This window comes from Thermohalobaculum xanthum (assembly GCF_016623495.1).
Taxonomy (GTDB): Bacteria; Pseudomonadota; Alphaproteobacteria; order Rhodobacterales; family Rhodobacteraceae; genus Thermohalobaculum; species Thermohalobaculum xanthum.
The window spans coordinates 1-57,671 of the sequence record NZ_JAEHHL010000002.1 but is presented as its reverse complement, the minus strand read 5'-3'; the positions used below and the strand labels follow the sequence as shown (position 1 = coordinate 57,671).

Below are 57,671 nucleotides of genomic sequence, written 5' to 3'. Positions count from 1 at the left end.
CCGCAGATGACACGCCTTGCAACCTGCCTGCTCGCGGCAGCCTTCCTCGCAGCCGCGCTCCCCGCGGCCGCCCAGGAGAAGGACGATTACTACTACCCGCCGATCGGCTCCGAGGAGGTGTTCGAGCGCGACCTGACGGGGACGCCGCCCGCCGAGCGCGCGATCCGGGTGAACTTCATCACCCAGATCACCAAGGCACAGCTCGAATCGCCCAAGATCCCGCGTTTCGCGATCTTCGCCAAGGGCGGGGAGGCCGAACACATGATCATTGTCGCGCTCGATGACGAGGTTTTCGCGACCCTTTACCGCGCGCGCGCGGTCATGGCCCAGTTGACGGCGAATGCGCGGTCGACCGATTTCTTCCAGCGCACGAACCTCGCAACCTCGGCAACGTGGTTCGACCTGGCAAAGATCCTCGGGTTCAGGGACATCGTGATCTCGGACGGTCGCACATGGTCGCACCGCGTCGTCCTGAAATAATCGGCTCATTTCTGACACGCGAGATTGTCCCCCGGCCGCTGGCAGGCTAATTGGGCCGCCATGACGGATCATGATCTCTCGCATACCACGCTCGGCAAGGATGCAGCCATCGCGGCGCGTCCCGAGGATGCGCGGCTGGACCCGGTGCCGAACCCGCACCCCGACGACAACTATGTCGCGCGCTTCACCTGTCCAGAGTTCACCTCGCTCTGCCCGGTGACCGGGCAGCCCGATTTCGCGCATCTCGTGATCGACTACGTGCCCGACCGCTGGCTGGTCGAGTCGAAGTCGCTGAAGCTGTTCCTCTTCAGCTTTCGCAACCACGGCGCGTTCCACGAGGGGTGCACCGTCGAAATCGGCAAACGGATCGTCGCCGCGGTGTCGCCGCGATACCTCAGAATCGCGGGATACTGGTATCCGCGCGGGGGGATTCCGATCGACGTGTTCTGGCAGACGGGGGCGCCGCCCGAGGGTCTTTGGTTGCCTGAAACCGGTGTCGCTCCGTATCGGGGCCGGGGATGAGACAGGCGCCGTGGGCGGCGGGGTTTTCGAGGAGAGGTAGGGGATGACGGGGAAACGGATCGACGGCAAGGCCTTCGCAGCGAATGTGCGGGGTCAGGTGGCCGAGCATGTCGCCAGGCTCAAGGCCGAGCACGGGATTACGCCCGGCCTGGCCGTGGTGCTGGTGGGCGAGGACCCCGCAAGCCAGGTCTATGTCCGCAACAAGGGCAAGCAGACCGTCGAGGTCGGCATGAACTCGGTCGAGCACCGGCTCGATGCGTCGACCTCCGAGGCCGAGCTTCTCGCGCTGATCGAGCGGCTGAACGCCGATCCGGCGATCAACGGCATCCTGGTGCAGTTGCCGCTTCCCGGGCACCTCAACAGCGATCTGGTGATCAACACGATCGATCCGGCGAAGGACGTCGACGGTTTCCACATCTCGAATGTCGGCCTGCTCGGCACCGGCCAGAAGTCGATGGTTCCGTGCACGCCGCTGGGCTGCCTGATGCTGTTGCGCGATCACTTCGGCAGCCTCTCTGGACGCTCGGCCGTCGTGCTCGGCCGGTCCAACATCGTGGGCAAGCCGATGTTCAACCTGCTGCTGCGCGACAGCTGCACGGTGACAGTCGCGCACAGCCGCACCCGCGACATCGAGGCGGTCTGCCGCCAGGCCGACATCGTGGTCGCGGCCGTCGGCCGGCCCGAGATGGTCACCGGCGACTGGCTGAAGCCGGGCGCGGTCGTCATCGACGTGGGCATCAACCGCGTTCCCGCACCGGAGCTGGGCGAGGGCCGGCACAAGATTGTCGGCGACTGCGAGTTCGAGAGCTGCGCCAAGGTGGCCGGAGCGATCACGCCCGTGCCGGGGGGCGTCGGGCCGATGACCATCGCCTGCCTGCTCGCGAACACGTTGACGGCATGCTGCCGCGAGAACGGCCTGCCCGAGCCCGAGGGGTTGACAGCCTGAGCGCAAGGCGCCGGACAGCCGGCTCGTGGGCCGGCCGCTTCCCTTGACGGCGTCAGTCGATCCCCGGGCGTCCGTGCGGGAAGCGGGGGATGCCGTCGTCAGGTAACGGAAGGCGCGCCTCGGCGGTGAAGATGTGCGCCTCGATTACCATGCCGTCGATCCGATCGAGCGCGCCGACCCCGATGTCGACGGTGTCGCCCGTCAGCAACCGCCAGAACAGATACCCGCCGCAGTCGCGGCAGTAGCCGCGCTCGGCGGATGGCGTTGCACGCACCCAGGCCAGCCGATCGCCCGTGACGCGGACCGCATCGCGCGCCGCGGTCACGGCCACCCAGAACGCACTGCCGCTCTGCCGCTGGCACGCGCGGCAATGGCAGGCCACCGGCCCTTCGGTCAGCGCGTCGACCTCGAAGCGAATGGCGCCGCAGAGGCACCGGCCGGTCAGGGGCTCAGCCATCGTCATCCGCGTCGAGCTCGCGCCGCATGATCGGCCGCTTGTCCGACCGCCGGGCGACCTCGTGGAAGCCGGCTGCGAGGAACGCGGGGGCAAGGCCCGTCCAGGCGAAGGTTCCGGGGTAGCGGGTGTCCCCCGGATCGACCGGATAGCCCTCGAGGCAGCGGGCGCCATGCCGGCGCGCGAATCCGGCGGCGGCATCGAGCAGCGCCACGGTCAGCCCCTTGCGACGGGCCTGCCGGGCGATGAAGAAGCAGGTGACCGACCAGGCATCGCGGTCATCGACCGGGGCGAGGATGCGCGAGCCAGCGAGCCGGGGGAACTCGGACCGCGGCGCGACCGAGATCCACCCGGAAGGCGTGTCGTCGAGATAGGCCAGCAGTCCCGGCGCGCGACCCCCGGTTACCCGCGCGCGCATCGCATCGCGGTTCGCGTCACCCTTTCCTGCCTTGAACGTCTTGGCCGGGACGCGCCACAGCATGCACCAGCACCCCTCGGCGCCGCCGCGCGGCCCCATCAGCGTCTCGAAGTCGCCAAGGCGCTCGGGGGTGAGCGGGTGGATCGCCGACGTGGTCATGTCCGGTCCTTCAGCCCCGGCATCACCATGAACGTGCCGAGCGTCGTCGCCACATGCCTCTCGGTGCCACCATCGACGGCGAAGACGTCCGAGCGGGCGACCATCAGGCTGCGCCCGGCGCGCTCGACCCGGCCATGGGCGCGCAACAAGTCGCCGCCGGCAGGAGCGAGCAGGTTGATCTTGAGCTCGACCGTCAACACGCCGTCATCAGGACCCATCAGGGTCTGGCTGGCATAGCCTGCCGCGGAATCCGCGATGGACCAGCATGCGCCCGCGTGGACATAGCCGTGCTGCTGTTCCAGCTCCGCGCGCACCGGCATCTCGATGACCACGTCGCCCGGCGCGACATGCGCCAGTCGCGCGCCGATCAGGGTCATGAATCTCTGCTTCGCGAAGGAGGCGTGGACCCGCGCAACGAAATCTGCGTCCCTGATCTGCCAGCTCGGCTTGTCCATCGTGCTCCCCAGCTGACGCCGCCAGCATCGCAAGGCGGCCCTCGGGAAGAAGTGTTAGCGGGCGCGGGGAGGACTGCCAAGCACATGTGAGCCGGCGCCCGACGGGGCCGGCTCAAGTGCAAACGGCGGCGCGTCGCCGCGCCGCCATCAGTCTTTTGCCGCGGTGCCCGCCCTCAGCCGGCGGCCGTTACCGCGCGGCGGGCCATCACGCCCGCCAGATGTGCGCGATACTCGGGCGTACCATGCAGGTCGCCGATCATCCCGTCGGCGCCAAGGGCGACGCCGTCGAGGGCGCCGGCCGAGAAGTTCGCGCTCAGGGCCTTTTCCGCCTCGGGCCAGCGGAAGACGCCGCTCTCGGATGCGCCAGTGACGGCTACGCGCACGGCACCGAGGAACTTCGCGACGAAGACGCCGGTGAGGGCAAAGCGCGAGGCCGGCTGCACGAACTTCATGTAGGCAGCCTTCTCCGGCACGGGAAAGTCGACCGAGGTGATCAACTCGCCTTCTCCCAGCGCCGTTTCGAACATGCCCTGGAAGTAGTCGTCCGCGGCGATGGCGCGGCCGGCCGAGGTGTGCACCGTCGCGCCAAGTCCAAGCACCGCGGCGGGATAGCAGGCCGAGGGGTCATTGTTGGCGAGGCTGCCGCCAAGGGTTCCACGGTTTCTCACCTGCGGGTCGCCGATATGGGCCGCGAGATGGGCGAGTGCGGGGATCAGTCGCTGCACATCCGCCGAGTCGGCGACCTCGGCGTGACGCGTGCCTGCGCCGATCGCTACCATGCCGTCCTTCAGGCAGATGCCCTTGATCTCGGCGATGCCATTGAGGTCAACCAGCGTCGTCGGGCTGGCGAGCCGCTGCTTCAGCGTCGGGATCAAGGTCTGGCCGCCGGCCAGCGCCTTCGCGTCCTCGTCCTTCATCGCCTCGATCGCCTCGGCGAGGCTGGCGGGGCGGGCGTAGTCGAATGCATACATGTTCGTCTTCCCTGTCTTGCGCTCCCCGGCCTTGACCGGGCCGGGGCGATCCCTCTCCCGGCGGGGAGGGGGCGGGCGGGGGCGCCGTGCGCCCCCGATGCATACTCAGTTCCGCGCGGCCCGGATCGCCTCCCAGACGCGGCGCGGCGTCAGCGGCATGTCGATATGCGTGACCCCGTGGGCCGAGAGCGCATCGATCACCGCATTGACGATTGCGGGGGGAGAGCCGATGGCGCCGGCCTCGCCGCAGCCTTTCACGCCAAGCGGATTGTGCGTGCAGGGCGTGTTGCAGGAGTGATCAACCACGAACATCGGCAAGTCGGCCGCCCGGGGCATGGCGTAGTCCATGTAGCTGGCCGAGAGGAGCTGACCGTTCTCATCATAGCTGCAGCCCTCCAGAATCGCCTGTCCGATGCCCTGGGCGAGGCCGCCATGAACCTGGCCCTCGACGATCATCGGGTTCACGACGTTGCCGAAATCGTCCGCCGCGACAAAGCTCTGGACCTCGACCACCCCGGTGTCCGGATCCACTTCGACCTCGCAGACATAGGTGCCCGCGGGATAGGTGAAGTTCGCCGGGTCGTAGAACGAGGTTTCCTCCAGCCCCGGTTCCACATCGTCGATCGGGTACTTGTGCGGGACATAGGCGGTCAGCGCCACCGAGCCCCAGTCGATCGCCTTGTCGGTCCCCGCCACGGTGAACTGGCCATTGGCAAAGGTGATGTCGGCCTCGGACGCCTCGAGCAGGTGCGCCGCGATCTTCTTGGCCTTGGTGATGATCTTCTCGACCGACTTGACGATGGCCGATCCACCGACCGCCAGCGAGCGCGATCCGTAGGTTCCCATGCCGAAGGGGATGCGGCTGGTATCTCCGTGGACGATGTCGACATTCGCCTCCTCGCAGCCCAGCATGTCGGCCACGACCTGGGCAAAGGTCGTCTCGTGCCCCTGTCCGTGCGAGTGGCTGCCGGTGAAGACCGAGACATTGCCGGTCGGGTTCACGCGCACGGTGGCGGCCTCATAGAGGCCTGCTCGCGCGCCGAGGGCGCCGACGAGGCTGGAAGGTGCGATGCCGCAGGCCTCGATATAGTTCGCAATGCCCAGACCCCGGAGCTTGCCCCGCGCGGCGCTATCCGCCTTGCGCTCGGCAAAGCCCCGCACGTCGGCCAGTTCCAGCGCCTTGTCGAGCGTCGCGTCGTAGTTGCCGGTGTCGTAGATCACGGCGACAGGTGTCTGGTAAGGATACTGGTCAGGTTTCACGAAGTTACGCCGGCGCAGTTCGACCGGGTCGATCCCCATCTCGCGCGCCGCCTTGTCGATCGTGCGTTCGAGCTGGTAGGTCGCCTCGGGCCGGCCCGCGCCGCGATAGGCGTCGACCGGGACCGTGTTGGTGAACACGGCCTTCACATTGGTGAAGATCAGCGGCGTCTTGTAGTTCCCCGCCAGCAGCGTGCCGTGCAGCCACGTCGGGATGCAGGGCGCGAAGGTCGAGAGATAGGCGCCCATGTTCGCCAGGGTCGAGGAGCGCAGCGCCAGGAAGTTGCCCTCCTGATCCATCGCCAGTTCGACCTTGGTGACATGGTCGCGGCCATGCGCATCCGACATGAAGGCTTCCGAGCGGTCGGCGTTCCACTTCACGGGGCGCCCCACCCGCTTCGAGACCCAGGTGATGAAGGCTTCCTCGGCGTAGTGATAGATCTTGGAGCCGAAGCCGCCGCCCACATCGGGTGCCACGACCCGAAGCTTGTGCTCGGGGATCGAGAGGACGAAGGCGCCCATCAGCAGGCGGATCACGTGCGGGTTCTGGCTGGTGGTCCAGAGGGTGTATTCGTCCCGCCCCGCATCGTATTCGCCGACGGCCGCGCGCGGCTCCATCGCGTTCGGGACGAGGCGGTTGTTCACCAGCTCCAGCGTCGTGACGTGGTGGGCGTTCCGGATCGCCTCGTCCACGGCCGCCTTGTTCTCGGCCACGAACTCCCAATCGTAGCAGATGTTGTCGGGCGCGACGTCATGCAGGACGGTGCCGCCCTTGATCGCCTCGCGCATGTCGACGACGGCGGGGAGTTCGTCGATCTCGAGCTCGACCAGCTCGGCCGCGTCGCGCCCGGCTGCGAGGCTGTCGGCGATGATGGCGACGATCGGGTCACCGACATGGCGCACCTTGCCCTCGGCGAGGATCGGGTGCTTCGGCTCCTTCATCGGGGCGCCGTCCTTGTCGGTGACTTCCCAGCCACAGGGAATACCGCCGAGGCCTTCGAGGTCCTTCGACGTGAAGACGCCGACGACGCCCTTGGCGTCCCGGGCAGCCGAGACGTCGAGCGAGGTGATCGTTCCATGCGCCACGTTCGAGCGCAGGAAATAGCAAAACGCCTGACCGGGCCGGTTGATATCGTCGGTGTACTGACCCTTACCGGTCAGGAACCGCACGTCCTCGCGCCGCTTCGAGCTGGCGCCGATGCCGTGATCCTTGGGCATGTCGTCTCTCCCTGATCTGTTATTGGCCTGCGCCGTGTCGTTATTCCGCGGCGACCTGCTCGCCGCGCAGCGTGGCCGCGGCGGCCATGATCGACTTCACGATGTTGTGGTAGCCGGTGCAGCGGCAGATGTTGCCCTCGAGCCATTCGCGGACGTCTCGTTCGGTCGGATTCTGATTGCGCGACAGAAGGTCGGCGGCGGACATCACCATGCCCGGCGTGCAGAACCCGCATTGCAGGCCATGATGCTCCTGGAACGCGGCCTGGATCACGCCCAGAGAGCCGTCGGCATTCGCCATGCCCTCGATGGTGCGCACCTCGGCGCCCTCGCAGCCCAGCGCGAAGATCGTGCAGGCCTTCACGCTCTCGCCGTTCACGTGGACGACGCAGGCGCCGCATTGCGAGGTATCGCAGCCGACATGCGTGCCGGTGAGGCCGAGCCCCTCGCGGAGGAACTGCACGAGCAGCGTGCGTCCCTCGACGTCGCCCGAGACGGCCTTGCCGTTCACGGTCATGGAAACCTTTGTCATTTCGGATAGTCCTCCCATAAAGCTCCGTTCGCCCGAAGGGACGTGACCGTCCCCGGGCGGAAATCTGACCTTGCTTAACCAACCAGCCGCTTGAGCCAGCTCTTCTTCTTCGCCTCGGGCGCCGCATCGTCGCCGTCGTCCGCTTCCTCGGGCTCGGCAGGCCCCTCGATCGCGGTCTGGAAGCGGTTGAAGAAGTCGTCCGCCATCTTCTTCGCGAAACCGTCGATGAGCCGTGATCCGAGTTGCGCAAGCTTGCCGCCGACCTTCGCCTCGGCCTCGTAGACCAGAAGGGTGGCTGGCCCGGACTTGCCCTCGGGCGGTTCGGCGTCGCTGAGATTGACCTTCGCGCCCCCCTTGGCGAAGCCCGCCGCGCCGCCCTTGCCCTCGCCGGTGATCGTGTAGCCCTCGCCCTCCACGATATCCGACAAGCTTACCTCGCCTTTGAAGGTGGCTTTCACCGGTCCGACCTTCTGCGTGGCGACGGCCGAGAACGAGGTGTCCGATGTCTTCTCGAGGCTGTCGCAGCCCGGAATGCATGCTTTCAGCACCTCGGGATCGTTCAGTGCCGCCCAGACATCGGCACGCGGCGCGGCGATCAGCCGTTCGCCCGACATGTTCATGAGATCCGGTCCTCTCCCTGGTCCGGCCCGCTTCAGGCCGCTCGTTTCTTGCGGGGATCGTGCGGCAGGATTTCGCGCATGTCCACCGTCTCGACGGGTCCATTGCGCGCTATCGCGCGATCGTGGTTGCTGGTTTTTTATTGATTGACGAGTCAATCAACTTTGCGCCAAATCCGGGAAGATGAACGGAGCGACGCATGCCAAAGCTTGGAATGGAGCCGATCCGCCGCCGCGCCCTGATCGAGGCCGCGGTCGAGGCGATCGGGGACCGCGGCGGCCTTGACGTGACGATGGGGCAGATCGCGCGGCGCGCCGGCGTCTCGCCGGCGCTCGCCCATCACTACTTCGGCGCGAAGGAGCAACTCTTCCTCGCCACCATGCGCCATCTGCTCGGACAGTTCGGCCGCGCGGTGTCCATGGCTCTCGCGCCCGAGCACGATCCGCGCCGGCGTCTCTCGCTGATCGTGGCCGAGAGCTTCGCCCCGGCACAGTTCGCGCCGGCGACCGTTTCGGCATGGCTCGCCTTCTATGTTCATGCGCAGAACGAGCAGGGCGCGCGGCGGCTGCTGCGCGTCTATGCGCGCCGTCTGCACTCGAACCTTGTCCACGATCTGCGCCACCTCGCTGGCGCCGAGGCTGCGCGCATCGCCGAGGGCGTCGCGGCGCTGATCGATGGCCTCTACATCCGCCGCGCGCTGGCCGTCGATGCCACTGCGCCCGCGCATGCCCCCGAAACCGCGATCGCGCTGGTCGAGGACTATCTCGACACGCAGCTTGCCCGGAGCCGCACATGACCCGCCCGAACATCCTGATCCTGATGGTCGATCAGCTGAACGGCACGCTGTTTCCCGACGGTCCGGCGCCCTGGCTGCACACGCCGAACCTGCGCCGGCTGGCCGAACGATCGGCCCGCTTCGTCAACTCCTACACCGCGTCGCCGCTCTGCGCCCCGGGGCGGGCAAGCTTCATGTCCGGCCAGCTGCCGCGGCGAACGCGCGTCTATGACAACGCCGCCGAGTTCGCCTCGGCAATCCCGACCTATGCGCATCACGTGCGGCGCGCGGGCTACGCGACCTGCCTGTCCGGCAAGATGCATTTCGTCGGGCCCGACCAGCTGCACGGCTTCGAGCAGCGGCTGACCACCGATATCTATCCTGCCGATTTCGGCTGGACCCCCGACTATCGCAAGCCGGGCGAGCGGATCGAGTGGTGGTATCACAATCTCGGTGCGGTCCCAGCGGCGGGCATCGCCGAGATTTCCAACCAGATGGACTATGACGATGACGTGGCCTTTCAGGCCGAGCGCCAGCTTTGGGACTACGCCCGCGCCGAGGACGGCCGCCCGTGGTGTCTGACCGTCAGCTTCACGCATCCGCACGACCCTTACGTGGCGCGCCGCCGGTTCTGGGACCTCTACGAGGATTGCGCGCATCTCGACCCCGAAGTGCCCGCCATCCCCTATGATCAGCAGGACGCCCACTCGAAGCGGATCTTCGACGCCAACGACTGGCGCAGCTACGAGATCACGCCCGAAATGATCAGGCGGGCGCGGCGCGCCTACTTCGCCAATATCTCGTATCTGGACGAGAAGATCGGCGGCATCCTCGACGTGCTCGAGCGCGGGCAGATGGCCGAGAACACCGTGATCCTCTTTGTCTCGGACCACGGCGACATGCTGGGCGAGCGCGGGCTCTGGTTCAAGATGAGCTTCTTCGAAGGCTCGTCGCGCGTGCCGATGATGATCGCGGGGCCGGGGATCGCGCCCGCGCGGATCGACGCGCCTGTCTCGACCGTCGATGTCTGTCCGACGCTGGCCGACCTCGCCGGCGTTTCGATGGAAGAGGTCGCGCCCTGGACGGACGGCGAAAGCCTTCTTCGATTGGCGAATGGTGCCGAACGCACTGCGCCGGTGGCCATCGAATACGCGGCCGAGGCGTCCTATGCACCGATGGTTTCGCTGCGCTATGGCCGATGGAAATACAACCGCTGTGCGCTCGACCCCGACCAGCTCTTCGATCTCGAGGCGGACCCGCAGGAGCTTACGAACCTCGCCGATGTGCCCGAGCATCAGGGCACTCTGGCGATGCTCCGAGCCAAGTCCGAGGCGCGCTGGGACCTCGCCGCCTATGACGCCGAGGTGCGCGAGAGCCAGGCCCGGCGATGGGTCGTGTACGAGGCGTTGCGCAAGGGCGCCTATTACCCTTGGGACTTCCAGCCGCTTCGCGCGGCGTCCGAGCAGTACATGCGCAATCACATGGACCTCAACGTCGTGGATGGGGGCAAGCGCTTCCCGAAAGGCGAGTAAGATGATCACTGTATGGGGCAGGGCGACGTCATCGAACGTCCAGATCGTGATGTGGGCATTGGGCGAGCTGGGGCTCGAGGCAAACCGCATCGATGTCGGCGGCGCCTATGGCGGGACCGATACAGCCGAATACCGCGCCCTGAACCCGAATGGGCTGGTCCCGACCTTCCGGGACGACGAGGTGACGTTGTGGGAGAGCGCCGCGATCCTGCGCTACCTCGCGGCGCGGCATGGCGATGAAGCCTTCTGGCCCCGCGACCCCGTGCGTCGCGCCGCGCTCGACATGTGGGCTGAATGGATGAAGACGACCTTCATCCCGGCCTTCAACTACGGCGTCTTCTGGCCTCTGGTACGCGTCCGCGAGGCCGAGCGCGACCCGGCGGCGATCGCGGCCACGATCGAAAAGGTCAAGCCGCTGGCGGCCATGCTCGACGCGCGGATCGGAGAGGGGCCCTATCTGGGCGGCGAGGCGCTGAGCTTCGCGGACATCATGGTCGGGCACCAGCTCTACCGCTACGACACGCTCGAATTCGACAAGGCCGCGACGCCCAATCTCGATGCCTATTACCAACGTCTGACCGCGCGGCCGGCCTATGCCCGGCACGCGATGGTCAGCTACGAGCCGCTGAGAGTGAAGTGATGGAAGCTGATTTCGTCATCGTCGGCTCCGGCTCCGCCGGCTCGGCGCTTGCGGCGCGGCTGTCCGAGAACGGGCAACACTCGGTCATCGTGCTTGAGTTCGGCGGCACCGACTGGGGGCCGCTGATCCGCATGCCGGGGGCGCTGAGCTACCCGATGAACCTGCCGCGCTACGACTGGGGCTTCGTGTCCGAGCCCGAGCCGCATCTGGGTGGGCGGCGGCTCGCCTGTCCGCGCGGCAAGGTGATCGGGGGGTCGTCGTCGATCAACGGGATGGTCTATGTGCGGGGCCATCCGCGCGACTTCGACCACTGGGCCGAGCAGGGGGCCGATGGCTGGGCCTGGCCCGACGTCGCGCCCTACTACCAGCGGATGGAGGACTGGCACGACGGTGGCCATGGCGGCAACGGCGACTGGCGCGGTCGGGGCGGCCCGCTGCATGTCACGCGCGGCAGCCGCGAGAACCCGCTGGTCCGCGCCTTCGAGGATGCGGGCGTCGCCGCCGGGTTCGAGCGGACCCACGACTACAACGGCGAGAAGCAGGAAGGCTTCGGCCCGATGGACCGCACCATCTGGCAGGGCGAGCGCTGGTCGGCGGCGGATGCCTATCTCAAGCCCGCGCTCCGGCGGCAGAACTGCACGCTCCACCGCTGTCTCGCCCGCCGCGTGGTGATCGAGCACGGCCGCGCGACCGGCGTCGAGGTCGAGCGCGGCGGCAGGATCGAGGTCGTGCGCGCCCGGCGCGAGGTGATCCTCGCGGCCTCCTCGATCAACTCGCCCAAGCTGCTGATGCTCTCGGGCATCGGGCCGGGCGACCATCTGGCCGAGCACGGGATCGAGGTCGTCGCCGACCGATCCGGCGTGGGCCGGAACCTGCAGGACCACCTCGAGCTCTATATCCAGCAGGCCTCGACGCAGCCGATCACGCTGTTCCGCTACTGGAACCTCGCGGGCAAGGCGTATGTCGGTGCGCGTTGGCTCTTCACCCGGACCGGGCCGGGCGCGTCGAACCAGTTCGAGGCGGCGGGCTTCGTCCGCTCGCGCGCGGGCGTCGACTATCCCGATATCCAGTTCCATTTCCTGCCGCTCGCGGTGCGCTACGACGGCAAGGTGGCGGCGGTCGGGCATGGCTTCCAGGCGCATGTCGGGCCGATGCGCTCGCTTTCGCGCGGCTCGGTGACGCTGCGCTCGGGCGACGCGCGCGAGGCGCCAAGCATCCGCTTCAACTACATGTCGGAGGCGCAGGACTGGGAGGACTTCCGCCATTGTATCCGGATCACGCGCGAGATCTTTGCCGCGCCGCCCTTCGATGCCTATCGCGGAGACGAGATCCAGCCGGGGCCCGAAGTGCAGACGGATGACGAGCTTGACGCCTTCATTCGCGAGCATGTCGAGAGCGCCTATCACCCCTGCGGCACCTGCCGGATGGGGCGCGCCGACGACCCGCTGGCGGTCGTCGACCCCGAGGCCCGCGTGATCGGGGTCGAGGGGTTGCGCGTGGCCGACAGCTCGATCTTCCCGCGGATCACCAACGGCAACCTCAACGCGCCCTCGATCATGGTGGGCGAGAAGGCCGCCGACCACATCCTCGGCCGCCCGCCATTGCCGCGCGACAATCGCCAGCCCTGGATCAATCCCAGGTGGGAGGTGTCGGACAGGTGAGGGAGTGTCGTTCGTCTTATGCAGATGATGCGAGGCCGCGGAACGGCGCGCTTGAAGTGCCGCTTTAACCGCGCTTGAATCCCTTTCCATTGCGGCTGCTTTTGCCTGGCTGATCCGAACAGGACTTCGATTGAAACTCCGGCACGTCTTCCTGGTGCTAGCAGCGACGGTCTCGGCGTTTGCCGTTGCGGCGTTCATGCTGACCCAAGAGGGCGGAGATATTCCTGAGAGCTACGCGGGCCGCCCGATGGTCCCGATCAATCCCTCCACCGCGACGATGGAGCCGGTGAGGGTATAGATCGGGGAAATTCGCATGGCGATCCCCCGCCGTTACCTCGATGCGCCGATCGAGAAGGACGATCAGGCCGAAACGTTCCTGACCGAGGACGGGTTCTACCGGACCACAGGGGTCTTCATGATCACCGAGCTGCCGGACCTGACGCCCCGAACACCGGAATCCTTCGAGGAATGGCGGAAACACGCCGGTTGGAAGAACAGCCACTGGATCAATGTGCTGCTGCAGCGGAACAGAAAGATTGGCACGGCAGGTCCATCGGACGCGAAGTTCAAGACCTATTCTCGCATGCGCGAGTCGATGGACGAGTTCGAGCGCAAGGGGATGCTTCACGGTCTCGAGTGGCTCTCGCATCCGTCCGGCATTGACAGCTTTGTGAAGTTCGAGGACCGGAAGCGGACCGTCTTCATAAGCTGCTCGCGGCCGAACCACGTGCCGATGCCGTCGTGCAGCCAGTTCATCGCGCCGCGCCCGACGCTGAACGTCAAAGTCACCTATAGCGCCGAGTATCTGCCCCGCTGGCAGGAGATCGAGACGAAAGTCCGTGCACGAATCGAGGAGTTCATCGCGGCGGCGGGATGAGCCTGCGTCACCTCCTCGGCCCTCCGCCATTGCCGCGCGACAATCGCCAGCCCTGGATCAATCCAAGGTGGGAGGTGTCGGACAGGTGAGGGAGTGCTGTTCGTCTTCTGTAGATGATGCGAGGCCGCGGAACGGCGCGCTTGAAGTGCCGCTTTAACCGCGCTTGAATCCCTTTCCATTGCGGCTGCTGTTGCCTGACTGATCCGAACTGAGAGTTGAACGACACTGCGGCACGTCATTCCGGCTCCCGCAGCGACCGTGGCCATCATGTTTGGTGGCGCGGTGCTCATGCGGCAGACCGCGCCGGTGCATGATGTCGGAGAAGAGCGATGCATTCTTGCCTGAAACATATTCTGGCGGCGCTCATTTGCGGAAGCATCCTGCTCCCCGTTCCGGCGGCGTCGGATGGCGAAGTTTCGTACGAACTCGCAGATGGCCGCAGGGTTTCGCCGCTCGAAAGCTTCCGCGAATGCGATGTCTGCCCCGAGATGATCGTGATGCCGCCGGGCGCGTTCCTGATGGGCGCCGAACCCGGGGAGTCGCGCAACCCGTTCGACATTTACGGGGAAAACGCCAAAGTGCGGATGCGCGGGCCCGACGAGATCAACATCATCCCATTCGAGCATCCCCGCCACCGGGTGGAGATGGAAATCCCCTATGCCATGGCCCGCAACGAACTGACCCATGCGGACTGGATGGCTTGCGTGGAGGATGGCGGGTGCACACACACCCCGGATCACAGAGTTCTGACGCTTGAAGAAGGATACGTGGCCCTCGGGCCGGATCACCCCGTGATCAATGTCTCCTACCTCGACGCACTCGAGTACGTGGCCTGGCTCAACGGCCGTGCGGGGGCAGATGTCTATCGCCTGCCGACCGAAGCCGAATGGGAATATGCGGCCCGTTCGGGCACGCAGACGCGGTTCGCGCAGGGAGACGAGCTGACCGCCGATCAAGCCAATTTTTCGCGGAAGGCGACCGAGAACCTCCGAAAGATCGAGATGCCGCATCTGACGAACCGAAGAAGGCAAGTCCCCGTGCATGAGCTCGACGCCGCCAACGCCTGGGGACTGCGCCACATGTCCGGCAATGTGCGCGAGCTCACGCTGTCCTGCTGGACAGAGGAACATCTCGGGCTGGCGAGTGACAGCGCCTATCTGCGGCTGGCGCAATCTCAGAACAATTGCTGGCGCGTTGCAAAAGGCGGGGCATTTACGACCGCGATGGATGGCGTGCGCCCAGCGGCGCGCGGCCGCCAATTAGAAACATATCGAGCCAACTACACAGGATTCCGTCTTGCTCGAGAAATGAAGAAGGAGGAAAGAAGCCGGCGGGAATAACAGCCGCCGGATCAACATGCTGCCGCAGCACGGTAAAGCCGCCGTATCACGCCCCTCAGGCAAGACCTTCGCGGACCGATCGCGCATGCGCGACAATCGCCCGCCCTGGATCAATCCCAAGTGGGAGGTGTCGAACAGGTGAGGGAGTTGCGCTGACGACGGTCAGCATTCTTGCTACCGTCCGCGCCGGATTGATCGCGGAGGGTGGCAATGACCGATGACCTGATCTTCTACACCAACCCCATGTCACGGGGGCGGATCGTCCGCTGGATGCTGGAAGAGGTGGGCGTGCCATACCGCACCGAGATCATCGAGTACGGCCCGGCCATGAAGTCTCCCGACTATCTCGCGATCAATCCGATGGGAAAGGTGCCTGCAATCCGTCGCGGCGACACTGTGGTGACGGAATGCGCCGCCATCTGCGCATGGCTGGCTGATGCCTATCCCGACACTGGCCTGGCGCCCGCCCAGGCTGATCGCGCCGCCTATTATCGCTGGCTGTTCTTCGCTGCAGGTCCGCTGGAAGCTGCTGTCACGAGCCGTGCCCTGGAGGTCGAGGTGCCGGTCGAGCGGGAGCGGATGGTTGGCTATGGCAATTTCGGCGCCGTGATGGACACGCTTGAACACGCTGTCTCGGCCAGCGACTACATTGCCGGCCCCGAATTTTCGGCGGCGGATGTCTATGTCGGCTCGCATGTTGGCTGGGGGCTGGCATTCGGGACGATCGAGCAGCGACCGGCATTCGAGACCTATTTCGCCCGCCTTTCCAAGCGGGAAGCATATCGCTGCGCTCTCGCCATGGACGAGGCGGTTGCACCGCCCCAGGCAGGCTGAGAGAGCGGACTGCGTCTCTCACCGCCGGATTGCATAAGGCAGCACGTCCCGCGCATTCGCGTCGATGCTGAGGCGTTTCTCCACCGGCGGGACCGACCGTTGATGGCAGGCGCGGCGCTCGCAGATCCGGCAGGAGATTCCGATCGGCTCGTAGGCGGCGGCGTTGGTCGTGTCGAGGTCGTCGGCATAGACAAGCTGATCCGCGTAGCGCACCTCGCAGCCGAGCCCGATTGCGTAACGCCGTGTCGGTGCTCGGAAATGCCCGCCAGGCTTGATCACGTCGGTGGCGAGGCAGAGGTATCGCACCCCGTCCGGCGTCTCGGCCAGCTGGCGCAGGATGCGCCCGGGCGTCTCGAAGGCTCGGTGGACGTTCCAGAGCGGGCACGCCCCCCCGAACCGCGCGAATTGCAGCGGCGTCGAGGAGTGGCGCTTGGTGATCGTCCCCGCCTGGTCGACGCGCACGAAGAAGAACGGCACTCCGCGCGCGCCCGGCCGCTGGAGGGTCGAGAGACGGTGGCCCACCTGTTCGAGCGAGCAGCCGAAGCGTCCCGCCAGCGCCTCGAGATCGTGCCGCAACTCCCGCGCCGCGGAGAGGAAGGCGCCATAGGGCAGGATGGCCGCCCCCGCGAAGTAGTTGGCGATGCCGATGCGGGCGATGGCGCGGGCCTCGTCCGTCCGGAAGCGGGCGAGATCGAGCGTCGCCTCGATCAGCCCGGCATGGGCGATCAGCGCGACCTGGTGGGCGAGGTGGAAGGCCTGCGTCGCCGGCGTCTGGTCGGGCGAGAGGGTCAGGGTGCGGCTTGCGTCGTCATAGCGGCGGATCAGCCGACCCTCGTAGCGGGTCGAGATGCCGTGGCGCTCGGCCAGCCAGCGGGCGCCGTTCGCGATCTTGTCGCGCCCGTCGAACCCCGCCGTGCGGGCGAACTGCTCGGCCGCGCGGTCGACCGCGTCGAGGTAGTTGTCGACATAGTGGAAGAAGTCGCGCACCTCCTCCCACGGCAGGGGCGAGAAACCGGCATCCGGCCGCTCGAGCGCCTCGTCGATGCTGGCGAGCCGCTCCTGCGCCCGGCTGTAGGCGCGATGCAGTGTCAGGAAGGCATGCGCCATGCCGGGGGCGTTGGTGGCGAGGATCTGAAGCTCGGCGCGGCTCGGCGCATCGGCAAAGACCGGGTCGGCCATTGCCTCGCGCAGGTCTGCGATCAGGCGGTCGCCCTCGTCCATCGAGAAGACCGAGACGTCGAGGCCGAACTTCTCGGCCAGTCCCTGCACCACGTCGCGGCTGATGGGCCGGTGGTTGTTCTCCATCTGGTTGAGGTAGGAGGTGGAGACGCCGAGGCTGCGGCCAAGTGCCGCCTGCGTCATGCCCAGGCCGCGCCGGATCTCGCCAAGCCGCGCGCCTGCAAAGGTTTTTCGCGCCGTCATCGCTGTGTTTTCCCGTCGTGATCAGGCCATGTTCGCAGTTTCGCAAAAGATGTTCGCATTTTCTATGGATTTCGCAATCCCGGCGCGGCATCCCCGCAGCACGGCCCAGGCCTGAGGGAGAGAAAAGAGATGAAGGACATCCTCGCCGAGCTCGAAAACCGCCGTGCTCAAGCCCGATTGGGCGGGGGCAAGAAGCGGATCGAGGCACAGCACGCCAAGGGGAAACTCACGGCGCGCGAGCGGATCGAGCTGCTGCTCGACGAGGGGTCCTTCGAAGAATTCGACACTTTCGTCGCGCATCGCTGCACCGATTTCGGCATGACCGAGACCACCTATTCGGGTGACGGCGTGGTCACCGGCTGGGGCACGGTCAACGGCCGCCAGGTCTATGTCTTCAGCCAGGACTTCACCGTCTTCGGCGGCTCGCTCAGCGAGACCCATGCCCAGAAGATCTGCAAGATCATGGACATGGCGATGCGCAATGGCGCGCCGGTAATCGGGCTCAACGACTCGGGCGGCGCGCGCATCCAGGAGGGTGTGGCCTCGCTTGCGGGCTATGCCGACGTGTTCCAGCGCAACATCATGGCGTCGGGCGTCGTGCCGCAGATCAGCGTGATCATGGGGCCTTGCGCCGGCGGCGCGGTCTACAGCCCGGCGATGACCGACTTCATCTTCATGGTGCGCGACACCTCCTACATGTTCGTCACCGGCCCCGACGTGGTGAAGACGGTGACCAACGAGATCGTCACCGCCGAGGAACTGGGCGGGGCCAAGACCCACACCACCAAGTCATCGGTCGCCGACGGCGCGTTCGAGAACGACGTCGAGGCGCTGGCCGAGATCCGGCGGCTGGTCGATTTCCTGCCCCTCTCGAACCGCGAGAAGCCCCCCGTGCGGCCCTTCTTCGACGATCCCGCCCGCGTCGAGGACAGCCTCGACAGCCTCGTGCCCGAGAACCCGAACATGCCCTACGACATGAAGGAGCTGATCCTGAAGGTCGCGGACGAGGGCGATTTCTACGAGATCCAGAGAGACTACGCCGGCAACATCATCACCGGCTTCATCCGCCTCGAGGGCGAGACCGTGGGCGTGGTGGCGAACCAGCCGATGGTGCTGGCGGGCTGCCTCGACATCGACAGCTCGCGCAAGGCCGCGCGCTTCGTGCGCTTCTGCGACTGCTTCTCGATCCCGATCCTGACCTTCGTCGACGTGCCGGGCTTCCTGCCGGGCACGGGGCAGGAATACGGCGGCGTCATCAAGCACGGCGCCAAGCTGCTGTTCGCCTATGGCGAGGCGACGGTGCCGAAGGTGACCGTGATCACCCGCAAGGCCTATGGCGGGGCCTATGACGTCATGGCGTCGAAGCACCTGCGGGGCGACATCAACTATGCCTGGCCCACGGCCGAGATCGCGGTGATGGGGGCAAAGGGCGCGGTCGAGATCCTCTACCGCTCGGAACTGGGCGACCCCGAGAAGATCGCGCAGCGTACCAAGGACTACGAGGACCGCTTCGCCAACCCCTTCGTCGCGGCCGAGAAGGGCTTCATCGACGAGGTGATCATGCCGCACTCGACGCGGCGGCGGGTTGCGCGGGCCTTCGCGGCGCTGCGCGGCAAGGAACTCGAGAACCCATGGAAGAAGCACGACAACATCCCGCTCTGACGGAACCGGATAATGCGTGACCCCGCTACATTCCACGCCCAGTTCGGGGGCAAGGCCCGGTGGCGGCCGCGGCTGGCTGATTGCTGGCCGGTCGGCCTTCTCAGCGCGGCGGGCGCTGGGCAGGTCGCGCTCGCACATTTTCCGGGGGCCCCATGAGCGCGCCCCTCTTCCACATGATCGCAGGCGGCCCCCGCCCGGTTGCGCCCTTCAGCCACGCGGTGGAGGCCGATGGCTGGGTCTTCCTGACGGGACAGATGCCGACCGACCCGGCCGCACCCGACGCGCCGCTGCCCGCGGGGATCGAGGCCCAGACGCGGCGGGTGATGGAGAACCTGCGCGTCGTGCTTGGCGGCCTGGGGCTCGACCTCTCGCACGTGATCCAGTGCCGCTGCTACCTCACCGAGTTCGAGCGCGACTACGCGGCGTTCAACGCGGTCTACCAGTCCTTCTTCCCGCCCGACCGGCGCCCAGCGCGCACCACCGTGGGCGTGACGGCCCTCGCGGTCGGCGCGCTGGTCGAGATCGACATGGTGGCACGGCGCCCGGCAGAGGGGGCGGCATGATGGCGTCGCTCCGTCACACCATGCTTGACGCTCTCTCGGGGGACACCACATCCCCCTCATGCAGCCGCGACCGGGAGAGCCGTGATGACGCCCGAGAGCCGAGAGAAATACCGGCGGGATCCCTACTGGCTGGTGAAGTATGTCGCGGTGTCGGCCGGCGACGGTGTCGCGGCCGGCTGGATCTTCCTGCTAATCCTGCTCACCCTCGATATCGGGGGGCTCGGCCGGCTGGTGCACGGCGCGGCGGAAGGGGTGACGGCGCTCTTCATCCTCCTCGCCTCCTTCGCGGTGACCTTCGGCTTCGTCGGCATCGCGTGGCGCGTGATGGTGCTTCTGCCCGACGACAAGTAAGCCTCGCCGCGGCGCCCGGTCGCCCGGCAGCTCCCTCGATACCTCCGACCACGCTCCGCTTCGTGCTCATGCGCACGTGGTGGCGGCTCGCATGCCCGCCCGCCGGCCGCATGCCCGGGCCCCAGGTGCGCGCGGGTGCGGAGCACACGACAGAACACAAGAAGGATAGGGACGCATGTTCGACAAGATCCTGATCGCGAACCGGGGGGAGATCGCCTGCCGCGTCATCAAGACCGCGCGCAAGATGGGGATCAGGACGGTCGCCGTCTATTCCGACGCGGACAAGGACGCGCTGCATGTCCGCATGGCGGACGAGGCCGTGCATATCGGCCCGCCCCAGGCGAACCAGTCCTATATCGTGATCGACAAGATCATGGCGGCGATCAAGGCGACGGGCGCGCAGGCGGTCCATCCGGGCTATGGCTTCCTGTCCGAGCGCGCCGAGTTCGCGCAGGCGCTGGCCGCCGCGGGCGTCGAGTTCATCGGTCCGCCGGTCGGCGCGATCGAGGCGATGGGCGACAAGATCACCTCGAAGAAACTGGCGGCCGAGGCGGGCGTCTCGACCGTGCCCGGCTACATGGGCCTGATCGGGGACGCCGACGAGGCGGTGAAGATCAGCCGCGAGATCGGCTATCCGGTGATGATCAAGGCCAGCGCCGGCGGCGGCGGCAAGGGCATGCGCATCGCCTGGAACGACCAGGAAGTGGTCGAGGGCTTCCAGTCGTCGAAGAACGAGGCCGCGTCCTCGTTCGGCGACGACCGCATCTTCATCGAGAAATTCGTGACCAGCCCCCGGCATATCGAGATCCAGGTGCTGGGCGACAAGCACGGCAACTGCCTCTACCTGGGCGAGCGCGAATGCTCGATCCAGCGGCGGAACCAGAAGGTGATCGAGGAGGCGCCGTCGCCCTTCCTCGACCCCGAGACGCGCAAGGCCATGGGCGAGCAGGCCGTGGCGCTGGCCAAGGCGGTCGACTACTGCTCGGCCGGGACGGTCGAGTTCATCGTGGATGGCGAGAAGAACTTCTACTTCCTCGAGATGAACACCCGCCTTCAGGTCGAGCATCCGGTGACCGAGCTGATCACCCGCATCGACCTCGTGGAGCAGATGATCCGGGTCGCGGCGGGCGAGAAGCTGGCCTTCGGGCAGGAGGACATCGACCTCGACGGCTGGGCGATCGAGAGCCGGCTCTATGCCGAGGACCCGTACCGGAACTTCCTGCCCTCGATCGGGCGGCTGACGCGCTATCGCCCGCCCGAGGAGCACAGCCACCTGACCAGCGTCGTGCGTAACGATACCGGCGTCTACGAGGGCGGCGAGATCTCGATGTATTACGACCCGATGATCGCCAAGCTTTGCACCTGGGCGCCGGATCGCGAGCGCGCCATCGAGGCGATGCGTGACGCTGTCGACGCCTTCGAGGTCGAGGGGATCGGCCACAACCTGCCGTTCCTTTCGGCGGTCATGGATCATCCGCGCTTCATCGAAGGCCGGCTGACGACCGCGTTCATCGCCGATGAGTTCCCCGACGGCTTCTCGGGCGTGACCTTGCCGGGCTCGACGCTGCGGCGCGTGGCTGCGGTGGCGGCGGCGATGAAGCTGATCGTCGAGCGGCGCGCGGCGCGGATTTCGGGTACGATGTCGAACCACGAACGCGCCGTCGGCACCCGCTGGGTGGTCTCGGCGCAGGGCGAGGAATTCGACGTCGCCATCGAGAACGGCGGCGAGGAGGCGACGGTCCGGTTCGCGGACGACGAAGGCCTGGGCGTGCGCCTTGACTGGACGCCGGGCGACACCGTCGCACGCGCCAATATCGGTGGCGATGCCATGGCGCTGAAGGTGGAGTTGCGGACCGAGGGCTTCCGCATCCGCTATCGCGGTTCGGATCTGGATGTGAAGGTCCGCACGCCGCGCGCCGCCGAGCTTGCGCGGCTGATGCCCGAGAAACTGCCGCCCGACACCTCGAAGATGCTGCTCTGCCCGATGCCGGGGGTCGTGGTGAAGATCAATGTGGCCGAGGGCGACGAGGTCCAGGACGGCCAGGCGCTCTGCACGGTCGAGGCGATGAAGATGGAGAACGTGCTGCGCGCCGAGCGCAAGGCCAAGGTTTCCAAGATCAACGCGAAGCCCGGACAGAGCCTCGCGGTCGACGAAGTCATCATGGAGTTCGAGTGACGCCATGACTCAGGCGGCGGGAGCCCTGGCTGATGGAAATCGTGCTGCATCTCGGCGTGCACCGAACCGGCACGACCTCGACGCAGGCCGCGCTGGACGCGCGGGCGGGCCTGCTCGCCGCCCAGGGCATCCGCGCCATCACGCCTCGGGACATCCGGCCGCCGCCGAAGGGCGGCGGTATTGCGCAGCTCAGGCGCTCCGCGCCGGCGCGGGCGCTCTCGGCGCGGATGGCCGCCCGGGATGCCGAGCGGCAGGGCGTGCGGCTCCTGGTGCTGTCGGACGAGAACCTGCTCGGCCCGGCTGCCTGGCTCTTTCCACGGCCTCGCGCGGCTTCGGTCGGGCTGCCGCCGATGCCAAGGACGCGCGCGCTCTATCCGGAGGCCGGATGGCGGCTGCGACTTCTTGCGCTGGCGCTGAGGCCCTGGCCGGTCAGGGCGGTCGTGACGTTTCGGGGTTACGCGGAATGGAGCGAGAGCCTTTTCGCCCATGTCTGCCGTCACCGCCCGGTGGCCGGGTTCGACGTGGCGAAACCGCGAATCTTCTCGGCGACGGGGCGATGGCCACACCTGATCGGCGAGATCGTGTCAGCATTCCCGGTGGCGGATGCAGCGCGCTACGAAGATCTTGCGGGGGACGAGCACGCGATGCTCGCGCGCCTTGTCGGGGCCGAGGCGGCGCGACTCTGCATGCGTGGGGCAGCGAAGTGGCGCAATCGCTCGATGCCGGCCGAGGCGGTCGAGGCGCTAGTCGCGCGCTGGCGCCGCCCGGATGCGCCGGAGCAGGCGGAGCGCGAGGCGATCGTGGCAGAGCACTCCCGCCCGGACGCCCCGCGTTTTGCGCCCTGGACGCGGGACGAGCGCGAGCAACTGACTGCGCTATACGAGGACGACATGGCGGCAATCGCGGGGATGGGTCTCGAAACGCGGGCCCGGCGCGAGGCCGAATGATGGCGGCGGCACCTGGGCGGGTCATGGCCGGTGCGCCGGCCTGCAATTCAGGGGATGCCTTGGCCGCGCGGCGCCGAGGCCGCGAACTGGAGGAAAAGCGATGAGCGACAAGACCGGGACCTGGCGCAAGCTCGCCGAGAAGGAACTCAAGGGCCGCAGCCCCGACGCGCTCACCTGGGAAACGGCCGAGGGGATCGCGGTCAAGCCGCTCTATACCGAGGACGACATCGCCGATGTCGGGCATCTTGGCGGCGTGCCGGGCGTCGCGCCCTTCACGCGCGGCGTCAGGGCGACGATGTATGCCGGCCGTCCGTGGACGATTCGCCAGTACGCGGGCTTCTCGACCGCCGAGGAGTCGAACGCCTTCTATCGCAAGGCGCTGGCGGCGGGGCAGCAGGGCGTCTCGGTCGCCTTCGATCTCGCGACGCATCGCGGCTATGACAGCGACCATCCCCGCGTCGAGGGCGATGTGGGCAAGGCCGGCGTCGCCATCGACTCGGTCGAGGACATGAAGATCCTGTTCGACGGCATTCCGCTAAAGGACATCTCGGTCTCGATGACGATGAACGGCGCTGTGATCCCGGTGCTGGCGAACTTCATCGTCGCGGGCGAGGAGCAGGGCGCGAGCCGGGCCGAGCTTTCCGGGACCATCCAGAACGACATCCTCAAGGAGTTCATGGTCCGCAACACCTACATCTATCCGCCCGAGCCAAGCATGAGGATCGTGGCCGACATCATCGAGTACACGGCCAACGAGATGCCACGGTTCAACTCGATCTCGATCTCGGGCTACCACATGCAGGAGGCGGGTGCGAACCTCGTGCAGGAACTCGCCTTCACCCTGGCCGACGGCAAGGAATACGTGAAGGCGGCGATCGAGCGCGGCATGGATGTCGACGCCTTCGCCGGGCGGCTCAGCTTCTTCTTCGCCATCGGCATGAACTTTTTCATGGAGGCGGCGAAACTGCGGGCGGCGCGCACGCTCTGGGCGCGGATCATGTCCGAGTTCGAGCCGAAGAAGCCACAGAGCCTGATGCTGCGCACCCACTGCCAGACCTCGGGCGTCAGCCTGCAGGAGCAGGATCCCTACAACAACATCGTCCGCACGGCCTACGAGGCGCTGGCCGCCGTGCTCGGCGGCACGCAGAGCCTTCATACCAACTCGTTCGACGAGGCCATTGCCTTGCCGACCGAGTTCTCGGCCCGGATTGCCCGGAACACGCAGCTTATCCTGCAGCACGAGACGGGCGTGACGAAGGTCGTCGATCCCCTGGCCGGCAGCTACTATGTCGAGGCGCTGACCGACCAGTTGTGCGCCGAGGCGTGGAAGCTGATCGAGGAGATCGATGGGCTCGGCGGCATGACCAAGGCGGTCGCGAGCGGCATGCCGAAGCTCAGGATCGAGGAGGCAGCCGCCCGCCGCCAGGCCGCCGTGGACCGCGGCGACGAGGTGATCGTCGGGGTGAACAAGTACCGCCTGCCGAAGGAAGACGCCATCGACATCCTCGATGTCGACAACGTGCGCGTCCGCGAGGCGCAGGTCGGTCGTCTGGCGCGCATCCGTGACGGGCGCGACGCCGAAGCCTGCGCGCGCGCGCTGGCCGAGATCGAACGCCGCGCGCGCGAGGGCGGCAACCTGCTCGAGGCCGCCGTCGAGGCGGCCCGGGTCCGTGCAACGGTGGGGGAGATTTCGGACGCCATGGAAAAGGTCTTCGGGCGCCATCGCGCCGAGGTGCAGACGCTGTCGGGGGTCTATGGTGCCGCCTATGAGGGCGACGAGGGTTTCGCCGCCATCCAGAAGGACGTCGAGGCCTTCGCCGAGGAAGAGGGCCGTCGTCCCCGCATGCTGGTGGTCAAGATGGGCCAGGACGGCCATGACCGTGGCGCCAAGGTGATCGCGACGGCCTTTGCCGATATCGGCTTCGATGTCGATGTGGGCCCGCTGTTCCAGACGCCCGAGGAAGCCGCCCAGGACGCCATCGACAACGACGTCCACGTCATCGGTATCAGCTCGCAGGCGGCGGGGCACAAGACCCTCGCGCCCAAGCTTATCGAGGCGCTGAAGGCGCAGGGGGCCGAGGACATCATCGTCATCTGCGGTGGCGTGATCCCGGCGCAGGATTACGATTACCTCAAGGCCAAGGGCGTGCGCGCGATCTTCGGCCCCGGCACCAACATCCCCGAGGCGGCGAAGAACATCCTCGGCCTGATCCGTGCCACGCGCCGGCCGCGCGCCGCCGAGTGATCCCGATGCCGAAGGCTCGCAGTCTCCGGCAAGGGCGCCCGCCGCGCGCCCGGCGGTCAGAAGCAGTAGCCCAGCGCTTCGATCTCCTTGGGATACCAGCTGGCGATCAGCGCGCGGCTTTCGGGCGTGTACTCGTCGCGGTAGCTCCGGCATGGGACGCGATGGCCCGCGCGGGCGCGGGGGAGGTCGATGCGCTCGCGCACGCCGATCTCGAACAGAAGCTTCGGCAGGGCCGTCTCGATCTCCTCGTAGCGCAGCACGCGGTCGACCATGATGCTGTCGCCGTCGGCGTAGATGCCCCAGTTGTTGAGCCGGACATATTCAGTCGCCCGGTAGAGTCGGCTGCGGATGTGCCGGTCGAACTCGAAGACGGGCGCGGCCCGCTTCCGCTGGCGCTGATAGTAAAGCGAAACCTGCCTGTCCCACGGGTTCGGGTCCACGGCAAAGGTGAAGTAGCTGTCGAAGATGTCCTTGCCGAGCACACGGCGAATCTGGCGCGCCGTCGCGTGCGGGTGGAGCCCGAACAGCTCCGGCAGTCGCCGCGTGAGCGCGCCATGATGGACCGGCGAGAAGCGCGCCCATCGGGGGCGCGCCGCACCATGCCCGTCGGCACTGTCGTCGCCAAGTGCCGCGCGCAGCGCGACCTCGATGGACGTGCCTGCGGTCTTCTCCGTTCGGACGAAGATCAAGCGGAAATCGTGCGAGATGTACATCCGTTTGCTTATGTGATGGACAACTCTCGGGTTCGATACATCAAGACTATAACAGAACGGCGACATGCGCGATGCATTCGAGGGCGCGCGAGCTGGCAAGGCAAGGGGCGTAGACGATGAGGATTGCGGTGATCGGTGCCGGCGGGGTCGGCGGCATGCTGGCGGCGCGGCTCGGCGCGGCGGGGCACGAGATCTCGTTGCTGGCGCGCGGCTCTCACCTTGCCGCGATCCGCGAGGCCGGGCTGCGCCTGGTGACTCCAGCCGAAACGGTCGAACTGCGCCCTGCCGTCGTCTCGGATCGCGGCGAGGACCTGCCCGAGGCGGACCTCGTGATCGTGGCCGTGAAGGCGCAGGATCTCGACGGCGCGGCGGACCAGATGGCGCGCGCAATGGCGGGGGGTGCGCCGGCGCTTCCGTTCCTGAACGGTGTCGAGGCCACCGACCGGCTGGCTGCCCGTTTCGGGGCCGACCGCGTGCTCATCGGGATCGCCCGCATCTCGGCTCACATCGAGGCGCCGGGCGTCGTGCGGCAGGTCACGCCCGGCGCCACCTACACGATCGGCACAGCGGCGGGGCGCCAGGACGACGAGCAGGTTCGGGAGATCCGCGCCACCTTCCACGCCGCGGGGATCACCGTTCCCGAGAGCGCGGATGTGCGCGTCGATCTGTGGACCAAGTTCGCCGCGCTCTCCGCCTTCTCGGGCGTGACGGCCGGCGCGCGCTGCACTGCCGGCGCGCTCAAGACCACGCCCGCGCTCGAGGCGCTCTATCTGCGTCTTGCCGGCGAGGTGACCGAACTGGGCCGGGCCGAGGGCATCGCGTTGCGCGACGACCTGCCGCGTCGCATGCTGGATTTCGCGCGCGGTCTCCCGGACGAGATGCGCGCCTCGCTTGCGCATGATCTCGACGCCGGCAAGGCGCTCGAGATCGACTGGCTCGCCGGGGCGGTGCCGCGTCTCGGTGCGCGCCACGGTCTTGCCGCGCCGGCATCCGAGACGGTCGCGGCCCTGCTCGAGCCGTGGAAGCACGGCGCGCGCGGCGGGGGGAAGTGACAAGGCAGAACGCACGCGCGCCGCATTGGCGATGACGGGCGCATGGACGTAACGGCGGGCACGAGATCCGACTGAACGCCACGGGGAGGGCGACGCAACAATGGAAAAGACCACCGAGGACGCGCTGCGAGAGGCCGCGCTCAGGTATCACGAAGAGCCGGTGCCGGGGAAGCTGGCGATCCGGGTGACCAAGCCGATGGCGACCCAGCGCGATCTCAGCCTCGCCTACAGCCCGGGCGTGGCCGAAGCCTGCCTGCGCATCCGCGACGAGGCCGACGACGCCTACCGCTACACCGGCAAGGGCAACCGCGTGGCGGTCATCTCGAACGGCACGGCGGTTCTCGGGCTCGGCAACATCGGCGCCGCCGCCTCCAAGCCGGTGATGGAAGGCAAGGTCGCGCTGTTCAAGAAGTTCGCCAACATCGACGGCTTCGACATCGAGGTGAACGAGAGCGACCCCGAGAAGCTGGCCGAGATCGTGATCTCGCTCGAGCCGACCTTCGGGGCGGTCAATCTCGAGGACATCAAGGCCCCGGAATGCTTCATCGTCGAGCGCATCTGCAAGGAGCGCATGGGGATCCCCGTCTTCCACGACGACCAGCACGGGACCGCCATCGTGGTCGCCGCGGCCGCGATCAACGCGCTCCAGATCGCGGGCAAGACGTTCGGCAAGCTCAAGATCGTCTCGACCGGCGGCGGTGCGGCCGGCATCGCATGCCTCAACCTGCTGTGCGATCTCGGCGTCAAGCGCAAGAACATCTGGCTCTACGACATCAATGGCCTCGTGCATGCGGGGCGCGACGATCTCGACGAGACCAAGCGCTCCTATGCGCGCCCCAAGGCCGACAAGACCATGACCGAGGCTCTGAATGGCGCCGATCTCTTCCTCGGTCTCTCGGCTCCCGGATTGCTGAGCGGCGAGATGATCAAGCCGATGGCCAAGAACCCGATCATCTTCGCTCTCGCCAACCCGCGGCCCGAGATCTTTCCCGACGAGGCGACCGAGGCCCGGTCCGACGCGATCGTCGCGACAGGACGCTCGGACTATCCCAACCAGGTCAACAACGTGCTCTGCTTCCCGTTCATCTTCCGGGGCGCGCTCGATGTCGGCGCGACCCAGATCAACGAGGAGATGAAGATCGCCTGCGCGCATGCGATCGCCGATCTGGCCCGGCAGACTTCCTCGGCCGAGGCGGCGGCGGTCTACCGCGGCGAGCGCATGGTGTTCGGGCGCGACTACCTGATCCCGAAACCCTTCGATCCGCGCCTCCTCGGCCAGATTGCCGCTGCGGTCGCCAAGGCGGCGACCGAAACCGGCGTCGCGCGCAAGCCGCTCGCGGACCCGGTGGGATACCGCGCTAAGCTCGATGGATCGGTCTTCCGCTCGACCATGCTGATGAAGCCGGTGTTCGAGGCGGCGCGTTCGTCGTCGCGCCGGCTGGTCTTTGCCGAGGGCGAGGACGAGCGCGTGCTGCGCGCAGCGCAGTCGGTCATGCAGGAGGGGGTCGACCGGCCGATCCTGATCGGTCGCCCCGACGTCATGGCCGCGCGGATCGAGCGCGAGGGCCTCGCGATCCGGCCGGGCACCGACTTCGAGATCTGCGACCCGAACAACGATCCGCGCTATCGCGACTACTGGCAGACCTATCACGCGCTGATGGAGCGCCGCGGGGTCACGCCTGAACTCGCGCGCACGATCATCCGCACGAACACCACGGCCATCGCCGCGGTGATGGTGCATCGCGGCGACGCCGACAGCATGATCTGCGGCACGTTCGGGCAGTATCTGTGGCATCTGCGTTATGTCAGCGAGGTCCTGTCCGGCGGCCCCGAGATGCTCCGCCCCGTGGGGGCTCTCAGCCCCGTCATCCTCGAGCAGGGCGTCATCTTCATCGCCGACAGCCAGGTGAACCATGACCCCACGCCCGAGCAGGTGGCCGAAGTCGCCGTGGGTGCCGCGCGCCACATCCGGCGCTTCGGCATCGTTCCCAAGGTGGCGCTGCTCAGCCACTCGGTCTTCGGCAGCCTAGACACCGAGTCGGCACGCAAGATGCGCCGCGCGCTCCAGATGCTCGACGAGTGCGAGGTCGACTTCGAGTACGAGGGCGAGATGCATGCCGATCATGCGCTCGATCCCGACCTCCGGGCGCGGATCTTTCCGAACTCGCGGCTGACCGGCCAGGCGAACTGCCTGATCTTCGCCAATGTCGACGCGGCCTCGGGCGCGCGCAACATCCTCAAGCAGCTTGCCGGGGGGCTCGAGGTCGGCCCGATCCTGATGGGTATGGGCAACAAGGCACATATCGTGAGCCCGTCGGTGACAGCGCGAGGGCTTCTTAACATCGCGGCCCTCGCGGGCACGCCGGTGCAGCACTACGCCTGAGGCGCGCGGCGGGCGGACGACCCGCCGGCCTGCGCCTGAACGGATCGAGAGAGAGGGCCCGCGCCGAACGCCCGGCGCGGCAGGAGCGACGCAACAGGGATGGGCGCCGAGCGATCACGCCATCTGGGAGGGACGTTGAATGACGACATACGCCGAAATCTATGCGGGCTGGAAAGCCGATCCCGAAGCCTTCTGGATGGAAGCGGCCGAAGCCGTCGACTGGATCGAGAAGCCGACGCGCGCGCTTGATGACTCCGCCGCCCCCTTCTACCGCTGGTTCGCCGACGGTGTCTGCAACACCTGCTGGAACGCCGTCGACCGCCACGTCGAGGCCGGACGCGGCAACCAGCCCGCGATCATCCACGACAGCCCCATCACCGGCACCAAGCATGTGGTGACCTATGCCGAGCTGCGCGACCGCGTGGCCAGCCTGGCCGGCGCGCTCAAGGCCAAGGGTGTCGCCAAGGGTGACCGCGTGATCATCTACATGCCCATGGTCCCAGAGGCGGTCGAGGCGATGCTTGCCTGCGCCCGGATCGGGGCGATCCACTCGGTTGTCTTCGGCGGCTTCGCCGCGCACGAGCTTGCCGTCCGGATCGACGACGCGACACCCAAGGCGATCATTGCAGCCTCCTGCGGGCTCGAGCCCGGCCGGGTGGTGCATTACAAGCCGCTGATCGACGCGGCCATTGAGCAGTCGAAACACAAGCCCGATTTCTGCGTGATCCTCCAGCGCGAGCAGGAAGTCGCGAAGATGATCGAAGGCCGCGATTTCGACTGGCATGGCTTCCAGTACGGGGTCGAGCCCGCGGCCTGCGAGCCGGTTGGCGGTGCGGATCCACTCTACATCCTCTACACCTCGGGCACGACGGGCCAGCCCAAGGGAGTGTTGCGGCCCAATGCCGGCCACATGGTCGCGCTCCTGTGGACCATGCGGAACATCTACGACATCGCGCCGGGCGAGGTCTTCTGGGCGGCCTCGGATGTGGGCTGGGTCGTGGGCCACAGCTACATCGTCTACGCGCCGCTGCTGCTGGGGGCCACGACCATCGTGTTCGAGGGCAAGCCCGTCGGCACGCCCGATGCGGGGACGTTCTGGCGCGTGATCTCCGAGCACGGGGTCAAGGCGCTCTTCACGGCGCCCACCGCCTTCCGCGCGATCAAGCGCGACGACCCCAAGGGCGAGTACGTGTCGAAATACCCGATGCCCTCGCTCAAGACCCTGTTCCTGGCCGGCGAGCGCGCCGACCCCGCCACGATCGAATGGGCCGAGCAACAGCTCAAGGTTCCGGTGATCGATCACTGGTGGCAGACCGAGACCGGCTATGCCATCGCCGCGAACCCGGTGGGGATCGAACTGATGCCGGTCAAGCTGGGCTCGCCTACCGTTGCGATGCCCGGCTACGACGTGCGCATCCTCGACGAGGCGGGGCACGAGGTGCCGCGCGGGACACTTGGCGCGATCGCGGTCAAGCTGCCGCTTCCGCCGGGGACGCTGCCGACGCTGTGGAACGCGGACGACCGATTCAAGAAGAGCTATCTGACCACCTTCCCCGGCTACTACGAGACGGGGGATGCCGGCATGATGGACGACGATGGCTACCTCTACATCATGGCCCGCACCGACGACGTCATCAACGTGGCCGGCCACCGGCTGTCGACAGGCGCGATGGAAGAGGTGCTGGCGAGCCACCCCGACGTCGCCGAATGTGCCGTCATCGGTGTCGCCGACGATCTGAAGGGCCAGCTCCCCATGGGCTTCCTCTGCCTCAACAAGGGCTGCAACCGGCCGCATGACGAGATCGTCAAGGAATGCGTCAAGCTGGTGCGGGACGAGATCGGCCCGGTCGCCGCGTTCAAGCTGGCAACCGTGGTCGATCGCCTGCCGAAGACGCGGTCGGGCAAGATCCTGCGCGCCACCATGGTCAAGATCGCGAATGGCGACGACGTCAAGACGCCGGCGACGATCGACGACCCGGTGATCCTCGACGAGATTCGAGGCGCCCTGACAGGGCTCGGCTATCCCGCAGCGGGCTGATTCCCGCACCCGCGCGAGCCGCGCGGGTGCGACTCCTCATGATTACCGCTGACTCGCCATTCTTCTGCCGCATAGCAGAATATCAAATGGTTGCGTTGAGTTTTGCCGCATTTGCGGTGCGGGCGCGTCGGCGCTTCGCAAATTGATAAGGGTAATCGTTTAAGCCTAGCACCGGCAGTGCCCGAGGGGAGGGGTAGTGCCGCACTCGCATTCTTCGAACGAGGCGAAGTGTCGGAGGGCTTGAGCGTGGCACAGTGGGGCCGAGGAAGACTGACCATCGTGATCGCTGCGGCGTTGTCCGTGACGGTCGCCCTGCTGAGCGGGCCGCGCGCACTGGCCAGCGGCATACTCGTGCGCGACCTCCTGGCGACGCCACCGATCGAGACGCAGTTGTCGATGGAACAGCTCGAAGCGCTCGAGCCCCATGTCATCGCGACCCGGACCGAGTTCACCGACGGCGAGGTGCGCTTCGAAGGGCCGCTCGTGACCGATTTGCTGAGGTTTGTCGGCGATCGCGCGTGGTCCTCGGCCAAGATCACCGCGGCGAACGATTACGCCATCGATATCCCGGTGAGCGATTTCAAGGCTTACGGCGTTATCCTTGCGAGACGCATGAACGGGCGCGAGTTGTCTCGGCGCGACAAGGGCCCGTTCTGGCTGATGTATCCGCTGGATGACTTCAAGGAACTCCAGGATCCCGTCTACAACAATCGCCTCATCTGGCAGGTCGTGAAGATCGAACTGAAGTGAAGCAATCCTTCAGCATAACCCGGACGCTGTTCCTTTTCGCGCTGCTCGGCGCGTTGGTCGCGGCCGGTATCGCGCTGCGGGCACAACAGCAAAGCTCGGAAGGCCTCGAGCGGGCCTCGCAGGAAAGCCTGTTCTGGAGCGCCGTCCAGGTCGAGGTCGAGCTGTCGCGATTTGCCGCGACGCTGGGTCAGTTCGCCCTCGGCCCCGACGGAACCAGCGGCGAGACGGTCAACGAGCGTTTCGACATCCTCTGGAGCCGCGTGCTCCTGTTCCAGGAGGGCGATGTGGGCAGGCGCCTCGCGGCGCTCGATCACTCCGGGGTCGTCGATCGCCTCTTTGAGGAAATGAAGAGGCACGAGGATGCGATCGTCTCGATCGACGACGAGCCGCCCGCCAAAGTGCGCGCCGTTCTGCAGGATTTTCTCGGGTATGGGGACGAGCTCCGGGCCCTTTCGATCCGGGTGATTCGCGCCGAGGAAAATCGTCTGGCCGAGGTGCGCGGCAATGTCCGAAACAGCAGCTACCTTGCCCTTGCCGCAGTGGGTGCCGTGCTGGCGATCGTGCTGACGCTGGTCCTGCTGCTGCTGATCGAGAGCCGGCGCTACCGCGCCATGGCGCAGGCCAGCGCCGCGCTGGCCGAGCGGGCCGAGGCCGCGTCGCGCATGAAGTCGCGCTTCCTCACGATGATGAGCCACGAGTTGCGGACCCCGATGAACGGCGTGATGGGAATGCTCGCGCTGGTGCGGCAGACGCAGCTTTCCGATGCGCAGAGCCGACTGATCGAACAGGCCCAGCGCTCGGGCACGCAGATGGTGACCCTGCTCAGCGACATGCTCGACCTCTCGGATCTGCAATCCGAAAAGCAGGTGATCGGCAGCGAGACCTTCGCGCTCACCGATCTCTGCGCCGAGCTCAAGCGCCATCTTGCGCCGCGAATCGAGCGGGCAGGGCTGGCGGTGCGCTGCGAGGTGGCGTCGGACGTTCCGCCCAGGGTTGTCGGTGATTTCGTCCGGCTGCGTCAGGCGCTGATCCACCTTCTGTCGCACATGATCGAGATTGTGGGCAGCCCGGAGCTCGTGTTGCGCATCGGGCATGACGATGGCTGGCTCTCGGTCGAGATCGACGCGGCCGTGCATGGCCGCGAGCAGGCCGGCTGGCAGCCCGAGGAGATGCTCGGCCGCGGGCGCATCGACTATGGAAGCTTCGCCTCGGATTCGCTGGCACCGATGATCGCGCAGGGCCTGATCGAGCTGATGGGCGGCCAGATCGTCGTCGAGCGGCCGACCGACGGCCGCGCCTCGGTCCGGGTCAGCGTGCCGGCGGCCAGGCACTCGGACGAGCCGCGCACCGTGCGCATCGACGTGCAATCCCGCACACTCGCAGCCGTCCTCGGCGCGCTCGTGCAGGCCGAGGGCTGGCACATGCATGGCTCCGGCGCCAGCGAGAAGAATGTCGACGCCGTGATCTACGCGGCCGACGATCCCAGCGAGGTCGAAACCATCCTCCGCATGCGCGCCCGCTTTCCCAGTGCACGGATCATCGCCGCCGGCGCGCCGTCCCACCCCGAGATCTTCGATGCGGTCTGCCCACTCCCGGTGAACCGCGCCGCTCTCGTACGCGCGCTCGAGGCAAACCGCACGACAGGCTGGGCGGTCTCTTGACCGCGCGCCACGACTCGAACACCTTCCGCACCGCAACCCGATGCATGCGCGCAGCCCACGCGCGCCCCGCGGAGATTTGACGTGCTTGATGGACTGAGGATCCTCCTTGCCGAGGACAACCCCACCAACCAGATGGTCGCCGTGCAGATGCTCGAGACGCTCGGCGCCCACGTCACCATCGCGAGTGACGGGGAGGAGGCCCTCGAGATCCTCAAGGCATCGAATTTCGACATCATCCTCATCGACATCGAGATGCCGCGGAAGAACGGCATCGAGGTCGTGCGCGAACTGCGCGCGCCCTGGAGCCGGCATTCGGACGTGCCGGTCATCGCGCTCACGGCCTATGTGATGCGCGAGCACCGCCAGGCCATCGACGCCGCCGGCGCAGACGGCGTCATCGCCAAGCCGATCATCTCGATCACCGAGTTCGGAAAACAGATCCTTGCCTTCGCCGGGCCAAAGCTGCGGCAGCGCGGCGAGCGCCCTGGCTCGGGAGCGCCCGGGGGGAATGATCGCCGTGCGCCCGACGCGCCGGATGCGGCCGGGTCCGGCGCCGGGCTTGACGCCGCGACCACCGCGCCGGTGATCGATACCGAGACGCTCGCGATGCTTGGGCAGGCGGTCGGCCCCGATGCGCTTGCCGAGATCCTCGACAAGGCGCAGGCCGACCTGAAGGACGCCGCGGTGATGCTGTCGCGTGGCCTCGCCGAGGATGACGATGCCGCGATTCGAGGCGCGCTCCACATCCTCACCGGGCTTGCCGGATCCGTCGGGGCAGGGCAGCTCGACGAGGCCGCCCGCGCGCTCCAGAACGCCGTGACCGCGGGTGACGCCGCACAGGTCTCGATGCTTGGTGGCGGCATGCCATCCGTCATCGACGCGGCTCTGCGTGGCCTCGAATCCGCGCGCGCCCTGTGACGCCAGCCATGCAGACCGCGCGCCACCGCTCGCGGCCGTAAGGCCTGCAAACGCCGCATCTGGGCCGGGCGTGCGAAAAAATCCGCATCCGGGAGGGCGCCCCAGCCTTCCCCGAGCGCTGCAGCGCGCTATCATCGGAGTTTATCGGCTGTACAGAGGGCGCGAACGTGTCTGAAGGCAAGGTCAAGTCCGCGGGTCAGGTCCGCTCGCTCACGCGGGCCCTCTCGTTGCTTCGCTATCTGGCGGTCAGCAGCGACGGCATGTCGCTCACCGAGCTCTCCGAAGCCGCCGGCCTTCCGCCATCGACCACGCATCGCTTGCTCACCACGCTCGAGTCCGAGCGCTTCGTTCGCCCCGACCCGCAAGGCGGCGTCTGGCGCATTGGCGTCGCCGCGTTCTTCGTTGGGTCCGCCTTTGCGCGCAGCCGCGACAAGCTTGGCCTGGCGCGGCCCTATCTGCGCAGGCTGATGGAAATGTCGGGCGAGACGGCGAACCTCTTCGTCGAATCCGATGGCGAGGCGGTCTGCATCGGCCAGATCGAATCGCGGCACGCGATGCGCGCGATCACCGGGGTCGGCGGCCGCGTGGCACTTCACGCCTCGGCTGTCGGCAAGGCGCTTCTGGCGCATATGGATCCGATGCGCCGCAGCCGCATCCTTTCGACCATGCCGCTCGAGCGGGCGACCGCGAACTCGGTGACCGAGCGTGGCCGGCTCGAGGCGATCCTCAACGAGGTCAGCGCCGTCGGTTATGCGATTGACAACGAGGAACACGCCTTGGGCCTGCGCTGCGTCGCGGCCCCGATCTTTGACGAGTACGGCCAGGCGGTCGCCGCAGTCTCGGTCTCAGGCCCCTCTGCCCGGATCCCGACCGAGCGCCTGGCCACGCTTGGCCGAATGACCGCCCAGGCGGCGGCCGAGGCGACCCGCGATTACGGCGGCGCGCCCCCGGTTGCCGCACAGTGACCAACCGGCTCTGCCGCCCGCAACGGGCTGCCGGAAAAGTGACGGAAAGCTCTGGACGGAACAAAGTGCCTTTGCTATATGCCCGGCACTCGACGAAACGGCTGTTCCGGCGTAGCTCAGTTGGTAGAGCATCGGACTGTTAATCCGCGGGTCGCAGGTTCGAGTCCTGCCGCCGGAGCCAACCGTTTCAATATGTTAAAACGAAAATGGCCGCCTTGTGGGGCGGCTATTTCCGTTCCTGGGTGTTTCTGGGGTGTAATTCTGCGGAGCTTGCCGTGCGGCGTTTTGGCGCTGTCGGATGGGGGGTGCTTATGACGATCTCGTCAAGAAAGAGCCCAATACAAAGGGCGGCTGCGGATCTCTTGACCTAAATCGGAGTGTCCTGCTCAAGCGTTCGCGGAGTGATCTCGGTCGGAGCTTAGAATATCGGCTTGGAAACCCCTTGAAGACGCAAGTTTAGGTTTTGAGCGCAGCGCTTGCAGTAAAAGGTTGGAAAGAGGTAGTTCGCTGCGTCCTCCATTGATGTTGGCTCAGAGGGCGACAATGCAGACACGCGAGAACTAGCTTGAAAATGTTGATACTGTTTGGTGGCTATTGACTGACAATTCCCTTTAAACCCGAACGTCGAATTTTTCGCGCTTCAGTCAAATTGACACCTCCTTCGCGGTTCAGCTGTTTTTTGGTCGATCCGTTCCACGTAGGCGGGGCTGCCTTAGGCTCCTTTCATCCGTACTGCAGAGGGCGAAGCGCCAAACCAGGACCGGAAGGCCCGCCGGAAGGAATTGACCTCGTCGTAGCCAAGCGCCGCGGCGATCTCGTTAAGCGGTCGACTGGTCTCGGTAACGAGCGCCCTCGCACGTGCGCTGAGGATGCTCTGTCGCAGCGTCCGGAATTCTGCCCCCTCGACCGCCAGCCGGCGCTGAAGGCTGCGCGGGCCGAGACCAAGGCGCGCGGCGACCTTCTCTAACGAAGTGTCGCCGAGCCGAAGCTGCACTTCGATCGCTTCGCGCACGACCCCGGTCGCTGTGCTCGGCGGCTGATTGCAGAGGAGTTCGCGGAGATCGGCTGCCACGACCACTTCACGCGCCGGGCGTGGTGCGAGGTTCGCTCGCGTGAGATCCTTCGGTCGCAGCGCGATCCCCGGAAGATCGCAGCCAAAGTGAACTGGCGCCCCAAAAAGCACCGAGAGAGTTTGTGCCGTCGGTGGCCGCGCGCCCGGCAGCTCGACCCACTCGGGATACCAGCCGGACCCGAGAAAGCGTCGGCAAAGATCCGTGAGGATGAGGGGAAGCCCCTCGTCGATGTGGCGGCTGCCGACGACTGATCGGATGCCGGACTCGTAGCTCAGGACGAGACGATCGCCCGAGGGCCGAAGGCCGGCCTTGGCATGGCTTAAGACCGTCCGAAGCGCCGCGATGCCACGCGCAAAGGCACTGTCGAGCCTCGGCGCGTCAAGAACGTAACCGGCGTAGATCCCGAGATCCTCGTAACTGTAGCGGGCGGCAACCATGGCGCCGAGATGTCGCTCGCCGAGCGTGCGCGCCATCGCCTCCATCACTTCGGCCTGAATGCGATAGGGCAGGAAGAGCGGTGGGCCGTCGAGGATGTCGGGGCTGAGCCCCACTCGCTGCCATCCGACATCGACGGCGCGTCGTGAATAGAGCTCGGCCGCAATCCGGTTCATCGGGCCGAAGACCCGGCTGTTCTGGAGGGCGATCATCCGCGCCGCACTCCGTTTGTCGTAAACTGATCAGCGAGCCTGAAGGAACTTTTGCGCGAAGACAATGTTTCGCGTTGGAAAAAATGCCGGCATTCCTTGCGCTTGCAACCCATACTCGTCGGAGAGCGCGAACCATCGCTCGCTCACCGGTCGAGGCATCCATTGACACATGTCAAAATGCAGCTCCCCCGCGATCGCTTATACTTCAACGCGTTCAGAGCCGCACGACGCGAGGGATGCCAAGGGGCCGCGCCATGCGAGCGCGACCATAACGGGAGGATAACAGCATGACATCAATGCGGACGACGACGACTGTTGCGGCGCTCGCACTGATGGCGGCGGGCGCAGCCTCGTCCGCTGCCGCCGAGGGCGGCTGGATGACCGACGGTGTCAGCGGCTGCGAGGTCTGGAGCGTCGAGACCCCGGCCCCGGACGAGGGTGTCTCGTGGTCGGGTGCCTGCCAAGATCGCAAGGCCGCAGGCCATGGCGTTCTGGTCTTCTGGGACGGCGGCGGGATCATCGGTCGCTATACCGGCCAGATGGAGGATGGCAAGCCCGACGGGGAGGGGCGCCTCTTTCTCCGCGCGGAAGCGGGCGGCTTCAACGAGTTTCTCGGACACTTCGAGGAGGGAAAGCCGGTCGGCAAGGGCTTCGTGCGGACGGCCGGCGGGGCGCGGTTCATCGGGGAATTGATCGACGGCGTCGATCACGGCGAGGGCGTCGTGCTGTTGCCGAACGGCTGGCTGATGAAGGGCGAGTTCAAGGACGGCAAGGGCGTCGGCACCGTCGTCGTCGACTACACCGCCGAGGATGGCGAGCACTATCTGGGCCAGGTCAATGATGGGAAGCGGCATGGCTTTGGCATCCTCCGGGACGCGGAAGACCACTTCTACGCTGGGCAGTTCGCCGATGGCATGCCCGACGGCCCCGGACTCTACAGGGGATCGGGCGGCGATCTTTATACTGGCGGCTTCGCTGGCGGAAAGCGGAACGGCTTCGGCACCACGATCGACGTGGCCGGAAACGTGATCCAGGGCCGCTTCGTCGACGGCGAGCCGGACGGCACGATCCTTGTGACCCAACCGGATGGAACCCAGACCGTCATCGAATGGAAGGCAGGAGGGATACAATGACCATCGTCCCGATTTCGAAGACCGTGCAACGCAGGTGCCTCACCGTCGCCCTGGCCGCAGCGCTCGGCCTGATGGCGGCGCCAAATGCCACGCTGGCGGGTCCCGTCTCGAAAGGAGCCACTTGGGGGGCCGTGGGCGGCGCCGTTATCGGCGGGGTGGCCGGCGGGAGGCCTCTCGCTGGGGCCGCGGCGGGCGCGGCGACCGGCGCGATCATCGGCCAGATTCACAAGAAGACGAAATAGGCAGCTGGGCTAGGCCTCGCCGCAGCGAAGCGAGGGGATGTCACATGCGACGTTTGTCGAGGCAGGCCATCACCGCGGCGATCGTGATCGCAGGTGCGCTGACGGCCGAGGGTGCCCGCGCGGCCGAGGGCGCTTCGAGCCATTACCTTCCCGGCACGGCTGGTGACTTCGCGATCGCGCTATCTCCGGCACCCGGCTTCCAGATTGCCGACATCGCCTGGTTTCAGAGTGGCAGCGTCGGTGCGGCCGTCCTGCAAGGGCAGGTCGATCTCGACCTCTCGGCGGACGTATTCCTCAATCTTGCGATCGGAACCTATACATGGGGCCTCCCCGTACCGGGCCTAACCTACACGGTCGGCGCGGTCGTGCCCTTCGGCTATGCGAGCATAGATGCGACGCTGCGCGGCCCGCTCGGAAACACGTTCCGGACAAGCGACGACAGCTTCGACCTGAGCGACATCGCCTTCGTCCCCTTCCAGTTGAACTGGAACACCGGGAACTTCCACTTCAAGCTCGCCCAGGCGGTAATCGCACCGACGGGCGGCTACGACGTCTCGCGCCTCGCCAATCTCGGCCGGAACTACTGGAGCTTCGACTCCGTCGGCGCCGTCACATGGCTAGACCAGGAATGGGGCACCGAGGTCTCGATCGCGCCCGGGATCATGGTGAATACCCGCAACGACGCCACGGACTATAAGACGGGCGCCGAGTTCCACATGGACTTCACCGTCAACCAGTTCCTGTCGCAGACCTTTGCGATTGGACTGAAGGGCTACTGGTACGACCAGGTCACGGGCGACAGTGGCAGCGGCGCGCGGCTCGGCAGCTTCAAGTCCGAGTCGGTCGGCCTCGGTCCGGGGTTCCTCTGGTCACCGGCCTTCGCCGGCGGACGGCTCAACATCTACGGCAAGTGGATGCACGACATCCACGCGAAGAACCGCCTGAAATCGGATTACGGCACGCTCGGGATCGCCTGGAAGTTCTGAAACGCCGAACCGCAGCGTCGCGCCCGGGACCTCCCACGCCCGAGCTTCACAAGGAAAGGAGCGCTTCATGCCGGTCTTTCGCCCCCTCGTGCTGTCGGCCTTCGCGGCTCACCTCGCCGCACTGTCGCTCCCGGCGACGGCGGGAAACCCGGACCGGACGCTCGATGCGCTAGCCGAGAGCCTGGAGATCCCCGTTACCATCGACAACTTCGTGCGCGCCGCCACCGACATCGAGCTCGGGAAATATGTCTCGCTCGCCGGTGGTGTGAACCGGTTCTTCCATTTCCGCACCCCGACGCGGGTCGAGAGGCAGCCGACGATCCGGATGAACCGCGACACGCTCTACAGCACCGCAGTGATCGACATCCGCGAGGGCGCGACGCTGACCCTGCCAGACGTCGGAGACCGCTACATGACAGCGATGGTCGTGAACCAGGATCACTACATCAACGAGGTCTTCTTCGGGGGCGGGACCTACACGCTCGACATGGCGAGCTTCGACACGCCCTATGTCATCGTCTTCCTGCGCGTCCTCGTCGATGCCTCGGACCCCGAGGATGTCGCGGCCGTGAACGTGATCCAGGACCGGATGACGGTCGAGGCCGGCTCGGCCGAGCCCTTCGTCGTTCCCGACTACGACGAGGAAAGCTTCGAGGGCCTGCTCCGCGCCACGATCGAGATCGGACGCTTCGCGCCCGACAGCTTCCGCGTCTTCGGCAGGAAGGAGGACGTGGAGCCGGTGCGCCATTTCCTCGGCACCGCGGTCGGCTGGGGCGGCCTGCCCGAGACCGAGGCCTTCTACCTGAACGCCGAGCCCGGCCTGCCCGTCGGCACCTACAGGATTGACGTGCCCGCCGACGTGCCCGTGGGCGCCTTCTGGTCCGTAAGCCTCTACAACGCCGAAGGCTTCTTCGAGCCGAACCCGCTCGGCGCCTATTCGGTCAACTCGGTGAACGGGACGCCAAACGACGACGGCAGCATCACGGTGCATCTCGGCGGCTGCGATGACGGCCGCGTCAACTGCCTGCCGATCATGGAGGGCTGGAACTACACGGTCCGTCTCTACCGGCCAGAACCCGCGATCCTCGACGGCAGCTGGGTCTTCCCGGCCGCACGGCCCGCCGACGCGCGATGACGTCGAACCATCCACCAAGGGAGAGAGTGATGCCTTCCAGACCGAACCGCCGCGACGTGCTCGTCTCCGCGACCGCGCTCGCTTCCGCTTCCGCAGCCTCGGGCGGGTTCTTCGCGGCTCCGGCCTCGGCAGAGGTCGCTGGCACGCGGGACCTGTCCTCCTCGACCGCGCAGATCGACGCCTATATGGGCGCGCCGGTCGAGCTCGTGACCGCGCCGAACGGGGCGATCACCAACAAGCGGCTGCTCGACGGGATCGACAAGGTCGGGTGGGTCGAGCCGACGATCGAGCAGCCAGCCGAGGGGATCTGGGTCTTCGGCGGCTACGGGCTCGCGCCCATGGCGGTCATCGACACGCCCGAGGGGTTGATCGCCTTCGACACCGGCGACACCAAGCATGACGGCGAACTGATGTTCGCGGCGCTCCGCACCGTCAGCGACAAGCCGGTCAAGGCGATCATCTACGGCCATTCACACACCTGCTTCGGCGCCGGAGTTCTCGCCGAGGGCCGCGACGACCTGACGATCATCGGCCACCCCGACCTGAACGCGGTCGTGGCCGCGAACGCGGGCGGCGCGCCCGCCTTCTACCCGGAGATCGGGCCCTACCTGACCGCGCGGATGTTCATCCAGTTCAACGGGTTCATGCCGAAATCCGGCCCGGATGCCTATGTCGTGCCGACGAACCTCGAGTCGCCCGAATTCGCGTTCATTCCGGTGAACACGCCGGTCAAGGACGGGCAGGAGATGACCGTGCTCGGCCAGAAGATGCAGTTCTTCACGAAATATGGATCGGACGACAAGGTCCACACCACGGTCTGGCTGCCGGACCGGCGCATCCTCTTCACCACGATGCTGTGGTCGAGCCCGCCGCAGCTCTACTCGCTGCGCGGCGACGTGTTCCGCGACCCGCGCGACTGGATCGCGGGCCTGAAGTTCAACCGCGACCTGCAACCCGACGTCCTCGTCTCCGCGGCCTGCCGCCCCCTCGTCGGAAGGGAGACGATCCAGCGCATCCTCGAGGGCTACCTCGACGGCGCGAGTTTCGTCCTCGACCAGAGCCTGCGGGGCATCCTCGGGGGCAAGGGTCCGGACGAACTCCGGCACCTCGTCAGGTTTCCCGACTACCTGAACGAGATTCCCCACAACCTTCAAAACTATGGGGAGATCTCGACCTACACGCCCGCGATCCACTACCAGTGCATCGGCTGGTACGACAACGATGCGGCGACCCTCAAGTCGGTGTCGCCCGAGGACGAGGCCGCACGCATCGTGCCGCTCATGGGCGGTCGCGACGCCGTGCTCTCTGCGGCGCGAGAGGCACTCGCGAGGAAGGAATACGCCTGGGCCGCGCAGCTCGTGAACTACCTCTACCGCCTCGACCCGCAGGACGCCGACGTCCGGCAGGTCAAGGCCGACGCGCTGCGCCAGATGGCCTATGTCTCGACCGGCGCCAACGACCGCGCGCACCTGATGTCCCAGGCCCTCGCGCTTGAGGGAAAGGTCACGATCCCGCGGATCATCCCGCCGGCGCCCGAGGTCATCGCCGCATCGCCCGCGACCTATGTCGATTACTTCCGCGTCCGGATCGACCCGGAGCGGAGCGGCGGCACGGACAGGGTGCTGCGCCTCGACTTCACCGACGGCAGCACGGCCGCGCTCCATATCCGCCGGGCGGTGGCGGAGTTCGTCGCGTCGCCCGACAGCCATTACCGTCCGGCCGACGTGACGATCGCGCTCTCGGGGGCCGCGTGGGCGAAGCTCTATCTCAGTGTCGCAAGCGTTCCCGATCTGGCGGCGGCCGGCGAGATCGACATCACTGGCGACGCAGCCGAGGCCGCACACCTGATCGATCTCTTCGACCGATACGTGCCCGAACGGGCGGTCGTCGTCCCGCCGGCGGCCTTCTCGCCGCAACGATGAAGCGAGAGGTAAACATGAAGGTCCTCCTCACCCTCGCGATCTCGACCAACCTCACGCTCGCGGGCTCAGCCATTGCGCAGGAGGCCCTCGACCTCGACGACCTCGCGCAGGAACTCGCCAATCCGCTCGCTTCGCTGGTGTCGATCCCGTTGCAGATGAACTGGGACCGTAATATCGGCCCGCAGGACGCAGGTGACCGCCTGACGACCAACATCCAGCCGGTCATCCCGTTCGGCGTGACCGAGGACTGGAACCTGATCACGCGGACGATCGTCCCCGTGACCTGGCAGGAGGACATCTTTCCTGGCGCAGGCTCGCAGTTCGGACTCGGCGACATGTCGACGAGCCTGTTCCTCTCGCCCTCGAAGATCACCGAAGGCGGCTTCACCTGGGGCGTCGGCCCGATCCTGCTGCTGCCGACCGCGACCGACGATCTCCTCGGCGCCGAGAAATGGGGCGCGGGCCCGACCGCGGTAGGGCTCGTCCAGCGGGGGCCCTGGACTGCGGGCGCCCTCGTCAACCATGTCTGGTCGTTCGCTGGGGATGGCGACCGCTCGGATATCAACCGCACCTTCATGCAGCCCTTCGCTGCATACACGACCGATACGGCCTGGACGTTCTCGATCCAGAGCGAGAGTGCCTATGACTGGACCGCGAACGACTGGGCGGTGCCGGTCAATGTCTCGGCCAGCAAGATGCTGCTGCTCGGCGGCCTGCCCGTCAGCCTCCAGGGGGGCGTTGGATACTGGGCGACCGCGCCCGACAACGGGCCCGAGGGTTTCCGGTTCCGCCTCCAGTTCACCCTCCTGTTCCCGCGATGAGGAGATCGAGATGAGACGCTCCGCCTGCCCGATCATGACCCGCCTCTCCGCCGCCGCGATTGCCCTCGGCCTCTGCCTGCCGGGCCTCGCGGCGGCCGAGGAGGTCACGCTCGAAAACCTCGTGCGCGCCGAGTCCGATCACATGTTCCGGCTCAACATGGCCACCCATGGCATCGGCATCGGAGAGTTCATCCATTTCCGTGAGCCCGTGTCCGCCGACGCGCCGCAGCCCGTGATCCGGGCGAACCAGGACACGCTCTATTCGGCCGTCGTGCTCGACCTGTCCGAGCCCGCGACGGTCACGCTGCCCGAGATCGGGGGGCGCTTCCAGTCCATGCTGGTCATCAGCCAGGATCACTACGGGTTCGTGGAGGCATCTCCCGGAACCTACACGCTGACGGAGGAGGATGTCGGCACGCGTTTCGCCATGATCCTCTTCCGCACCTTCGTCGACGCGGCCGCGTCGGATGACCTTGCCGCCGCCCACGCGGCGCAGGACGGCATCGCGGTGACGGGCGGCGGTCCGGGGCCGTTCGAGGCGCCGGACTGGGATCTCGACAGCCTGGCCGAGGCGCGAAACGCGCTGAACGATCTCGCAAGCGCCATCGGCTTCGACGCGGCCCGCGCCTTCGGCCGAAAGGACGAGGTCGACCCCATAGACCACATGGTCGGCGCCCTCGCGGGCTGGGCCGGACAGCCGGCCCGAACAGCAAGCGCGATCATCGACAGCGTCGCGGCGAACGACGGCGACACCCCGCACGCGGTCACCGTGAAGGACGTGCCGGTCGACGCCTTCTGGTCCATCACAGTATACAACGCCGACGGCTATCTCGAGCCAAATGCGCTCGGCCGGAATAGCTACAACAACACCTCGGCGACGCCGAACGACGATGGCTCCTACACCATCCATTTCGGCGGCTGCGAGGATGGCCGCATCAACTGCATTCCGATCACGCCAGGCTGGAACTACACTGTGCGTCTCTATGAACCTCGATCAGAGATTCTCGATGGAAGCTGGACGTTCCCGGAAATCACGCGGCTGCATTAGTCGAGCGAGATGAACGAGACGTTTGGAGCCCGTTGCGGGATGACTGAGGCGCGCGCGTTTACCGCTGATGGCTGCGGCGCAGGACATTTCCGTAAAGATCTTTTTTTGGCGTACGCTCGCACAAATTCGCGGCGAACGGTTCAACCGTATCTGGTCCTATGAGTTTGTGCATAACCGGAGCCACGACAGGAATTCGTTTAAGGGGGGGCAGGGAAGCCGGGTCCTGACCCGTGAAACTTATCCAATGTGAGTGCGAATTCTCGGGCACGTTTCCGGAAGGAGAGGAGTGCCCAGAGGTTCATTTTGGACTAACCTTCAATCGGGAGCATTCAGACCGGGCCGCCTAGTATCAATGACAAGTAGTGCGAACCTTAGCAGAAATTGATGCCTCAACAGTCAAACGGAGAACGGCGCCGTCGCCGCACCGGCGGTAGAAATGGGCACGATCTCATGAAGACGGTTTTCTGTTTCGTAGGGACTCTCGTCCTGATTGTTCTTTTTCAGACGCCCGCACCGGCGCAACTTCCCGACCCTAGCGGAGAGATCGCTGGCCAGCAAAGTGCCTCCCAACTTCCAAATACGCCCATGCATCCTCGCCCCACTAAATGGGGCGAGCCGACCAAAGTCGGCGCCGCAATCTATGTCCTCGACGTCGATACGGTCGATTCTGCGAACCAGAGCTTCTCGGCCGGCATCTATTACGCGGCGACGTGGCGCGATCCGTCCCTTGCCCATGCGGGCCCTGGACCTAAGGTCGTTCCCACGAGTGCTGTATGGACTCCGCGTCTCGGCATCGTCAACCAGCAGCAAGCATGGAACGCCTTGCCGTCGTTTGTCGAGGTCTTGCCGGACGGAACAGTCGTGCTGCGGCAGAAGACGTGGGGCTGGTTCTCGCAACCCTTCGACCTTCGGGAGTTTCCCCTTGATCGGCAAAAGCTGACAATTCACATGGTCGCCGCCGGCCTGTTTGAGTCCGAGGTACATATGGTTCCCGCTTCTGGGCCGCATGGCCGCCGCTCCGGGATTGCCGAGACCTTCTCGCTTCCCGATTTCCGGGTCGTGGATTGGATGGCAGAGCCCCGCGGCTACTTCCCGGTCAAAGGGGAGGTCGGAACCGCGGGTTTCATTCTTGAACTCACGGTCGAGCGCATCCCGAACTATTATTTTTGGAAGTTGATCGTCCCACTCTGTCTTATTGTCGCTATGTCGTGGGTGCCGCGCTGGATTGATTCGAAGGAAGTTGGCACAAGCATAGGCATCGCGGCGACGGGCTTTCTTACGCTCGTCGCCTATTTATTCGCGACTGCCGTGCTCTTGCCCAAGGTTCCTTATTTCACGCGGATCGATCAGTTCATCCTGCTGTCGACGCTCTTGGTGTTTTTCAGCCTAGTACAGACCGTCTTACATTCATACATTGCCAAGCACAGTACGGTGGCACGCGTCGAGCGCATTAACTACTGGTCCCGACCTCTTTATCCGATCTCATTGCTCATTGTGCTCACGGTCTCGTTCGCGCTCTGACGACTTGCTCGCGTCGTTCGATACGCCTCCCGAGTGGCCGCTGAGGCCTCATTTGCGTGGCTATCCCACCATGCCACAGCACCGATTTATTCAACAGAATCGGTTCGAAGCGGTCATTCGATGCGACGATTAGCTGTGGCACCTACGGGCCGAGAGCGACGCCGGCGCAACGGTCGGCTGCGGACGGAGAGCGGTGATCCGCTGCTCCGATCATGAACGGCGCCTCCGCGGACGAAGCCGACAATGGACGGTCGGCCGCTTCCGGCCCATTGCTGCCATCGGGGCCTCGCGCCGCCAAGGTCCGCTGCGAGCCCAAAGCCGACGAACGCGTCCCTTTGCGCACTTTAAAGCATCCTTCGATTGCCTTCACGTTTCTTGATCGCCGCGCGAGATGAACAGCTTGCTTTGATCATGATCAATGCGTCTAACCCAGGATATTTGCAGCCTGTGTCAGGGTATCTTTTGCAGGCGGGAATACCATGAAAGCTGTTTTGCAAGGTTTGGGGCTGTCTGTACTTTTTGCGAGTGCAGCATTGGCGCAAGGCTACGTGGGCGACGTCGCGATCCAGGAGGACGACGTGAAGCTTGGCGCGCGTCAGTATTCGCCCTTCCTCGACCAGTCCTACCCGAACCGCGTGTTCTGGGGCGACACGCACCTGCATACATCTTACTCGACCGACGCCGGCATGATCGGCAACACCCTCGGCCCGGACGAGGCGTTCCGCTTCGCGCGCGGCGAGAAGGTGCGCGCGTCCATGGGCGAGTACGCGCAGCTGATCCGGCCGCTGGATTTCCTCGTCGTCGCGGATCATGCCGAGAACCTTGGCCTCGCGCCGATGATCGCGGAGTCGAATCCCGGCCTGCTCGCCAACGACTGGGGCCGCAAGCTGCATGACATGGTCAAGGGCGGCGATCCGATCGCGGCCTATATCGAGTGGGGTGCCGCGCTCAACGAGGCGGTCGACATGATCCAGGACGACACCCTGCAGCGCACGATGTGGAACCGCATCGTCGACAGCGCCGAGCGCCACAACGCGCCCGGCGTCTTTTCGGCGATCCACGGGTTCGAATGGTCCTCGGGGCCGGACGCGAACAACCTGCATCGGGTCGTTATGTTCCGCGACGACGCCGACAGGGTCGAGGGCCTGGTGCCCTTTTCCACCTATAACAGCACGGATCCGGAGGATCTGTGGGACTGGATGGAGGCCTATGAAGCCGACACCGGCGGGCGCGTCATGGCCTTTGCCCATAACGGAAACCTCTCCAACGGGCTGATGTTCGACGATGTGCGGATGAACGGCGAGCCGATTGATATTGCCTACGCCGAGCGACGAACGCGGTGGGAGCCGCTCTACGAGGTCACCCAGATCAAGGGCGACGGCGAGACCCACCCGGCCCTGAGCCCGAACGACGAGTTCGCCGATTACTACACTTGGGATCGCGGCAATTTCGGCACCGAGCTTAAGACACCGGACATGCTGCCGCGGGAATACGCGCGGCAGGCGCTGGCGCGGGGCCTGAAATACGAGGCGGAGATCGGCGCCAACCCCTTCAAGTTCGGCCTGATCGGCGCGACGGACAGCCACACGTCGCTTGCCACGACTCGAGAGGACAATTTCTTCGGCAAGGCGAGCATCGTGGAGCCGGGCACCGGCGCGGCGCGCTACAAGGATTTCATCGTCCAGCCGGTCATTCTGGGCGAGGACATCGCGATCCGGCACTACGAGACGCTTGCCTCCGGCCTCGCCGCCGCATGGGCGCGGGAGAACACGCGCGAGGCGATCTGGGATGCGTTCAAGCGCAAGGAGGTTTACGCCACCACAGGCTCGCGCATCACCGTGCGCGTCTTCGCCGGCTGGGACTTCGAGGCTGGAGAGGTTCACCGCCCCGACTTCGCCGAGACGGGCTATGCCCGCGGCGTGCCGATGGGCGGCGACCTGTTCGCGGGACCCGAGGGCGCCGCGCCCACGCTGATGATCCGCGCCTTGCGCGACCCGGACGGGGCGAACCTGGACCGGATCCAGGTCGTCAAGGGCTGGGTCGGGGCCGATGGCGAGCCGCAGACCAAGGTGTTCGACGTGGCCTGGTCGGGCGACCGCGCCCTGGGTGCGGACGGCAAGCTGCCGCCCGTGGGCAGCACGGTGCAGGGCGCGGATTTCACCAACACGATCGGCGCGGCCGCGCTTGGCGGCCACTGGGTCGACCCCGAATTCGACCCCGCGCAGCGTGCCTACTATTATGTACGCGTACTGGAGATCCCGACGCCCTCCTGGCTCGCCTACGATCAGGCGTTCTACGGCAATATCGACCTGCCAGAGGACGCGGTGATGGCCCAGCAGGACCGCGCCTACACGTCGCCGATCTGGTACACGCCCGGAAGCTGAACTTGGAGCCGGCAGAAATGTCGGCTTCGTCCGCAGAGCGGTCGTTGGTGCGCCGTGCAGCGAACGACTGCTCTGAGCCCCGAACGGTCATTCGCCGCGGTGCCCTTGACGACCATTGTGGGAGGGCAGTTGTCCTTCGCCGCAGCGAGGACGGATGACCGCTAAGGGCCGAGATCGACGCCGACACGACGGCCGGATTGGGCGGGAAGCAGACGTTCGCTGCGCGTAATGCGAAGGTCGGCTGGGCCTACGAGAGCGTCCTCCGACCAAATCCACCAAATAATCAACTCTCGAGCCAAAACCGACATGGACGGATCGGCGCCGCTGTAAGATCCACATTCTTGAGTGTGTCCCGTTTGCGCTCAAGTAATTCTCGGCGCCATGATAGGATTAATAAGGCTTGAATCCTTCAGGTTTCGGGAGAGGCTCGTGGGACCGCGAAGCACAGCCGACGGCATTCAGGGACGGGTCGATGCCGCGAAACCCGGATCCACGCCGACGGACACGAACACCGACCCTGACGACTCGCGACAGCGGCTCGAAGCCCGCATGAACGAGCTCTCTGAAGCGCTTGAGAAGACAACCCGCGAGCTTCAGCTGTCGCGCGACATCCAGGGAGCCACATCAGAGGTCCTGAAGCTCATCAGCCGCTCTGCCGGTGCTCTCCCACAGGTGCTTGAAATGCTCCTGAAAACGGCGTCACGGCTGGGCCACGCCGATATCGGCACACTCCGCCATCGTGACGGCGATATCTACCGACTGGCGGCCACCTACGGCTGCAAGGCGGAATGGAAGGCAGATTTCGAACGGTATTCAGAGAAGCCGGACCGCGGCTCGGTCTACGGGCGCACCATGATCGAGGGGTGTACGGTGCATATTCCGGACGTGCTGCGCGACAAGGAGTTCACCCGCCACGAGGCTCAGAAACTAATGGGCTTTCACTCGGCACTCGGCGTCCCCCTGATGCGTGGGAGCGACCCAATTGGCGCCCTAATCCTCTTCCGCTTCGAGCGGGGCTCCTTCACTCCCGAGCAGATCGCGATGGTCGAGACATTCGCCGACCAGGCAGTGATCGCGATCGAGAATGCCAGATTGTTTGCCGAGATTCGGGAGAAGAGCCGGCAGGTGGAAGATCAGGCAGGCCAGCTTGCAGATTGGAACAAGACCCTGGAGACGCGGGTTGCAGATCAAGTCGATCAGATTGGCCGCATGTCCAAGCTGACCCGGTTCCTCTCTCCCAAGATCAGCAACCTGATCATGGCCGGAGAGGCCGACGATCCGTTGAAGACGCGACGCTCGGAGATCACGGTCGTCTACGTGGATCTGCGCGGGTTCACTGCGTTCACCGAGACGGCCGATCCCGAGGAGGTCATGCAGGTCCTGCGCGAGTATCACGTGGAGCTCGGGCGTGCGATCACGGCTTATGACGGCACGATCGAGCACTTCGCCGGTGACGGCGCGATGGTCCTGTTCAACGCTCCCGTCCCGATTGAAGAGCATGAACTTCAGGCAATCCGGATGGCGATCGACATCCGGGATTCCGTCGGCGCGCTCGCCTTGGGTTGGCGGAAGCGCGGATGGGACTTGGGATGTGGTGCCGGCATAGCTGGCGGCTACGCCACCTTGGGCACGATCGGCTTCGAAGAGCGGCTCGATTACAGCGCGATCGGTACTGTCTGCAATTTGGCCGCTCGACTGTGCGACGAAGCGGCAGACGGGCAGATCCTGATTTCGCCGAGAGTGCTCGTGAAGGTGGAGGAGCGTATCGAGGTCGCATCCATCGGTGTGTTGGATCTTAAGGGCTTCCAAAGGCCTGTTTCAGTTCATAACGTCGTGGGATTGTGCGGCTCAAACGACGCATAGAATCCGCTGACCCCTTATCTCCACCTGATGGGCGCTAAAACTGTAAGTCCCCACTCCGCCGGAGTGGCGAGTTCACAGCCGTTGTCCCACGGGCGTGCTCGCGGCAATGCCTTTGAAGCTTCGCGACCGGCGGGATACGGCAGGACACTGGAAGATGGAGCCGCCCAGCAGGAGTTCCCGCGAGAGATAGATTCATCGAGTGCGGTAACCGCGGGAGTGGTATCTTTCGCCGGCGGCGAGGGCGACCTCTGAAGGAGGTTCTTATGGCTACCTTCTTACTCCAATTCTCCTACTCGAGCGCATCGACAAAGGCTCTCATCGACAAGCCCCAGAACCGCCGAAAATTGACGGAAAAGATGATTTCGTCGGCTGGCGGAAGCGTGAAGGAAATGTATTTTTGCTTCGGAGATTTTGACGGCCTGGCAATCTGTGAATTCCCGTCGAATGTCGAGGCGGCCTCTGTGGCGCTTGCAGTCGGTGCGAGCGGCGCATGCTCGAAATTCAAGACGACGGTCTTGATGACGATGGAAGAGTCCCAAGAGGCGATGAAGAAGGCGGGGAAGGTCAGAAAGGCCTATTCACCACCGACCGCCTGATTTCGAGGCTCCCGAACGGCCATTAGAGAAGCCTTAGCAGTAATCTGAGCGTGTCCGCATCGGGCTTGGCACGCCCAATCTCCCTCTGGCCCGCCGTGGGGATTCTCGCAAGGCGAGTGACTGCAAGACTTATCAACTCGGTCAGTGAGTGCTTTGCTCCTCCTTCGTCAGCGCGAAGTGGGAAGCAAGGCACGCTGATAAATAGCAGAATTTTCTGCAATTGTCTCAATTTGATACATGTAAACTGCCGTTTTCTTAGGCAAATGAAGATTTCCTATTTGGTTCAAGGTCGAAGCGTTCAGCCAACGTCGATGTGCACAGGCTTCTCCACAGAATCTGTGGATACGCCGCGTGTGCAAGATGGAGGGCAATGACCTGACTTCACAGCACAGACGAAATTTCGCCCGTTACTCAAGCTCTGCTCTACCGCTCGACATCAGTCTGGGGCCGAGAGCGTCGCCGGCACGACAGCCGGGAGCGGAAAGCGGCACTTCGCTGCGCGGCTATTGAACGTCCTCCTTGCGCCCATGCGGGCGCGCGCGGCGCCCGCATGGGCGGTCGTCGTTGGCAAGCGAAGCATTCTTCAGTACAGCGGGCACTGCATCGGCTGCCGGCAGTTCACCTTCGGGACCGTCTGGCCGAAATCGCCGAGACCGCGGAATAAGACCGAACCGATCGCGAGTGAGACAGCCAGGCCGAGCCAGGAAATTCGCGTCCCGATCCTTTGCGACATCTATCCTCCTTGGTTCGCGGCTGCCGTGTAGAACTGCGCTCCAACAAAGTTATTCGAGTCCCAAAGCTTATCGAGTGGGTCACTTCAGCGGCATGGTGTAGGTAACGGCCGTCCCAGTCACGCAGTCCGCTCCGGTGGCATCGGCGACCCGTGTTTCGAGCTTGCAGATCGGCTTGTCCTCGCGCACCTCCGTGACTGTCACGGTGGCGGTGATGGTCTCGCCGACCCGCACGGCCTTGAGGAAGCGCCAGTGGGTCTCGAGGAACACCGTGCCGGGCCCGGGCAGGTCCTCGGCCACCGTCGCGTTCAGGAGCCCCGTCGTGACGCCGCCCTGCACGACAATCCCGCCGAAGGGGGTGGCTGCCGCCAGCGCCTCGTCGAAGTGCAACGGATTGCGGTCGCCGGTCATCTCCGCAAAGCGCTCGACATCCGTCGCCGTCGTGGTGCGCGTGCGGTTGGCGGTGGCGCCGACATCAGGCTTTCCGGCGATCGTGCGTTCCCAAATTGGCTTCGTATCGGTCATCACTTTCTCCTCAGGCAACCAGCCGTGGCGTCTCGGTGCGCATCATGTGGGCGTGCTCGTGCTTCATCGCTGCGCTCAACTGGGCGTGCAACTCCTTCAGACTTTCGAAGGTCCAGCCGAATCCGGCGATTTCGTCGGTCAGGGCAAACAGGTGGCGGGAGAGGTGATCTCGCGCCTCCTGGTAGGGCCCAAGTTTATCGGGGCCGGACCGAATTACGGCTTCCGCCAGCAGCTCGGCGTCGCGCAGCGCGTCGGTGATGCCGTGCGCCGTGATCGGGTCCTTGAAGTAGCCCGCGTCCCCAACGAGCGCCCATCCGGGCCCGTGGGCCTGGCGCATGTGGCCGGGCGCACCAACATATCGGCGAAGCTCGATCTCGGCGTTCCCGGCGACAGCCTCGCCGATTCCAGGATCGAAGCTGGCCACCAGCCGCCGGTGCCCGGCCTCCGCGTCGGTGCCAACGACGTCACGATAACGGGCGCGCGGGACGAAGGCACAGACGCAATGGGCACCGTCGTTCGTCGGGATGACGGCCATGTGCGCCCCCGGGCGGAAATACCAGCGGTAGCCGCGGTCCGGGATGCCAGGGAAATAGCCGAATATGCCGGCCGAACTGTTCTCGGTGGCCGAGAGCAGCCGCGAACCAACGAGCCCAGCAAGCGTGGACTGACGCCCGTCCGCGCCAATCACGAGAGCCGAGTGCTCCTCGTGAAGCTGGCCTACCGAGGAGCGGAGGATCGCTCCCGAGACCCGCCCCGCATCGTCCCGCACGAGACCCTCGAGGGAGGTGGCATATCGGACCTCGGCGCCAGCCGCCATGGCGGCGTCGGCGAGCGCTCGGTCGAGCACCGTCCGGCGCGGCGCGCAGAGCGCGTCGACCCCGTCGCCAGGCTTGATTTCGACCGCGACCTCCTCGCCGCCGTAGACGAAGGTTGTCGTCCTGACCGCCGGCGTGCCGGCAGCACGGATCGCCCCGAGAATACCCCAGCGATGAAGGAGGGCGACCCCGGTGCGCATCAGGGCGTGGGTCGAGAGCGTGTCGCTGCCATAGGCGCCGCGGTCCACGACCAGGACCCTCGCCCCGGCGCGGGCCAGCAACATCGCCGTTGCCGCCCCGGCGCAGCGGGCGCCGATCACGATGGCGTCCCAGCGCCGCTCTTGCTTGCTGCGATCCGGCATCGTGTTTTCTCCTCTCATGCCGCCCGGCGGCCGAGGCCGGCCAGGACGTGGTCCGCCAGGTCGCGGGCATCCGCGCCGGCGCCATCGATCAGTGTGGATTTGCGCCGCCGCATGAACGGCAGCCCCATGACAGTGAGCCCGGGCAAGACGATCCCGCCGTCGTGGACGAGGCGCCCCTTCCGGTCGAAGACCGGTGCGTCGAGCCAGCTGAAGTCGGGCCGGAAGCCAGTCGCCCAGACGATCGAGGCGATCTCGCCACCGGCAAGGTCGAGTTCGAGGCGCGGCGAGGCGGGCACCCGGGTGGGCTCGAACCGCTCCGGTTCTATCGCTCCGTCGAGCCCCTGGCGCATTGCCCAGTCGTCGATCAGGGCGAGCAGGCGGTTCATCTTGAGGTCGGCCATCGCGCAGTGGTTCGCGAGCGCCCCGGAGAACTGGGCCCTGCCGTCGCGGATGCCGACGAGGCGGCCGACAACCTCAACCCCGAGCGCGCCGAGCGCGTTGAGGTCGAGCATGCCGGGCATGCCGGCGAGCTGGAGCGAAGGCGTCCGGCGAACGCGCGCGAGATCGTCGACCTCGTCATAGCGCTGGTCGAGCAGACCGACCGCCTCCATCCACCACTTGATGTCACGGCCGCGGTAGCGGCGCGGGACCCGAACATGCTCGCCGACCGAAAGGACGACGGGGCGGCCGGAAAGCCTGATCTCACGCGCGAGTTGCACGCCGGTCGCGGACCCGCCAACGACGAGAACACCGCCCTCCGGCAGGTCCGAGGGCCGACGGTAGTCGACCGGTGTCGCCATGCTGATGCCGGGCGGCACCCCGGCCGCGCAGCCGGGCACCGTGGCGATGTTGCAGGCGCCGGTCGCCATGACGAGCGACCGGCACATGAAGTTGCCGGCCGTGGTCTCGATCCGCCAGCCCGCGCCACCGGGGCTGACCCGTCGGACCGAGACCCCGGTCATCACCGGCGCCTCGATTCGCCCGGCATAGGCCGACAGCCGGCCTATGATCTCGGGCATCGACATGTAGCCGTCCGGGTCGGGGCCATCATAGGCTTGGCCCGGCAGTCGGCTCATCCAGTTGGGGGTGAGCAGACGCAGCGAGTCCCATCTTTCCGTGCGCCAGGTGTTAGCGACCTCGCCGCGCTCGAGAACGACATGCTCCACCGAGCGTGCCGTGAGCTCGGCGCTCATCGCGAGGCCACATTGGCCGGCGCCGATGATGATGGTCGACAGACAGCGCATTGGACTCATTCCCTGGCTGGAGAGGGCCGCCTCAGGCGACGGACACCTCGACGTTGGTGGGGTTGGTCACGATGTCGAACACGGCCGACCGCTTCTGCGACTGGGCGATCACCGCGCGGATCTCGTCATCGGTCGCGTCGGCATCGACATGGAACGTCACCCGGATGGCGCTGAAGCCGTTGCGGACATCCGGGTCGATGCCGAGGATGCCGGCAATGTCCATGTCGCCCTCGACGGTCGCACGGACAGAGCGGAGCTGAATGCCGCGGCGCTGCGCGACCGCGGCCACACCGGCGCTAAGGCAGCCCGCGAGCCCGGAGAGCACGATCTCGACCGGCGTCGGAGCCTTGTCCTCTGCGGCAAAGACCGTCGGATGATCCGAGTCGATGGTGAAGCTCTGCGCGCGCGCCTGCTCGGCGCCGAGGCCGTGGAAGCCGGACACGGTCGAGCGGCTGTGCGTGCCGTTCATCCATTCGCACTCTGCCCTCCAGGTGAACTGTCCGGCCTCGGGGGCGGCCTCGAGCGCTTCGCGCGCGCCCATCAGCGCAGCCACGTTGACGCCGTTGTCGGCGGTCTCGAATCTCGTCTGAATGGTCATCAGGGCCTTCCTTCTGATCTGGATTGGAGCCGTCGGAGCGGTTCAGTGATCCATCCGGCGGCAATGCGGCGACCCTACGCCGGCGCCAGACTCCGCGCTTGCGGACAGGCTGGAGAGTCGCTGGAGATTTCGTGGAGATTGGAGGCGCACGGGTGGTGGCGCTTCCCCCGGACCCGTTCCCGGGGTATTTTCGTGACGCGTGACGACACGCTCCGTCAGGAGTTTGACAACATGCGCTACTCGTTCGGAGAGTTCACTCTGGATCCGGGCCGGCTGGAGCTCGCCCGCGGGGGGATGCAGCTTCCCCTCGAGCCGCAGGTCTTTGACGTGCTCCACCACCTCGTCGAGCATCGCGACCGCGTGGTCAGCGCGCAGGAACTGGTCGACACCGTCTGGGGCGGACGCATCGTGTCGGACGCGGCCATCACGAGCCGCGTCCGCGACGTGCGCCGGGCGCTCGGCGATGACGGCAATACGCAGCGCTGGATCCGCACGATCCGGGGACGCGGTTTCCGCTTCATGGGCGAGGTGCTCGAGCACACGCCATCGGGAGTTGCGCTGGCAAATGTGGCCGGGGCCGCACAGGGCGATCCCGGGATCTCCGAGCGGATCGTGACAGAGGTGCTGTTCCGCCCCGCGATCGCGGTGCTTCCGTTCGAAGACCACTCTGAGGCGTCGGACAGGTCATATCTCGCCGACGGGCTGACCGACGAGGTGATCGGCGCGCTCTGCGCGTGGCGCTGGTTTCCGGTGATCGCCCGCAACACGTCGAACCTCTTCCGGGGGTCGAGCCTGCCGGCGGCCGAGATCGGGCGACGCTGCGGCGCGCGTTACCTGCTCCAGGGCTCGATGATCTGCGACAGCGGCCGTGTCCGGCTCTCGGTGAGCCTCGTCGATGCCGAGGGGGACGTGCTCGTCTGGAGCAGCCGGATCACGCGGCAACTCGACGATCTGCTGACGCTTGAAGACGAGATTGCCACGGAGACTGTCGCCCGACTCGAGCCAGAGATTCAGGGCGCAGAGATGCGGCGGGTGCTTCGCAAAGCATCGACGGACCTGACGGCCTGGGACCTCGCAATGCGTGCGAAGTGGCACGTGTTCCGGGGCCAGGACGGCGATTTCCGGGCAGCCGAGAACCTTGCGGCCGAGGCCGCAGAGCGCGAGCCGGGCTGGTATCTCCCCTACACGCTGATCGCGCAATCCCGCTTCCAGGCTGCGATGTCGGGGTTTTCGGGGTCGGACACGCGGGTCGCCTTCTCGGGAACGCTCGCGGCGGCTCGCCAGGCGCTGGAGATCGACCGAGGTGCGTGGCTTGCGCATGCCCTGACCGGGGTGGGCGAGCTCTGGACCAATTTCAACCACGACCGCGCGCTCGAGCATGTGTACCGCGCCATCGAGCTAAACCCGAGTGCGGCGCAGAACTATCATTTCGGAGGTTGCATCACGGGCTTCGCGGGTGACCCCGCGACGGCGAGGATCCATCAGAGCCGGATCGCCAAGCTCGATGCGGTTTATCCTTACGCGGCGGTCATCGAGTCTGACCTCGGCCTCTGGCATCTGCTTGATGGTGACTACGACCAGGCCGAGTCGCACTTGGTACGTGCGGAAACTTTGGATCCGCAGTATCCACGCGCTCTGCAGCGTCGGATCGCGCTGGCGGGCCTACAAGGCCGGCGGGACGTCGCGCAGCGAGCGCAGCAGCAGCTCCGGGCCCTCGGTTCGACGCTCGATATCGAGGCGATCCTGGCGTCGTATCCTTTCCGCAAGGAGGAGCATCGCGCGCTCCTCCGCGCGGGTTTCCTTCGTTCGGGTCTCAATGCCTGAGCGCAACGCTGAACGCGCAATCTTCGATATAACTATAACTGCCAATTCCTGATCGAGCGCGGACTACAGCGCGCAAGGACTCGAAGCAGTCGTTCGTCGCGGCGAACGGGGAGGGCGGATTTCGTCCGGAAGCTGCCAACCGCTAAATGTCGGCTTCGTCCGCGTAGCGGTCATTGGTGCGGCATACAGCGAATGACCGCTCTCCTCCCTTTCCGGACGTTCATGCTCAACGCGGTGAAGGTCCGGTTCGAGCCCGGGGCAGTCGTCGGTTCAACGCGCAGCGGCTGACGTGACGGACAGAGAGCGGACATTTGGTGCGAACTCGTATCTGCAAGTACATTATGCGAAAGCAGCTATTTTGAATAGTCAGATCAAATTTAAGCAGGCGGCGCAGCGACATGGTGCCCGCCAGTCTTCAGAGAAAATAGTTCTCTTTAAGATAGGCGTGCAATCCGCGAATCTCATTTCTAGCCAATCTAGTCGAAACCCGACTTCTGCTTAATGCAAGAGCTCTAAGAGCATATTAGAGCCGATTGGCAATGCCACCTTTCAATGAATAGATGTTACCATGTTCAGGCCGTTGGGCAGCAGCGTTTCCCGGGCATGGTCAAAATGAAGGTTCCTTAAGAATGAAAAAGACCGCTCTGGACACCACGGACATTCGCATCC

General features: G+C 66.0%; 49 protein-coding genes and 1 tRNA gene. 36 read left to right on the top strand and 14 right to left on the bottom strand.

Annotation, left to right across the window (positions count from 1 at the left end; all coding sequences use genetic code 11):
* The first annotated feature begins 6 nt into the window (after positions 1-6).
* From H0I76_RS05265 to folD, 3 genes are read left to right on the top strand one after another with little or no spacing between them, the layout of a single operon-like run.
* Positions 7-480, top strand: coding sequence for a hypothetical protein (locus H0I76_RS05265; protein ID WP_200607986.1), 474 nt, complete (start codon positions 7-9; stop codon positions 478-480).
* 60 nt (positions 481-540) lie between these two features.
* Positions 541-1,002 (top strand): preQ(1) synthase, encoded by a 462-nt coding sequence (gene queF / locus H0I76_RS05260; protein WP_200607983.1) that lies wholly within the window; start codon positions 541-543, stop codon positions 1,000-1,002.
* 43 nt (positions 1,003-1,045) lie between these two features.
* The gene (gene folD / locus H0I76_RS05255; RefSeq protein WP_200607981.1) at positions 1,046-1,948 is read left to right on the top strand and encodes a bifunctional methylenetetrahydrofolate dehydrogenase/methenyltetrahydrofolate cyclohydrolase FolD; all 903 of its coding nucleotides are present in this window, start codon (positions 1,046-1,048) and stop codon (positions 1,946-1,948) included.
* 52 nt (positions 1,949-2,000) lie between these two features.
* On the opposite strand, the gene H0I76_RS05250 is transcribed toward folD, so the two are convergent.
* The 7 genes from H0I76_RS05250 to H0I76_RS05220 all read right to left on the bottom strand — a co-directional run bounded on the left by H0I76_RS05250 (position 2,001) and on the right by H0I76_RS05220 (position 8,029).
* Positions 2,001-2,405 (bottom strand): GFA family protein, encoded by a 405-nt coding sequence (locus tag H0I76_RS05250; RefSeq protein WP_200607979.1) that lies wholly within the window; start codon positions 2,403-2,405, stop codon positions 2,001-2,003.
* On the bottom strand, positions 2,398-2,979 hold the full coding sequence (locus H0I76_RS05245) for a GNAT family N-acetyltransferase (RefSeq protein ID WP_234455146.1): 582 nt from the start codon (positions 2,977-2,979) through the stop codon (positions 2,398-2,400). The genes H0I76_RS05250 and H0I76_RS05245 overlap by 8 nt, the downstream gene beginning before the upstream one ends.
* The gene (locus H0I76_RS05240; protein ID WP_234455145.1) at positions 2,976-3,356 is read right to left on the bottom strand and encodes a PaaI family thioesterase; all 381 of its coding nucleotides are present in this window, start codon (positions 3,354-3,356) and stop codon (positions 2,976-2,978) included. The genes H0I76_RS05245 and H0I76_RS05240 overlap by 4 nt, the downstream gene beginning before the upstream one ends.
* A 251-nt stretch (positions 3,357-3,607) precedes the next feature.
* Complete coding sequence (locus H0I76_RS05235) at positions 3,608-4,405, bottom strand: FAD binding domain-containing protein (protein ID WP_200607974.1); 798 nt, start codon at positions 4,403-4,405, stop codon at positions 3,608-3,610.
* Positions 4,406-4,510: 105 nt separating this feature from the next.
* Positions 4,511-6,880, bottom strand: a complete 2,370-nt coding sequence (locus tag H0I76_RS05230; RefSeq protein ID WP_200607972.1) for a xanthine dehydrogenase family protein molybdopterin-binding subunit — start codon at positions 6,878-6,880, stop codon at positions 4,511-4,513.
* Positions 6,881-6,920: 40 nt separating this feature from the next.
* The gene (locus tag H0I76_RS05225; protein WP_200607970.1) at positions 6,921-7,409 is read right to left on the bottom strand and encodes a (2Fe-2S)-binding protein; all 489 of its coding nucleotides are present in this window, start codon (positions 7,407-7,409) and stop codon (positions 6,921-6,923) included.
* A 74-nt stretch (positions 7,410-7,483) separates the two neighbouring features.
* Positions 7,484-8,029: a CoxG family protein gene (locus tag H0I76_RS05220; RefSeq protein ID WP_200607967.1), complete on the bottom strand. Its 546-nt coding sequence runs from the start codon at positions 8,027-8,029 to the stop codon at positions 7,484-7,486.
* Positions 8,030-8,226: 197 nt separating this feature from the next.
* Here H0I76_RS05220 and betI point away from each other — a divergent pair, with 197 nt between their 5' ends.
* From betI to H0I76_RS05185, 7 genes are all read left to right on the top strand, one after another.
* Positions 8,227-8,823, top strand: a complete 597-nt coding sequence (betI, locus tag H0I76_RS05215) for a transcriptional regulator BetI (protein ID WP_200607965.1) — start codon at positions 8,227-8,229, stop codon at positions 8,821-8,823.
* Entirely contained in the window at positions 8,820-10,334 is a 1,515-nt protein-coding gene (gene betC, locus H0I76_RS05210) for a choline-sulfatase (RefSeq protein ID WP_200607963.1), read from the top strand. The genes betI and betC overlap by 4 nt, the downstream gene beginning before the upstream one ends.
* A 1-nt stretch (position 10,335) precedes the next feature.
* Positions 10,336-10,974: a glutathione S-transferase family protein gene (locus tag H0I76_RS05205; protein WP_200607961.1), complete on the top strand. Its 639-nt coding sequence runs from the start codon at positions 10,336-10,338 to the stop codon at positions 10,972-10,974.
* Positions 10,974-12,635: a choline dehydrogenase gene (gene betA / locus H0I76_RS05200; protein WP_200607959.1), complete on the top strand. Its 1,662-nt coding sequence runs from the start codon at positions 10,974-10,976 to the stop codon at positions 12,633-12,635. The genes H0I76_RS05205 and betA overlap by 1 nt, the downstream gene beginning before the upstream one ends.
* Positions 12,636-12,948: 313 nt before the next feature.
* Entirely contained in the window at positions 12,949-13,512 is a 564-nt protein-coding gene (locus tag H0I76_RS05195; protein WP_200607957.1) for a hypothetical protein, read from the top strand.
* Between the two features lie 329 nt (positions 13,513-13,841).
* Complete coding sequence (locus H0I76_RS05190) at positions 13,842-14,852, top strand: formylglycine-generating enzyme family protein (RefSeq protein WP_200607955.1); 1,011 nt, start codon at positions 13,842-13,844, stop codon at positions 14,850-14,852.
* Between the two features lie 210 nt (positions 14,853-15,062).
* Positions 15,063-15,686: a glutathione S-transferase family protein gene (locus H0I76_RS05185; protein WP_200607953.1), complete on the top strand. Its 624-nt coding sequence runs from the start codon at positions 15,063-15,065 to the stop codon at positions 15,684-15,686.
* A gap of 18 nt (positions 15,687-15,704) precedes the next feature.
* On the opposite strand, the gene H0I76_RS05180 is transcribed toward H0I76_RS05185, so the two are convergent.
* The gene (locus tag H0I76_RS05180; protein WP_200607951.1) at positions 15,705-17,108 is read right to left on the bottom strand and encodes a helix-turn-helix domain-containing protein; all 1,404 of its coding nucleotides are present in this window, start codon (positions 17,106-17,108) and stop codon (positions 15,705-15,707) included.
* 129 nt (positions 17,109-17,237) lie between these two features.
* On the opposite strand from H0I76_RS05180, the gene H0I76_RS05175 reads away from it, so the two are divergent.
* The 6 genes from H0I76_RS05175 to scpA all read left to right on the top strand — a co-directional run bounded on the left by H0I76_RS05175 (position 17,238) and on the right by scpA (position 25,052).
* Positions 17,238-18,770: an acyl-CoA carboxylase subunit beta gene (locus H0I76_RS05175; RefSeq protein WP_200607949.1), complete on the top strand. Its 1,533-nt coding sequence runs from the start codon at positions 17,238-17,240 to the stop codon at positions 18,768-18,770.
* 152 nt (positions 18,771-18,922) lie between these two features.
* Positions 18,923-19,333: a RidA family protein gene (locus tag H0I76_RS05170; RefSeq protein WP_234455144.1), complete on the top strand. Its 411-nt coding sequence runs from the start codon at positions 18,923-18,925 to the stop codon at positions 19,331-19,333.
* A gap of 84 nt (positions 19,334-19,417) precedes the next feature.
* Complete coding sequence (locus tag H0I76_RS05165) at positions 19,418-19,684, top strand: hypothetical protein (RefSeq protein WP_200607947.1); 267 nt, start codon at positions 19,418-19,420, stop codon at positions 19,682-19,684.
* Positions 19,685-19,859: 175 nt separating this feature from the next.
* Entirely contained in the window at positions 19,860-21,860 is a 2,001-nt protein-coding gene (locus H0I76_RS05160; RefSeq protein WP_200607945.1) for an acetyl-CoA carboxylase biotin carboxylase subunit, read from the top strand.
* Positions 21,861-21,892: 32 nt separating this feature from the next.
* A complete protein-coding gene (locus H0I76_RS05155) occupies positions 21,893-22,807 on the top strand; it encodes a hypothetical protein (protein WP_200607942.1) in 915 nt (304 codons plus the stop codon).
* 100 nt (positions 22,808-22,907) lie between these two features.
* Positions 22,908-25,052 carry a methylmalonyl-CoA mutase gene (gene scpA, locus H0I76_RS05150; protein ID WP_200607940.1) on the top strand — a complete coding sequence of 715 codons (2,145 nt, stop codon included), beginning with the start codon at positions 22,908-22,910 and terminating at the stop codon, positions 25,050-25,052.
* A gap of 56 nt (positions 25,053-25,108) precedes the next feature.
* On the opposite strand, the gene H0I76_RS05145 is transcribed toward scpA, so the two are convergent.
* Positions 25,109-25,765 (bottom strand): sulfotransferase family 2 domain-containing protein, encoded by a 657-nt coding sequence (locus H0I76_RS05145; RefSeq protein ID WP_200607938.1) that lies wholly within the window; start codon positions 25,763-25,765, stop codon positions 25,109-25,111.
* Between the two features lie 116 nt (positions 25,766-25,881).
* Here H0I76_RS05145 and H0I76_RS05140 point away from each other — a divergent pair, with 116 nt between their 5' ends.
* From H0I76_RS05140 to H0I76_RS05105, 8 genes are all read left to right on the top strand, one after another.
* Positions 25,882-26,817, top strand: a complete 936-nt coding sequence (locus H0I76_RS05140) for a ketopantoate reductase family protein (protein ID WP_200607936.1) — start codon at positions 25,882-25,884, stop codon at positions 26,815-26,817.
* Between the two features lie 100 nt (positions 26,818-26,917).
* Positions 26,918-29,200, top strand: a complete 2,283-nt coding sequence (locus H0I76_RS05135; RefSeq protein WP_200607934.1) for an NADP-dependent malic enzyme — start codon at positions 26,918-26,920, stop codon at positions 29,198-29,200.
* Positions 29,201-29,339: 139 nt separating this feature from the next.
* Positions 29,340-31,238: a propionyl-CoA synthetase gene (locus H0I76_RS05130; RefSeq protein WP_200607932.1), complete on the top strand. Its 1,899-nt coding sequence runs from the start codon at positions 29,340-29,342 to the stop codon at positions 31,236-31,238.
* Between the two features lie 246 nt (positions 31,239-31,484).
* Positions 31,485-31,988, top strand: coding sequence for a hypothetical protein (locus H0I76_RS05125; protein WP_200607930.1), 504 nt, complete (start codon positions 31,485-31,487; stop codon positions 31,986-31,988).
* Positions 31,985-33,649 carry a sensor histidine kinase gene (locus tag H0I76_RS19675; RefSeq protein WP_200607928.1) on the top strand — a complete coding sequence of 555 codons (1,665 nt, stop codon included), beginning with the start codon at positions 31,985-31,987 and terminating at the stop codon, positions 33,647-33,649. The genes H0I76_RS05125 and H0I76_RS19675 overlap by 4 nt, the downstream gene beginning before the upstream one ends.
* A gap of 81 nt (positions 33,650-33,730) precedes the next feature.
* The gene (locus tag H0I76_RS05115) at positions 33,731-34,567 is read left to right on the top strand and encodes a response regulator (RefSeq protein ID WP_200607926.1); all 837 of its coding nucleotides are present in this window, start codon (positions 33,731-33,733) and stop codon (positions 34,565-34,567) included.
* 167 nt (positions 34,568-34,734) lie between these two features.
* Positions 34,735-35,532, top strand: coding sequence for an IclR family transcriptional regulator (locus tag H0I76_RS05110; RefSeq protein ID WP_200607924.1), 798 nt, complete (start codon positions 34,735-34,737; stop codon positions 35,530-35,532).
* 105 nt (positions 35,533-35,637) lie between these two features.
* Positions 35,638-35,713, top strand: a tRNA-Asn gene (locus H0I76_RS05105).
* A gap of 531 nt (positions 35,714-36,244) precedes the next feature.
* On the opposite strand, the gene H0I76_RS05100 is transcribed toward H0I76_RS05105, so the two are convergent.
* Complete coding sequence (locus H0I76_RS05100; RefSeq protein WP_200607922.1) at positions 36,245-37,252, bottom strand: AraC family transcriptional regulator; 1,008 nt, start codon at positions 37,250-37,252, stop codon at positions 36,245-36,247.
* A gap of 287 nt (positions 37,253-37,539) precedes the next feature.
* On the opposite strand from H0I76_RS05100, the gene H0I76_RS05095 reads away from it, so the two are divergent.
* The 11 genes from H0I76_RS05095 (at position 37,540) to H0I76_RS05045 (ending at position 50,903) form a co-directional block, all read left to right on the top strand.
* Positions 37,540-38,385 carry an MORN repeat-containing protein gene (locus H0I76_RS05095; protein ID WP_200607919.1) on the top strand — a complete coding sequence of 282 codons (846 nt, stop codon included), beginning with the start codon at positions 37,540-37,542 and terminating at the stop codon, positions 38,383-38,385.
* Complete coding sequence (locus tag H0I76_RS05090; RefSeq protein ID WP_200607917.1) at positions 38,382-38,627, top strand: hypothetical protein; 246 nt, start codon at positions 38,382-38,384, stop codon at positions 38,625-38,627. The genes H0I76_RS05095 and H0I76_RS05090 overlap by 4 nt, the downstream gene beginning before the upstream one ends.
* Positions 38,628-38,671: 44 nt before the next feature.
* Complete coding sequence (locus H0I76_RS05085) at positions 38,672-39,613, top strand: SphA family protein (protein WP_200607915.1); 942 nt, start codon at positions 38,672-38,674, stop codon at positions 39,611-39,613.
* 67 nt (positions 39,614-39,680) lie between these two features.
* Positions 39,681-40,748 carry a DUF1214 domain-containing protein gene (locus H0I76_RS05080; RefSeq protein WP_200607912.1) on the top strand — a complete coding sequence of 356 codons (1,068 nt, stop codon included), beginning with the start codon at positions 39,681-39,683 and terminating at the stop codon, positions 40,746-40,748.
* A gap of 29 nt (positions 40,749-40,777) precedes the next feature.
* Positions 40,778-42,670, top strand: coding sequence for an alkyl sulfatase dimerization domain-containing protein (locus H0I76_RS05075; protein ID WP_234455143.1), 1,893 nt, complete (start codon positions 40,778-40,780; stop codon positions 42,668-42,670).
* A 14-nt stretch (positions 42,671-42,684) separates the two neighbouring features.
* Positions 42,685-43,491: a transporter gene (locus H0I76_RS05070; protein ID WP_200607910.1), complete on the top strand. Its 807-nt coding sequence runs from the start codon at positions 42,685-42,687 to the stop codon at positions 43,489-43,491.
* A gap of 10 nt (positions 43,492-43,501) precedes the next feature.
* A complete protein-coding gene (locus H0I76_RS05065) occupies positions 43,502-44,539 on the top strand; it encodes a DUF1214 domain-containing protein (RefSeq protein ID WP_200607908.1) in 1,038 nt (345 codons plus the stop codon).
* 450 nt (positions 44,540-44,989) lie between these two features.
* Complete coding sequence (locus H0I76_RS05060; RefSeq protein WP_200607905.1) at positions 44,990-46,060, top strand: ligand-gated ion channel; 1,071 nt, start codon at positions 44,990-44,992, stop codon at positions 46,058-46,060.
* Between the two features lie 533 nt (positions 46,061-46,593).
* Positions 46,594-48,444 (top strand): DUF3604 domain-containing protein, encoded by a 1,851-nt coding sequence (locus H0I76_RS05055; RefSeq protein WP_234455142.1) that lies wholly within the window; start codon positions 46,594-46,596, stop codon positions 48,442-48,444.
* A 429-nt stretch (positions 48,445-48,873) separates the two neighbouring features.
* Positions 48,874-50,307, top strand: a complete 1,434-nt coding sequence (locus tag H0I76_RS05050) for a GAF domain-containing protein (protein WP_200607900.1) — start codon at positions 48,874-48,876, stop codon at positions 50,305-50,307.
* A 263-nt stretch (positions 50,308-50,570) separates the two neighbouring features.
* Positions 50,571-50,903 (top strand): GYD domain-containing protein, encoded by a 333-nt coding sequence (locus H0I76_RS05045; RefSeq protein WP_200607898.1) that lies wholly within the window; start codon positions 50,571-50,573, stop codon positions 50,901-50,903.
* 812 nt (positions 50,904-51,715) lie between these two features.
* Here H0I76_RS05045 and H0I76_RS05040 read toward each other — a convergent pair.
* The 4 genes from H0I76_RS05040 to H0I76_RS05025 are packed head-to-tail and all read right to left on the bottom strand — an operon-like array spanning position 51,716 to position 55,178.
* Complete coding sequence (locus H0I76_RS05040; protein ID WP_200607896.1) at positions 51,716-52,159, bottom strand: MaoC family dehydratase; 444 nt, start codon at positions 52,157-52,159, stop codon at positions 51,716-51,718.
* A 10-nt stretch (positions 52,160-52,169) separates the two neighbouring features.
* Positions 52,170-53,336 (bottom strand): NAD(P)/FAD-dependent oxidoreductase, encoded by a 1,167-nt coding sequence (locus H0I76_RS05035; protein ID WP_200607894.1) that lies wholly within the window; start codon positions 53,334-53,336, stop codon positions 52,170-52,172.
* Positions 53,337-53,350: 14 nt separating this feature from the next.
* Entirely contained in the window at positions 53,351-54,580 is a 1,230-nt protein-coding gene (locus tag H0I76_RS05030) for an NAD(P)-binding domain-containing protein (RefSeq protein ID WP_200607892.1), read from the bottom strand.
* Between the two features lie 31 nt (positions 54,581-54,611).
* Complete coding sequence (locus tag H0I76_RS05025) at positions 54,612-55,178, bottom strand: OsmC family protein (RefSeq protein ID WP_200607890.1); 567 nt, start codon at positions 55,176-55,178, stop codon at positions 54,612-54,614.
* 231 nt (positions 55,179-55,409) lie between these two features.
* On the opposite strand from H0I76_RS05025, the gene H0I76_RS05020 reads away from it, so the two are divergent.
* The gene (locus tag H0I76_RS05020) at positions 55,410-57,002 is read left to right on the top strand and encodes a winged helix-turn-helix domain-containing tetratricopeptide repeat protein (protein WP_200607888.1); all 1,593 of its coding nucleotides are present in this window, start codon (positions 55,410-55,412) and stop codon (positions 57,000-57,002) included.
* The last annotated feature ends 669 nt before the right edge of the window (positions 57,003-57,671 follow it).

Coding starts and splice junctions, on each gene's coding strand:
- queF (WP_200607983.1), top strand. CDS start 541: ATGACGGATCATGATCTCTCGCATACCACGCTCGGCAAGGATGCAGCC.
- H0I76_RS05155 (WP_200607942.1), top strand. CDS start 21,893: ATGGAAATCGTGCTGCATCTCGGCGTGCACCGAACCGGCACGACCTCG.
- H0I76_RS05235 (WP_200607974.1), bottom strand. CDS start 4,405: ATGTATGCATTCGACTACGCCCGCCCCGCCAGCCTCGCCGAGGCGATC.
- H0I76_RS05140 (WP_200607936.1), top strand. CDS start 25,882: ATGAGGATTGCGGTGATCGGTGCCGGCGGGGTCGGCGGCATGCTGGCG.
- H0I76_RS05230 (WP_200607972.1), bottom strand. CDS start 6,880: ATGCCCAAGGATCACGGCATCGGCGCCAGCTCGAAGCGGCGCGAGGAC.
- H0I76_RS05025 (WP_200607890.1), bottom strand. CDS start 55,178: ATGACCATTCAGACGAGATTCGAGACCGCCGACAACGGCGTCAACGTG.
- H0I76_RS05080 (WP_200607912.1), top strand. CDS start 39,681: ATGCCGGTCTTTCGCCCCCTCGTGCTGTCGGCCTTCGCGGCTCACCTC.
- H0I76_RS05020 (WP_200607888.1), top strand. CDS start 55,410: ATGCGCTACTCGTTCGGAGAGTTCACTCTGGATCCGGGCCGGCTGGAG.
- H0I76_RS05040 (WP_200607896.1), bottom strand. CDS start 52,159: ATGACCGATACGAAGCCAATTTGGGAACGCACGATCGCCGGAAAGCCT.
- H0I76_RS05195 (WP_200607957.1), top strand. CDS start 12,949: ATGGCGATCCCCCGCCGTTACCTCGATGCGCCGATCGAGAAGGACGAT.
- scpA (WP_200607940.1), top strand. CDS start 22,908: ATGAGCGACAAGACCGGGACCTGGCGCAAGCTCGCCGAGAAGGAACTC.
- H0I76_RS05045 (WP_200607898.1), top strand. CDS start 50,571: ATGGCTACCTTCTTACTCCAATTCTCCTACTCGAGCGCATCGACAAAG.
- H0I76_RS05095 (WP_200607919.1), top strand. CDS start 37,540: ATGACATCAATGCGGACGACGACGACTGTTGCGGCGCTCGCACTGATG.
- H0I76_RS05085 (WP_200607915.1), top strand. CDS start 38,672: ATGCGACGTTTGTCGAGGCAGGCCATCACCGCGGCGATCGTGATCGCA.
- H0I76_RS05035 (WP_200607894.1), bottom strand. CDS start 53,336: ATGCCGGATCGCAGCAAGCAAGAGCGGCGCTGGGACGCCATCGTGATC.
- betC (WP_200607963.1), top strand. CDS start 8,820: ATGACCCGCCCGAACATCCTGATCCTGATGGTCGATCAGCTGAACGGC.
- H0I76_RS05250 (WP_200607979.1), bottom strand. CDS start 2,405: ATGGCTGAGCCCCTGACCGGCCGGTGCCTCTGCGGCGCCATTCGCTTC.
- H0I76_RS05090 (WP_200607917.1), top strand. CDS start 38,382: ATGACCATCGTCCCGATTTCGAAGACCGTGCAACGCAGGTGCCTCACC.
- H0I76_RS05130 (WP_200607932.1), top strand. CDS start 29,340: ATGACGACATACGCCGAAATCTATGCGGGCTGGAAAGCCGATCCCGAA.
- H0I76_RS05185 (WP_200607953.1), top strand. CDS start 15,063: ATGACCGATGACCTGATCTTCTACACCAACCCCATGTCACGGGGGCGG.
- H0I76_RS05220 (WP_200607967.1), bottom strand. CDS start 8,029: ATGAACATGTCGGGCGAACGGCTGATCGCCGCGCCGCGTGCCGATGTC.
- betA (WP_200607959.1), top strand. CDS start 10,974: ATGGAAGCTGATTTCGTCATCGTCGGCTCCGGCTCCGCCGGCTCGGCG.
- H0I76_RS05075 (WP_234455143.1), top strand. CDS start 40,778: ATGCCTTCCAGACCGAACCGCCGCGACGTGCTCGTCTCCGCGACCGCG.
- H0I76_RS05190 (WP_200607955.1), top strand. CDS start 13,842: ATGCATTCTTGCCTGAAACATATTCTGGCGGCGCTCATTTGCGGAAGC.
- H0I76_RS05030 (WP_200607892.1), bottom strand. CDS start 54,580: ATGCGCTGTCTGTCGACCATCATCATCGGCGCCGGCCAATGTGGCCTC.
- H0I76_RS05170 (WP_234455144.1), top strand. CDS start 18,923: ATGAGCGCGCCCCTCTTCCACATGATCGCAGGCGGCCCCCGCCCGGTT.
- H0I76_RS05175 (WP_200607949.1), top strand. CDS start 17,238: ATGAAGGACATCCTCGCCGAGCTCGAAAACCGCCGTGCTCAAGCCCGA.
- H0I76_RS05240 (WP_234455145.1), bottom strand. CDS start 3,356: ATGACCCTGATCGGCGCGCGACTGGCGCATGTCGCGCCGGGCGACGTG.
- H0I76_RS05160 (WP_200607945.1), top strand. CDS start 19,860: ATGTTCGACAAGATCCTGATCGCGAACCGGGGGGAGATCGCCTGCCGC.
- H0I76_RS05245 (WP_234455146.1), bottom strand. CDS start 2,979: ATGACCACGTCGGCGATCCACCCGCTCACCCCCGAGCGCCTTGGCGAC.
- H0I76_RS05265 (WP_200607986.1), top strand. CDS start 7: ATGACACGCCTTGCAACCTGCCTGCTCGCGGCAGCCTTCCTCGCAGCC.
- H0I76_RS05135 (WP_200607934.1), top strand. CDS start 26,918: ATGGAAAAGACCACCGAGGACGCGCTGCGAGAGGCCGCGCTCAGGTAT.
- H0I76_RS05225 (WP_200607970.1), bottom strand. CDS start 7,409: ATGACAAAGGTTTCCATGACCGTGAACGGCAAGGCCGTCTCGGGCGAC.
- H0I76_RS05205 (WP_200607961.1), top strand. CDS start 10,336: ATGATCACTGTATGGGGCAGGGCGACGTCATCGAACGTCCAGATCGTG.
- H0I76_RS05060 (WP_200607905.1), top strand. CDS start 44,990: ATGAAGACGGTTTTCTGTTTCGTAGGGACTCTCGTCCTGATTGTTCTT.
- H0I76_RS05165 (WP_200607947.1), top strand. CDS start 19,418: ATGACGCCCGAGAGCCGAGAGAAATACCGGCGGGATCCCTACTGGCTG.
- folD (WP_200607981.1), top strand. CDS start 1,046: ATGACGGGGAAACGGATCGACGGCAAGGCCTTCGCAGCGAATGTGCGG.
- H0I76_RS05145 (WP_200607938.1), bottom strand. CDS start 25,765: ATGTACATCTCGCACGATTTCCGCTTGATCTTCGTCCGAACGGAGAAG.
- H0I76_RS05180 (WP_200607951.1), bottom strand. CDS start 17,108: ATGACGGCGCGAAAAACCTTTGCAGGCGCGCGGCTTGGCGAGATCCGG.
- H0I76_RS05070 (WP_200607910.1), top strand. CDS start 42,685: ATGAAGGTCCTCCTCACCCTCGCGATCTCGACCAACCTCACGCTCGCG.
- H0I76_RS05100 (WP_200607922.1), bottom strand. CDS start 37,252: ATGATCGCCCTCCAGAACAGCCGGGTCTTCGGCCCGATGAACCGGATT.
- H0I76_RS05065 (WP_200607908.1), top strand. CDS start 43,502: ATGAGACGCTCCGCCTGCCCGATCATGACCCGCCTCTCCGCCGCCGCG.
- betI (WP_200607965.1), top strand. CDS start 8,227: ATGCCAAAGCTTGGAATGGAGCCGATCCGCCGCCGCGCCCTGATCGAG.